The following is a 41,449-nucleotide window of genomic DNA, read 5'->3' as shown; positions in this document are numbered from 1 at the left end:
CTGTTCCAGCGCTTCGAGCAGGCGGAGAGTCCGCAGCGGCGCGCCGGCAGCGGGCTGGGGCTGGCGATCTGCCGCGAGCTGGTGGAGATGATGGGCGGCAGCATCGAGCTGGAATCGCGGCTGGGCCACGGCAGCACGTTCCGCGTGCGGCTGCCGCTGGNCGAGCCGGCGGCGCCGGTGCCGGTGGAGCGGCCGAGCGGTCGCCGCTACCGGCTGCTGCTGGTGGAGGACGACACCATCGTGGCGGCGGTGATCCGCGGCCTGCTGGAGCGCGAGGGCCACGCGGTGGTGCACGTGGTGAACGGGCTGGCGGCGCTGGCCGAGCTGGCGCACGCGCAGTTCGATGCGGTGCTGCTGGATCTGGACCTGCCGGGCGTGGACGGTTTCCAGATCGCGCGGCTGATCCGCCAGCGCGAGCCGGCCGGGCGGCACCTGCCGATCGTGGCGGTGACCGCGCGCCAGGGCAGCGAGGACGATGCGAAGGCGCGCGCGGCGGGCATGGACGGCTTCCTGCGCAAGCCGCTCAGCGGCGAGCAGCTGGCGGCCGCGCTGGCGCGGGTGGTCGACGGCGCGGCCGCGCCGGCGTGAATCACATGTCGTACTTGTGCAGCTCGAAACCCAGTCGCTGGTATTCGCGCCAGCGCGTGCGTGAACCCTCGCGTTCGGCCGGGTCGGCGGCGACCACTTCCAGCACGCGCTGGTAGCGGCCGGCGGGGCAGCTCTCGCGCAGGTTGATCAGCAGCGGCCGGTCGGCGCTGTCCACGCCCGGCGGCACGATCAGTACCGCCGTCTCGTCGTCGTCATCGTCGCCAGCCAGCTGGTGCGGGATCATGGCGTCGTCGTCGAACGCCCACAGCAGTTCGTCCAGCGCTTCGGCCTGGGCAAAGTCGCGAGCCAGGATCAGCATCGGCTGCCCGCCGGCGAATGCCTTGTTCGCCAGCTCGCAGACCAGCAGCAGCGGCTGTTCGCGAAAGCGCGGCTTGTCGATCAGGTAGAAGTCGGCGCGCATAAGGTCGGGAGTGAGTGGCGAGAAGAGGGAAGTGAGAGTAGGGCGATGGGCATGATGCCTCAAACCTTCATCGCTCACTCCTCACTTCGCGTCACTCACTGCTCGCTCCGGTCCAACAGCCACTGCGCCAGCAGCGCCACCGGGCGGCCGGTGGCGAGGCCCTTGCGGCCTTCCTCCCAGGCGGTGCCGGCGATGTCCAGGTGGGCCCAGCGCTGGCCGTCGGTGAAGCGCGACAGGAAACAGCCGGCGGTGATCGCGCCGGCGCTCTTGCCGCCGATGTTGGCGACGTCGGCGAAGCCCGATTCAAGCTGCGCCTGGTAGTCGTCCCACAGCGGCAGGCGCCAGGCGCGGTCCAGCGTTTCCTCGCCGGCAGCGAGCAGTTCGGCGGCGAGGTCATCGTGCTTGCTCATCAGGCCGGTGGCGTGCTTGCCCAGCGCGATCACGCAGGCGCCGGTGAGCGTGGCCGCGTCGACCAGCGCCTGCGGCTGATACGTCTGCGCCGCATAGGTGAGCGCGTCGCACAGGATCAGGCGGCCTTCGGCGTCGGTGTTGAGCACTTCGATGGTGAGCCCGGACAGGCTGGTCAGCACGTCGCTGGGGCGGTAGCTGTCGCCGTCGGGCATGTTCTCCACGGCCGGCACCACGCATGCCAGGTTGAGCTTCAGGCCCATCTTCACCGCAGCGACGAACGCGCCGAGCACGCCGGCAGCGCCGCCCATGTCGAACTTCATCTCTTCCATGCCGGCGCCGGGCTTCAGGCTGATGCCGCCGGAGTCGAAGGTGACGCCCTTGCCGACCAGCACGTACGGCTTGGCGCCGTCGTGGCCGCCCTTGTATTCGAGCGCGATCAGGCGCGGCTTGTTGACCGAGCCGCGCGCCACCGCCAGCAGCGAGCCGAAGCCGAGCTTCGCCATCGCGGCTTCGTCCAGCACGCTGCAGCTGACCTTGCCCTGCGCCTCGGCGAAGGCCTGCGCCTGCGCCGCGATGTAGGCCGGGTTGCAGATGTTCGGCGGCAGGTTGGCCAGTTCGCGCGCGAAGCGCACGCCCTCGGCGATCGCCACCGCCTGGTCCAGCCCGCCTTGCGCGTCGGTGCCGGCGGCGAACGTCAGCGCGGCCAGCTCCGTCTGCTTGCTCTTGTCGCGCGGCTTGAACGTGGCGGTGTAGCGGTACGCGGCGTGGTCGCAGGCCAGCGCGGCGATGCGCACGCGCCAGGCGCTGTCGCGACCGGGCACCTCCACCTCGCTGAGGTAGGACACCGCATTCGCCACCGGCAGGCGGCCGAGCGAGCGCGCCGCCTCGATGTTCACCTTCTGGTAGCGCGCGGCGTCGAACGATTTCTGCGCGCCGAGTCCGACCACCAGCACGCGTTGCGCGGCGACACCGGCCGGCGCGAACAGCACGGTGGTGGAACCGGCCTTGCCGCTGATGTCGCCGCTCTCCACCTGGCGCTTGATCATGCCGCCGGCGGCGCTGTCCAGCTGGGCCGCCGCACTGGTCAGCACGCCCTGTTCGTAGACGCCGACCAGCACGCAGGCGCTGTCGACGGTGGCAGGAGCGGCGGAGCCGAGGCTGAACTGGAGCGTCATCGAGGTGGTTCCTGCAGGGGTCCGGCTGGCGGCCGGACAGGCTAGACTTGCGGTTTGCCGGCGCCGATCGGGCCGGGCCGTACAAGCGGACAAGTTTATCGCATGCTGAGCATCCTCGACCGCTACTTCCTGCGCGAGCTGGCGCAGACCGTGACCGCCACCGTGGTGGTGCTGCTGGTGGTCGTGGCCGGCAGCGCGTTCGCCAAGGTGCTGGAGCAGGTGGCCAACGGCAGCTTCCCGGCCAGCGTGATGTTCCAGGTGCTGGGGCTGCGCACGCTCGACGGCCTCACCAACATGCTGCCGCTGGCCAGCTTCGTCGGCGTGCTGCTGGGGCTGGGGCGGATGTACCGCGAGAGCGAGATGCACGTGCTGTCATCGTCCGGCATGGGACCGCGCGGATTGCTGCGTCCGGTGCTGCTGCTCGGCGCGCTGCTGGTCGCGCTCACCGCGCTGGTTTCGCTGTGGCTGGGGCCGTGGGCGGTGCGCACCAGCGACGCGCTGGTGGCCGAGGCGAACCGCTCGGTGATCGCGGCCGGCCTCGACGCGGGGCGCTTCACCGAACTGCCGGGCAAGGGCGGCATCATCTTCGTCGACAGCCTGAGTCGCGACGGCAGCAAGCTGGGGCGCACGTTCGTGGCAACGCAGAGCGAGGGCAAGAATGGCCCGCCGCACCTGAAGGTGGTCAGCGCGACCAGCGGCGAGCTGTACCAGGAGAGCAACGGCGAAGGCCGCTTCATCGCGTTCAAGGACGGCTGGCAGTACGACATTCCGCTCGGCGCGAACAACTGGCGGCAGATGCAGTACCGGCGCAACGACACCTCGCTGTCCAGCGTGCAGGCCGACGACGACGATGATCCGGCGCACTCCAAGAGCAGCTGGGCACTGTTCCGTTCGGACGACCCGACCGACCGCGCCGAATTCGCCTGGCGCGCCAACGCGCCGCCGTTGACCTTCGTGCTGCTGCTGCTGGCGTTGCCGCTGTCGCGGCAGAGTCCGCGCGAACCGAAATACGGCCGCCTGCTGCTGGCGGTGGTCACGTTCTATCTCTATTACACGCTGCTGGCGCTGGGCCGTGCGCAGATCGGCAAGGGCCACTGGCATGGCGAGGCGCCGCTGTGGGCGCTGCATGCGCTGGTGCTGGCGCTGGCGCTGTGGATGCTGTGGAAGCAGTACGCTCCGCGCAAGCTGCGCAAGCGGCGCGTGCTGCCGGGCTTGCCGGCATGACGGTGTTCAACATCAAGCGGGTCGACCGGCTGGTCGCGCTGAGCGTGCTCGGCTCGATGCTGATGGTGTGGCTGGTGCTGACTGGCTTCGATGCGGTGAGGATACTGCTGGTGCAGCTGGGGCACGTCGGCAAGAACGGATACACCACGAGCAGCGCGCTGGCCTATGTGCTGGTGACCTTCCCGCGCCGCGCCTACGAGATGTTCGGCAACGCCGCGTTGATCGGCGGCCTGCTCGGCCTGGGCGGGCTGGCCGGCACCGGCGAGCTCACCGCGCTGCGCGCCGCAGGCATGTCGCGCCTGCGCATCGCCGGCTCGGCGGTCGGCGTGGTCGCGGTGCTGATCGTCGGCGTGGTGGTCATGGGCGAGACGCTGGCGCCGTGGGGCGACCAGCAGGCGCAGGCGATGCAGCTGCGCACGAAGACCGGCAGCCTCGGCATGGGCACCAGCAGCGGGCTGTGGGCACGCGACGGCGCCAGCGTGATCAACGCCCGCGGCACCTCGCTGAAGCAGCGCGACGGCGTCGGCGCGGTGCAGCTGAGCGACGTGCGCGTATTCACCTTCAGTCCCGACGGCAGGCTAGACCGCTTCATCTGGGCCAGGACGGCCGAGCACAACGGCCGGCAGTGGGTGCTGCACGACGTGCGCATCACCACGCTGGATGCTCAGGGCACCCATGCCAGCGTGGCGGCCGCGCTGCCGTGGCAGTCCAGCCTCGATCCGCAGGTGCTGGCGCAGTCGGTGATCCAGCCGCAGTACCTTTCCATGCGCGACCTGCGCCGCAACATGGACTACCTGGAAGGCAACGGCCAGAGTCCCGGCACCTACGCGGTGGCGTTCTGGGGGCGTGCGCTGTATCCGCTCAACGTACTGGTGCTGGTGCTGTGCGCGATGCCGTTCGCGTTCGGCTCGCTGCGCTCCGGCGGCCTCGGCAAGCGCATGTTCATCGGCATCCTGCTTGCGCTGGGCTGGTACTTCCTGCAGCAGGCGATGGTCAACTTCGGCACCGTGTACGGCATGCCGCCGCTGCTGGCGAACCTGCTGCCGGCGCTGATCCTGGTGACGGCGGCGTGGCTGTATTTCCGCCGCCGCGTCTGAGTGCGCCGTCGGGGCGCGCGCACTTGCCCGCGGCGCCGGATACGGCCAAGCTGGCCTTCTTTGCCGACCGCAAGGGGTGAGCCGTGGAATGGGTGGATCTGCGCAGCGATACGGTGACGCGTCCGACCGCGGCGATGCGCGCGGCGATGCTGGGGGCCGAGGTCGGTGACGACGTCTACGGCGAAGACCCGACCGTCAACGCGTTGCAGCAGCGGCTGGCCGACGAGCTCGGCTTCGACGCCGGCCTGTTCGTGCCCAGCGGCACCCAGTCCAACCTGCTGGCGTTGATGAGCCATTGCGAGCGCGGCGACGAATACCTGGTCGGCGCGGACGCGCACACCTACAAGTTCGAAGGCGGCGGCGCGGCGGTGCTCGGCTCGATCCAGCCGCAGCCGATCGTGCAGGCGGCCGACGGCAGCCTGCCGCTGGAGCGCATCGAGGCAGCGATCAAGCCGGTCGACCCGCATTTCGCGCGCACCCGCGTGCTGGCGCTGGAGAACACCTGGCATGGCCGCACGCTGCCGCTGGACTACCTGCAGGCGGCCCACGACGCGGCACGCGCGCACGGTCTTGGCCTGCACCTGGACGGTGCGCGGCTGTTCAATGCGGCAATCGCCTGCAACGTGCCGGCGCGCGAGATCGCGCGCCACTTCGATACGGTGTCGGTGTGCCTGTCCAAGGGGCTCGGCGCGCCAGTCGGTTCGGTGTTGCTCGGTTCGCACGCGCTGATCGACAAGGCGCGGCGCTGGCGCAAGGTCGCCGGCGGCGGCTGGCGCCAGGCCGGCATGCTCGCCGCGGCCGGCCAGTACGCGCTGGATCACCACGTGGCGCGGCTGGCCGACGACCATCGCCGCGCCGCTTATCTCGCCGGACGTCTGCGCGAGATCGCCGGCGTCGACCTGCTCGGCCAGTACACCAACATGGTGTTCATCGACGTGCCCGCCGGGCGCCTGCGCGAACTGGACGTCCATCTGCGCGACGCCGGCATCCGCATCAGCATCGGCTACCTGCCCACGCTGCGGCTGGTGACGCATCTGGATGTCGACGACGCCGGCATCGAGCGCACGGCCGCGGCATTTGCGGAATTTTTCGGGCGCGGTTGAGCGGCAGCGGCACGCCGGCCAGCCGCTCGACATCGGACCGGCGCAGGTTGTTGGCGCGCCCGATGCCGCCGCCATCGACCCTGCCTGCCGGGGCCGCGGGCACCACCCGCCGGCGTCCGTGCGGCGGCCGCCAAATGAAACCGCCTGGCCGTGTCGAGTCCGGGAAACCTCGCTCGTCGCTTTCGAGTCCGGCCGATCCGGCCAGCCTGAAGAGGGACATCGATCATGCGCAAGTTGACCTCGCACCTGTTCATCTCGCTGGATGGTGTCGTCGAGGCGCCGGACAGGTTTCTCCGCGACGACCTGTATCAGGACCTGTCTCTGTTCGACGAGGAGACCGTGACGGGGCAGGATGCCGTGCTGTTGGGACGCAGGACGTACGAGGCATGGGCAATGTTCTGGCCCGGCGCTGAAATCGAGCCGTTCGCCAGCTTCATCAACCAGGTACCGAAATATGTCGTTTCAGGCAGCTTGCGGACCCTCGACTGGGCGCCGTCGAGGCTGCTTTCCGGCGACGTCCTCGACGAGATCGCGGCGCTCAAGCGCCAGGCCGGGCAGGCGATCGGCGTCCACGGCAGCATCAGCCTGGTACAGGCCCTGCTGGCGGCCGGATTGCTTGACGAGTTGAGGTTCGTCCTGTGTCCGGCGGTAGCCGGCCAGGGCCGCCGCCTGCTGTCCCGCGAAGGGGAGCCGATCCAGCTCGACCTGCAGTCGGCGCGCACCACGCCGGGCGGATTGCAGTATCTGGTATTCCGGCCGCGCCGTTAGCCGGCGTCGCCCACCCGTGCGGTTCGGCCCGCGTCGATGGCGGGACGCGCATCCACCCGCAACACCAGCTTTCCCCGGTGGCTGCCGTCGAACAAGCGGTTCAACACTTCCGGCGCGTTTTCCAGTCCCTCGGCAACGGTTTCCTCGGCCTTCAGCCGGCCGTCGCGGATCCACCCGGCCAATGCCTGCACCGCCTCGCGCGTCCTGGTGTAGTCGAGCACCAGGAAGCCGCGCATGCTGAGCCGTTTCATCACGAGGATGCCGTAGTCGTCGCCCGGCCGTTCGGCGCTGTTGTAGCCGGAGATCAATCCGCACAGGGCGACGCGGCCGCCGATCACCATCCGTGACAGCACCGCGCGCATCACCTCGCCGCCGACGTTCTCGAAATTCACGTGCACGCCATCGGGGGTAGCGGCCTTGAGTTGCTGTTTGAAGTCGGCCGCCTTGTAGTCGACGGCGGCGTCGAAGCCGAGTTCGGCGGTGAGGTGGCGGCATTTGTCGGGGCCGCCGGCGATGCCGACCACGCGGGCGCCCATGATCTTGCCGAGCTGGCCGGCGACGGAGCCGACCGAGCCGGCAGCGGCGGAGACCACCAGGGTTTCGCCGGCTTGCACCGGGGCGATCTCGGTCAGGCCGTAGTAGGCGGTGACGCCGCTCATGCCGGCTGCGCCAAGCAGGGTGGGCAGCGGGATGCCGGGGGCGGCAGGCAGGCGCACGTAGCCTTTGGCGCTTTCGTGCAGTACCAGGTAGTCCTGCCAGCCGGTGAGGCCCTGCACCAGATCGCCTTCGTGGTACTGCGCCGAACGCGACTGCACCACGCGACCCAGGCCGAGCGCACGCATCACCTCGCCGATCGCCACCGGCGGCAGGTACTGCGGGATGTCGCGCATCCACACGCGGTTGGTCGGGTCCATCGAGAGGTACAGCACACGCACCAGGACTTCACCGTCCTTCAGCTCCGGCACGGGCTGTTCGACCAGGTCGAAATCCTCGCGCCGGACCAGGCCTTCGGGGCGGGTCTTGAGGCGCAGCTGGCGATTGAGCTGGGGCATGCGGTTCACCGTGACGGAGAGGCGTTCCACTATACGGCGCCTGTTGCCGCGATCAGGCAACCCCGTTGTGCATCGTGCTGCGTTGAATCGTTGATCGGCATCCGTTTGCACCGGAACCGTCGCCGGCGGCGGGCATGGCTGTGTGCCTGTCGTGTTCCACTTACACTGTGCCGGCCGCACGGCACACGGGGAGAACTGCATGCTTGCTCGAACGCTCGGACTGCTGGGTCTGTGGTTGCTGCTGGCGGCGCCGTTGCCGGCGCAGGACGTACCGCCACCCTTGCGCGACTGGCAGGGCTGGGTGCTGCATGACGTGCCGCAGCACGACTGTCCGTTCCTCGCCACCCAGGTGCCGAACGCCGGCAATCGCCTGTGCGCCTGGCCCGGCCGCCTGCTGCTCGACGCCGGCAAGGACGGCGCTCGCTTCAGCCTGGATGTGCGCGTGGATGCGCCAAGCTGGGTGGCGCTGCCTGGCGATGCGCGGAGTTGGCCGCAACAGGTCAGCGCGAACAACCAGGCGGTCACCGTGTTGCAGCGAGGCGATCAGCCAATGGTGTGGCTGGCACCCGGCGATTATCAGTTGCGCGGCACGCTGCCGTGGGCGGCGCGTCCGGCGCGCCTGCGCGTGCCTTCGACGATCGGGTTGGTGGCGCTGAGCGTCGACGGTGCAGCGGTCACGCGCATCGAGCGCAACGGCGAGCAGCTCACCCTGGGCGAGGCCGCCGCCGCGCAACGCGCCGCCGACGCGCTGTCGCTGCGCGTCTATCGCCGCCTCGCCGATGGCCTGCCGGCCACGCTGGAAACGCAATTGCAGTTCAACGTCGCCGGCAGCGCGCGCGAGCAATCGCTCGGCCCGGTGCTGCCGGAAGGTTTCGTGGCCACCGCCTTGTCCGGCGACTTGCCCGCACGGCTGGAGAACGACGGCCAGCTGCGCGTGCAACTGCGGCCGGGGCAGTGGACGATCACGCTGCAGGCGCGCAGCGTCGCGCCGCTGGCGAAGGTGGCGCTGAAGCTGCCGGCGGCGCCGTGGCCGCGGCAGGAGATCTGGAGTTACGCCGACGATCCGGCGCTGCGCAACACCCGGGTGGAAGGCCGCGCCACCGACGCGGTGCAGGCCGGCGTGCCGGGCGAGTGGCGCGAGCTGCCGGCGTTCGTGCTGGACGACGGCGCGGGCCTGGCGATCGAGCAGGGCACGCGCGGCGACGAGGGCGGCAAGGGCGACCAGCTGCACCTGCAGCGCCAGCTGTGGCTGGGTTTCGACGGCGGCGGGCTCAGCGTGGCCGATCGCCTCAGCGGCGAGCTGCGTCATCACCAGCGCCTCGACGTGGCGGCGCCATGGCAATTGCAGCGGGCCAGCCAGGATGGCGCGCCGCTGCTGGTCAGCCAGGGCGAGGGCGGCCGCAGCGGGGTCGAACTGCGCGAACAGCAACTCGACCTGGACGCTGGCCTGCGCCTGCCCATGCACCGCGGCGCGATCCCCAGCGCCGGCTGGCAGCTGCCGCTGGAGAGCATCGACGCCACCTTGCACCTGCCGTACGGCTACCGTCTGCTCGGCGCCACCGGCGTGGACCGCTCGCCCGATTCGTGGGTGGCGCAGTGGAGCCTGCTCGACTTGTTCGTAGTGGCCCTGATCGCGCTGCTGGCCGGCCGCCTGCTCGGCTGGCCGTGGGCGCTGCTGGCCGCTGGCTATCTGGCGCTGGCGCAGCACGAGAGCGCCGCGCCGTTGTGGACGCTGGCGGTGACGCTGGCGCTGGCGTTGCTGCTGCGGGCGTTGCCGGAAGGGCGCTTGCGTTTGGCGGCGCGCGCCGGCGCGGTGGCGATCTTCGCACTGGCGGTGCTGTGGACGCTGCCGTTCGTCGCGGCGCAGTTGCAGTACGCGTTGCATCCGCAGTTGGAAGGCGCAGGCCAGAGCCGGATTGTTTCGGCGGGTTATGCCGAGCAGGCAGCACAGGAAGAGGTTTATGCGAAGGCGCGGATGAAGCAGTCGGCACCGGCGCGTGCCCCCGTGGCGCCGGCACCGGTCGCCGAAGTTTCCGCCGACGCGGCGATGCCGCCGCCACCACCACAACCGGCACCTGCGATGGCGATGCAAAACGGTTCGAGCCTGTCGCTGGAAGCCATCACCGTCACAGGGTCAGCCGTGCAGAACCTGAGTGGCGCATCGACCCTTGCCGGCAGCGCCGCCGACAGCCGCAGCCCGACCCAGGCCGGCGCCGGCACGCCGCACTGGAACCAGGGCAACGACTACCGGCTCGGCTGGTCCGGCCCGGTGACGGCGGAGCAGAGCACGCACCTGGTGATCGCGCCGGCGTGGCTGGTGCGGTTGCTGCGGGTGCTCATGGTGGGGCTGCTGGCGCTGCTGCTGGCGAAGCTGGTGCCGCTGCTGCTGACGCCGCTGCGCGGTCGCTGGCGCGACTGGCGCGGCGGTGGTGCGGTGAGCGCCGCCTTGCTGGCCGTCGCGCTGTTGCCTGCCGCCCTGCATGCGCAGAACCTGCCCAGCCAGGATCTGCTGAACCAGCTGCGCGACCGGCTGACCGAGGCGCCGAAGTGCGCGCCGGCCTGCGCCGCCGTGGCGCAGGCGCAATTGCAGGCCAGCGGCGACACGCTGGAGGTGGCATTGGAGGCGCATATCGGCGCCGCGGTTGCGCTGCCGCTGCCGCAAACCGATGACGCCCTGCAGCTGCTCGACGTTGGCGTGGACGGCCATGCGAATGCCCCGCTGAGCCGCCGCGGCGACCAACTGCTGCTGCGGCTGGAACGTGGCGTGCATCGGGTCAGCCTGCGCTACCGCATCGGCGTGACCGACAACGCCAGCCTGCGCTTCGTGCTGCGCCCGCAGCGCATCGCGTTCAGCGGCCAGGGCTGGCTGCTGGCCGGGGTCGACGACGGTCACCCGCTCGGCGACAGCATTGCCTTGCAGCGCGTGCGCGCGGCCACCGATGGCAAGGACTTGCCGCCCGTCCAGAATTTCCCGCCTTACGTGCGGCTGACCCGCCGTCTGCAGCTGGGCGTGGACTGGACCGTCGAGAACACGGTCGAGCGGATCGCCCCGCAGGACGGCGGCTTCAGCGTCGCGCTGCCGTTGCTGCCGGGCGAGCATCCGCTGGGCGACGGCGTGCTGGTCAGGGATGGCCGCATCAGCATCACCTTCAACGCGAACAGCGGGGTGGCGAGCTGGAGCAGCCGGCTCGATCACGCGACGACGCTGGCGCTGAAGGCGCCAGCGCTGGGCGAGCGTGCCGAAGTGTGGGTGATCCACGTCGCGCCCATGTGGCATGTGGACGCAAAGGGCGTGCCGACCAGCGCCAGCGACGACGGGCTGTTGTACCAGCCGCTGCCGGGCGAAAGCCTGCAGCTGGCCTTCAGCCAGCCGGCGGCGATCGCCGGTGACAGTCTCGCGTTCGACGGTGTGCAGCTCACCAGCCGCGCCGGCGAACGGGCCACCGAAACCACGCTGAGCCTGCGCGCGCGCAGCACGCGCGGCGGCGAGCACGCGATCGGCCTGCCGGCCGGTGCCGAGCTGCTGGATGCGAATCGTGACGGCGAGTCGATCAACCTGGCCGTGCGCGATGGCAAACTGAGCTTGCCGCTGCTGCCGGGTGAACACGGCTACACGCTGCGCCTGCGCGAGCCGTACGGCGTCGCCGCGCGCACGCGCACGCCGCTGATCGCACTGCACGCGCCGGTGGCGAACGTCGACCTCACGCTGCAGCTGCCGCAGGATCGCTGGGTGCTGTGGACGTGGGGGCCGACCACCGGCCCGGCAGTGCTGTACTGGTCGCAGCTGGTGGTGCTGCTGTTCGCCGCGTGGCTGCTGGCGCGCTACGCGCCCACGCCGCTGCGCTTCCGCCACTGGCTGCTGCTCGGGCTGGGTTTCTCCGCGTTCGCCTGGAGCGCCTATGCGCTGGTGGTGGCATGGCTGATCCTGCTTGGCCTGCGCGCACGCAGCACCTCGCCGGAGCAACTGGGCAGCACGACCTTCAACCTGATGCAACTGGGGCTCGCGCTGCTCACCGTGCTGGCACTGGTGGTGCTGGTGGGCGCGGTGCCGAAGGGCCTGCTCGGGCTGCCGGACATGCACGTGGCCGGTAATGCGTCCAATGCATGGAACCTGCGCTGGTTCGCTGACCAGAGCGCGAATGTGTTGCCCGGTGCCGGCGTGTTCAGCGTCTCGCTGTGGGCCTACAAGCTGGCCATGCTGGCCTGGGCGCTGTGGCTGGCGTGGTCGCTGATCGACTGGCTGCGCTGGGCGTTCGAGGCGTGGATGCGCGGCGGTTACTGGCGCAAGCGCAAGTCCAAGCCAGGGGTGACGCCGCCGCAGTTGCCACCCTCGGCGATGGAGTCGCCGCATGCCTGATGTCCGCAGCATGCTGGCTGTTGCGGCCGATCGGCTCGGCGAGCGCGCCGACGCCGAGCTGCTGCTGCTGCACGTGCTGCAGCAGTCACGCAGCTGGCTGTTCACGCACGCCGACGACGTGCCGGATATGGACGTCCAGACGGCTTATGCCGCCCTGGTCGAACGCCGCGCCGCGGGCGAGCCGGTGGCCTATGTCACCGGCCGGCGCGGCTTCTGGTCGCTGGACCTGGAAGTGAGCCCGGCCACGCTGATCCCGCGTCCGGAAACCGAGCTGCTGGTGGAGCTGGCGCTGCAGCGCCTGCCGCCCGATGCCGCCTGCAGCGTGGCTGACCTCGGCACCGGCAGCGGCGCGATCGCGCTGGCGATTGCGCGCGAGCGGCCGCGCGCCCGGGTGGTCGCCACCGACGCCAGCGCCGCCGCGCTTGCCGTCGCCCGGCGCAACGCGCAACGCCACGCCATCGGCAACGTCGCCTTCGTGCATGGCGACTGGCTGGCGCCACTCGCCGGCCAGCACTTCGACCTGATCGCCTCCAACCCCCCGTACATCGAGGCCGCCGACCCGCACCTGGCGCAGGGCGACCTGCGCTTCGAGCCGCCCGCGGCGCTCGCCTCCGGCCCCGACGGCCTCGACGCCATCCGCCGCATCGTGCGCGACGCCCGTAGCCACCTGCATACCGGCGGCTGGCTGCTGTTCGAGCACGGCTGGAACCAGGGTGACGCCACCCGCGCGCTGCTCGCCGAGGCCGGCTATGCCGAAGTATTCACGGAACAGGATCTGGAACTGCGCGATCGGGTCAGTGGCGGGCGGGTCTGATGGTCGGCTGGATCGTTGCCGTGGGAACCCGTGCTCTCAGCATGGGTGCTTGAAGTCGTAGTCGGCATCCATGAGCGCATTGGCAAACTCGGGATCCACGGCCTCGAGTTCCTTTGCCGCCATGAGGCCTGTATCCACCCACTCACGTTCCGGTGTGGTTGGCAGGTAGGGATGCCCCAGTTCTGCCAGCATGCGGGTGAGCTGCTGGTTGGCGTGAATATAGACACCGTAGCCTGGCGTTCCTTGGCATACGCGCATTGAGTAGTGTCAGTGCCTTCCTGACTGAGCATACTGCTCCATCCCGGTCGATCACGGACCGACCCCCATAACGTCGAAAGCGCTGCTGCACGCACTCATCATCTGGGTACCTTTGCCCCGTGTGACGACCGCCCGCCCAGGACATGCTTTCGGCCAGTTCGCCCATGCTGCCGCGGCCTTTGGCCAGATAGGCGACGATGCCCATCGGCAGGAGGACCAACACGGCGACGTGGCGCGGGCGATCTTCTCGGCGGCGTGGTGGACGGCGAGCCGGTCGACGCGGACCGGTTGTTGCGGCAGCGGTGGCGGGGTGGCGGGGTGGCGGCCAGCCAGGCCTGGCGGATGCTGGCCCAGTAGTCGCGGCGATCCCGGGCATGTCGTTGACGACGTACTCGGCCAGTGCCTTCAGGCCCATGGCGATCAGTATCCACTCGCCGACTTGCGCGCCAGCGCCAGTGCCGACGCCCCCGGCGATGCCGCCGATCAGGGCGGCGCCACCGGTGGTGGTGAGCATGACGATGAGGCACTGGCGCAGCACTTCGACGATGTCGTTCACGACACCCTGGAGATTCAGGTCGCGGAAGTTGCGCAGGATCCAGCAGACCGCCAGCCCCTCGGAAAGCCTGATGGCTTGCCGCACGCTGTCAGCGCGAGCCGAGACCAGCCTTGCCTTTGCCGCCGCCGCGTCGATGGGAGTGGGGCCGCGCGGGCAGTCGGTGTGCCCGCCGGCCCGGTGACGGGCTCAGGCGCTGGCCTGGCTCAAGGCTCCCGCCTGCGGGAAGCGCGCACGGATCGCGTGGCGGATGCCGGGCAGGTCCAGTCCGGCCATGCTCAGCACTTCCTCGCGGCTGCCGTGTTCCAGATAGACGTCCGGCAGGCCCAGGTGCAGGATCGGCAGCACGATGCCGTGCGCGGCGAGGCATTCGGCCACGGCGGAGCCGGCGCCGCCGGCGACCGCGTTGTCTTCCAGGGTGACGAAGCCATCATGGGTCTTCGCCAGTTCCACCAGCAGCGCCTCGTCCAGCGGCTTCACGAAGCGCATGTTGACCAGGGTGGCGTCGAATTCGGCGGCGATCGCGGCGGCGGGTGCCAGCATCGCGCCGAAGCTGAGCAGGGCCAGGCCGTGGCCGCGCCGGCGCAGCTCGGCCTTGCCGATCGGCAGGGTGTCGAGTTCCTGGTGGATCGCCACGCCGGGGCCGGTGCCGCGCGGGTAGCGGATGGCGGCGGGGCCGTGATGGTGGAAGCCGGAGGAGAGCATCATGCGGCACTCGTTCTCGTCGGCCGGCGCCATGATGACCATGTGCGGCAGGCAGCGCAGATAGGTCAGGTCGAAGCTGCCCGAATGGGTGGCGCCGTCCGGGCCGACCACGCCGGCACGGTCGATGGCGAAGGTGACGTCGAGGTTCTGCAGCGCCACGTCGTGGATCGCCTGGTCGTAGGCGCGCTGCAGGAAGGTGGAGTAGATCGCCACCACCGGTTTGGCGCCTTCGCAGGCCATGCCGGCGGCCAGCGTCACCGCGTGCTGCTCGGCGATCGCCACGTCGAAGTAGCGCTCGGGGTACTCCTTCGAGAAACGCACCAGGCCGGAGCCTTCGCGCATCGCCGGGGTGATGCCGAGCAGGCGCTCGTCGGCGGCGGCCTGGTCGCACAGCCAGTCGCTGAAGATGTCGGTGTAGGTGGGCCTGGCCGGCGCAGGCTTCTTGACCACGCCGGCTTCGGGATCGAACGGACCCACCGCGTGGTATTCGATCTGCGCCTGTTCGGCCGGGGCATAGCCCTTGCCCTTGGTGGTGATCACGTGCAGCAGCTGCGGGCCGGGCAGGTTCTTCACCGTGCGCAGTGCCTGCAGCAGCTGCGGGATGTTGTGGCCGTCGATCGGGCCGGTGTAATGGAAGCCCAGCTCCTCGAACAGCGTGGAAGGCACGAACATGCCCTTGGCGTGCTCCTCCCAGCGCTTGAACCAGCGGCCGGCGAAGGACTGCTTCGGGATCGCCCGCTTGGCCCGCTCGCGCAGCTGGTTGAGGCGGCGGCTGGCCATCGCGCGCGCCATCATCTTGGTCATCGCGCCCACGTTCTCGCTGATCGACATGCCGTTGTCGTTGAACACGACGAGCATGTCCGGCTCGACGTCGCCGCCGTGGTTGAGCGCCTCGAACGCCATGCCGGCGGTCATCGCGCCGTCGCCGATCACGGCCACCACCTTGCGCTTGTCGCCTTTGCGCTGCGCGGCGATCGCCATGCCCAGCGCGGCCGAGATCGAAGTGGACGAATGGCCGACGCCGAAGGTGTCGTACGCGCTTTCCTCGCGGCGCGGGAACGGCGCCAGGCCGTCCTTCTTCTTGATCGTGGTGATGCGGTCGCGGCGGCCGGTGAGGATCTTGTGCGGGTAGCACTGGTGGCCGACGTCCCACACCAGGCGGTCGTGCGGCGTGTCGAATTCGTGGTGCAGCGCCACGGTCAATTCCACCACGCCCAGACCGGCGCCGAAATGGCCGCCGGAGCTGGCCACGGATTCGATCAGGTACTGGCGCAGCTCGTCGGCGACGGCGGGCAGATCCTCGTCGCCCACGCGGCGCAGGTCGGCCGGCGTCTCGATCGGCGCCAGGTGGGGGTAATGGGAAAGGTCGTTCATCTGCCTATTGTTGGCCCAGCGCGGGGGCGGGGCAAGGGCGAGCAGGTGAACGGAACCTGGCGGCGTCCAGGCGGAACCGGGCCGCGCCCGCCACCGGCTGGACTCAGGCGGCCACCGGCATGTTCATCGAGCGCCGGTCGCGCGGCAGCCGGCTGACCAGGAATTCCATCTGGTCGGCCAGGATGTTGCGGTTGGACAGGATCAGGTGTTCCACCCAGCTCGGCCGGTACGGCACCGCCAGCAGCGGCATGTCGGCCTCCTGCGGGGTGCGGTTGCTCTTCTTCAGATTGCAGGCGAGGCAGGCGCTGACCACGTTCTCCCATTCGTCCCGGCCGCGCTTGGAGATCGGCAGCACGTGGTCGCGGGTCAGTTCGGCGCGGGTGAAGTGTTCGCCGCAGTACAGGCAGATATGGCGGTCGCGGGCGAACAGCGCGGTGTTGGTCAACGCCGGCGCGGGGTCGATCGCGTGCTCGCGGCAGCGGCCGGTGCTGGCGATGATCGGGTGCAGACGCAGCAGGCTCTGCGCGCCGAGCACGCGGTTGTGGCCGCCGTGCACGGTGAGGCAGGGGTCGCCCAGGGTCCAGGCAACCGCGTCGCGCACGTACAGGCAAACCGCCTCCTGCCAGCTGATCCAGTCGAGGATGCGGCCGGCGGCGTCCAGTGACAGTACGCGGGTCGCATGGAGGTCGGCCCGACTTGGCACTTCCATCAGCATGTAAATCGTCCTTCAGCCAGGGGCGTCGAAAGAGCGTTTCGGCAATGCGGGAATGCTTGTCCGGGATCAGCATAGAACAATTCCATTGCAATTCGCATGCAAATCAGGCACGGCACCCCGTGCGTACAGTCGCCGTGCCGGGTGGGCGCTGATATGATCGCCAGTCAACACAGACCCGACGCCGGGTTTGGTAGGGGCGCTTGGTGGTGACCCGGCACGGCGGTGGGCAGAGGTGGACAACGTGGCTGAAGTTCTTTTCTACGAGCAACCGGTACCGCTCAACCGTGTCGAGCACAAGGACCTGCGCATGAAGGCCGTGCCGAACGTCAGGTTCGCCATGAACGCGCATTCCGTGCCGCTGACCGGCGTGGAGTTCGGCGTCGCCGCACGCGACCTGCTGATCGTGTTCGCCGGCACCAGCGTGGCCGATGCCGGCCCGGTAGCTCTGCTCGGCTTGCGCCAGAACGAAAACCTGTACGTCGACGCCAACGGCCAGTGGGCGCCGGATACGTACGTTCCCGCGTTCGTGCGCCGCTACCCGTTCGTGCTGGCCGAGAAGCCGGCCGGGCAGGAAGGCGACGACTTCACCGTGTTCCTCGACGAGCGCTACGAGGGATTCAATACCACCGAAGGCCAGCGCCTGTTCAAGGAAGACGGTACCGACAGCGAACTGCTGGCCAACGCCGTGGGCTTCCTCGGCGATTTCCAGCAGAACGTGACACACACCAAGCGGTTCATGGAGCAGCTGAACAAGCACGACCTGCTGGAGCCGCGCACCGTGCAGCTGCAGAAGGAAGGCAAGGACGGTCAGCAGGGCAAGTCGATCAACCTCAACGGCATGTTCGTGGTCAACGAGGCCAAGCTGCGCGAGCTGGACGAGAAGACCGCCCAGGAGTTCCTGCGCGAAGGCATGTTCGGCTGGATCTATGCGCACCTGCTGTCGCTGACCAACATCGACCGCCTGGCCCGCCGGCTGGACGTGCGCGAGCAGGCCGAGGCGGCCGCCGGCGCGGTCGCGAACTGATCCTTCCGTTTCGCCCCACGAAAAAGCCGCCTTCGGGCGGTTTTTTTTGTGGGGCGTTCAGCGGACCGGCTTGGCCAGCCGCAGCAGGTCGGGCAGGTAACCGGAGGTCTCGTACAACGCGCGGGCGCGCTCGTTGCCGGGGAACACCGCCAGCGTCACCAGCTGGCACTGATGGTCGCGCGCCCATGCCTCGGCGTGCGCCAGCAGCGCCTTGCCGACGCCGCGGTCCTCGTGCCGCGGCGCCACCGCGATGTCGGAGATGTGGCAGTTGCTGCGTCCGGTGAAGAAGTCCGCGGTGCGTTGCAGGTGGATGAAGCCGGCCCGTTCGCCGTCCGCGTCCTCTGCCACGAACAGGTAGCTGTTCGCCGGCTGGTCCTCCAGGTGGTGGCGCAGGTCGTTGCGGATGCCTTCGATGCATTCGTGGCGCCGCCGCCATGGCGGCAGCGTGAAATCGACGAAGCGCGGCACCTGCGCCAGGATGAACTCGTCGTCGTCTTCTTCGGCCAGGCGGATCAGCAGGGACATGTCGGTCATGAGGAGCGATCGGTGGCGGGGATGACGCTGCCGTTTCTACACCTTGCGTCGCGGTCGCGGTAGTCCCCGCCGGCACGTGTATATTTTGCGCAGCGCGAAGGCCTCCGGGGCGATGCATCGGCCTCGTCCCGCCGAACGGCATCCCCGCAAGGAAACCGCCCATGTCGACCACTCGCCGCATCCACATCCGGCCCGCCGGGGACCCCGTGCTGGTGCAGGGCATGCGCGCCATCCACGAGGACCTGAAGCTGCCGGCGGCGTTCCCGCCCGAGGTGGAGGCTGCCGCGGCGAAGGCCGCCGTGAACCCGCGCTGGCCGGAGCTGGACCGCAGCGACATCGCCCTGGTGACGATCGACCCGCTGGGCTCGATGGACCTGGACCAGGCGCTGCATGTCGAGCGCACCGCCGGCGGCTATCGGGTGCACTACGCAATTGCCGACGTCGCCGCCTTCGTCAGCGCCGGCGACCCGGTCGACCTGGAGGCGAACCGGCGCGGCGAGACGCTGTACGGCGCGGATGCGAAGATCCCGTTGCACCCGACGGTGCTGTCCGAAGGCGCGGTCTCGCTGTTGCCCGGTCAGGTGCGGCCGGCGCTGCTGTGGACGATCGAGCTGGACCGCAGCGGCGAAAGCGTGGCCGTCGACGTGCGCCGGGCGAAGGTCAGCAGTCGCGCCCGGCTCGACTATGCCGGCGTGCAGCAGCGCATCGACGCGGGGGCGGCCGAACCGATGTGGTCGATCCTGCGCGAGGTCGGCGAGCTGCGCCGGCAGCGCGAGTTCGCCCGCGGCGGCGTCAGCCTGCCGCTGCCGGAGCAGGAGATCAGCGTGGTCGATGGCCGCTGGCAGCTGGCGTTTCGCGCACGGTTGCCGATCGAGGACTGGAACGAGCAGATCTCGCTGCTGATCGGCATGGCCGCGGCGCAATTGATGGTGCAGGCGAAGGTGGGCCTGCTGCGCACCCTGCCGCCGCCCGACCCGCGCGCGCTCGGGCGCCTGCGCGTCACCGCGCGGGTGCTCGGCATCGGCTGGCCGCCCGGGTTGGACTATCCCGGCTTCATCCGTTCGCTGGACCCGTCCAACGACGCCCACGTGGCGATGCTGACCGCCTGCACCACGGTATTGCGCGGGGCCGGCTACGCGGCGTTCGACGGCACGCTGCCGGCGCAGCCGATGCACTCGGCGCTGGCCGCGCAATACACCCACGCCACCGCGCCGCTGCGCCGGCTGGTCGATCGCTACACCGGCGAGGTCTGCCTGGCGCTGTGCGCGAAACAGCCGGTGCCCGCGTGGGCGCTGGCCGCGTTGCCGGGCTTGCCGGCCACGATGCAGGCCTCCGGCCACCGTGCGGGCCAGTACGAGAGCGCCGTGCTCAACCTGGCCGAGGCCGCCGCGCTGGCGCCGCGGCTGGGCGAGGTTTTCGACGGGGCGATCGTCGAGGTCGCGCATGACGATCCGGCCCGGGGCACGGTGATCGTGCGCGACCCGGCGGTGGAGGCCGGCGTGTCGGGCAGCACACCCCTGCCGCTGGGTGCCGACGTCCGGGTGAGCCTGGTCGAGGCCGACCCACTGCGGCGCACGACCCGCTTCGAGCTGGCGCAGTGACGCGCCGACGTGGGCATGTCGATGAAGGCGCGCCGATGACGATCGGCGCCGGTGGCTGGGTCCTGCGCGGCATGCTCGGCCTCGGGCTGCTCGGCCTCGACGCCTGCGCGATGGTCGGGGTGAGCCACGTCAATACCCACGACTACGTCAGCCAGCGGCGCGCCGACGTGATCGTCGCCGACCGGCCGAGCGACCGCACCGTGCAGTCGCTCAACGTGGTCGCGCTGACGCCGGACAGCTGCCAGCGCGAGTTCGCCGCCTGCACGGACACCGTCGCCCGTTCGGCGGGGTTGACCGACGAGCAGCGGCTCTCGGCGCTGGCCGAGCTGTGGCTGGGCCGGGCGCTCAAGGCGGAGCGGTCGCGGCGCGGCAAGGCGATGGACGACGCGACGCTGGACGCCTTCCTGCAATCCGCGCGCTACGCCTATGCCTACCTCTTCTACACCGCGCGTACGCCCGCCGAGCGCGCGTTCGAATGGCGCCAGGTGCAGGTGACTGGGTTCTACAACCTGGCCGTGCAGCGCGCGATGAGCCGCTTCTTCCTGGAACTGCCGCGGCTGGACCCGCACTGGACGCAGACCACGCTGGCCGGCTGGAGCGTGCTGCGTCCGCACAGCGACGTGCGCCTGGCTGGCGGCACGCGCGTACCGGCGGAGCTGATTCCCGCGGCGAATCTGCGCTTCGACGGCCTGCGCAACGTCTATCGGCGCGATGGCTTCGGTTCCGACTTCGTGGCCGTGGCGCCGGCCGGGACGGCCGACGCCGCCGTGCCATGGCGCGAACCCGACTACGTGCCGGTCACCGGCGCGCTGGTGTTCGACGGCAGCACGCTGGCCCAGCTGCTGGCGACGCGGCAGGTGAGCGTGCTGGTGCGCGACCCGTATCACGACGACACCGTCACGGTCGGCGGTCGGGCGGTGCCGCTGGGCGCGAACTTCACCGCACCCTACGGCGTGTGGCTGGCGCGCTCAGGCTTCGCCCGCCAGTCGATCCGCTCGCTGCTGGGCCGCGAGGGCGGCCTCAAGACGCCGCGCGTGCTGCTGATGCAGCCCTACGATCCGGACCGGCTCACGGTGGTGATGCTGCACGGCCTGGCCAGCAGTCCGGAAGCATGGATCAACGTGGCCAACGAGGTGATGGGCGACGAAGAGCTGCGCCGCCACTACCAGGTGTGGGAGGTCTACTACCCGACCAACCTGCCGGTGGCGGTGAACCTGGCCAGCATCCGCAAGGCGCTGGACGCCACGCTGCAACATTACGATCCCTCCGGCCAGGCGCGCGCCTCGCGCGACATGGTGCTGATCGGCCACAGCATGGGCGGCGTGATCGCGCGCCTGCTGGTGTCCTCCAGCGGCGACCGGCTGTGGGGCGTGATCCCGGCGCGTGCGAACCTGTCGGCGAAGAAGCGGCAGCGGCTGCAGCAGCGGCTGGCGCCGTACCTGCAGTTCAGCCCGATGCCGCAGGTGACCCGCGCGGTGTTCCTGGCCGCACCGCACCGCGGCACGCCGTACGCACGGCACCGGCTCGCCCGCTGGCTCGGCGAGCTGATCCGGCTGCCGGTCGCCGTGCTGAAGGAAATGGCGGACATCGCCGACCTGCTGAAGTCCGACGACGCCGGCGGCGGTCCGCCGCTGCGCGTGTCCAACAGCATCGACAACCTCGGCGACAGCGACCCGTTCATCGTCGCCGCCGCCGACCTGCCGATCGCGCCGCAGGTGCGCTACCACTCCATCATCGGCGTCTACAGATCGAAGGGCGCGTTGCGGGACAGCAACGACGGCCTGGTGCCGTACAGCAGCGCGCACCTGGCTGGCGCCGACTCCGAACTGGTCATACCGTCCTGGCACAGCGTGCAGGAAACCCCCGCGGCGATCCTGGAGTTGCGCCGGATTCTGCGGCTGCAGCTGGCGGCGTTGAAGAAGGTCGACTGACCCGGCGGGAGGCGGGCGATCCATCACGGGCGATCGCCGAGGCTGCCTGCCGCGAGTTCGGTGCACCCTGTGCGGAGCCGCGATGGTGGCCCCGGCGGCGATCGTCGGACTTGGCAAGCCTGTTGCTTAGTTTCGGGCATGAACGACCTTGCCTACGACATCAGCTACCTGATCGAGCACGAATCGGCCCGCACGGAGGCGTCGCCGCCGCGCATGGCCAGGCCTGTTGCGCCACCAGCACCGCCCGGTACGGCCGCGACGCAGGCGGCCATGGCGCGAGAGCTGCTGCAGGCGGCCGAAGCCCACGAGGAATGGATCAGGCAGTACCTGGGCACGCAAGGCAGCGTGCAGTGCGGTGCGTGACCGGCCTGTCGTTGCAGAGCACAACCTGACCCGGATGGACACCTCCGGCGGCAGATCGGCCTGACGAAAAGCCCGGGACTGGCCCGGGCTATTGTTTGCCGAAAGGCTTGGCGGCGACTCAGTCGATGGCCGGCAGACTGCCTATGCCGGCCTCGATCGCTGCCTTGTGCGCCAGCGTGCGCGGCAGGATGCGGGCGAAGTAGAACGCGGCGGTGTCGCGCTTGGCCTGCTTGAACGCCGCCGGCTGGTTGCCGGCTTCGGCGGCGGCCACGCTGCGCGCCCACAGGTAGGCGAGGGTGACGTAGCCGCTGTAGTACAGGTAGTCGGTGGCCGCGGCGCCGAGTTCCTCGGGATTGGCCTGCACGCGCTGGGCCAGGCTCAGGGTGAGCTCGCTCCATTCCTTGGTGGCGACGGCGAGCGGGCCGACCAGCTGGCGCAGTGCCGTGTCGGCGCTGTGCTGCTGGCAGAACGCGCTGATCTCCTGCAGGAAGTGCTTCGCGCCCACGCCCTGCAGCTGGAGGATCTTGCGGCCGAGCAGGTCGGCCGCCTGGATCCCGGTGGTGCCTTCGTACAGGGTGATGATGCGCGCGTCGCGCACGAACTGCTCCATGCCGTTCTCGGCGATGTAGCCGTGGCCGCCGTAGATCTGCAGCGCTTCCTTGGTGCACTCCTGCGCCAGTTCGGTGGTCATGCCCTTGGCGATCGGGATCAGGAACGCGACCAGCTCGCCGGCCTGCTGCCGGGCTGCCTCGTCCGTCGCGCGATGTTCGATGTCGGTCTGCAGCGCGGTGTACAGCACCAGCGCGCGCGAACCTTCGACGAACGCGCGCTGGGTCAGCAGCATGCGGCGCACGTCCGGCTGCACCAGCAGGTTGTCGGCCGGCTTGTCCGGGAACTTCGGGCCGGACAGCGCGCGCGACTGCAGCCGCTCGCGCGCGTAGTTGAGGCTGTTCTGCAGCGCGCGTTCGGCCAGCGCCAGGCCCTGCACGCCGACCGACAGGCGCGCCGCGTTCATCATGGTGAACATCGCGGCAAGGCCCTTGTGCGGCTTGCCGATCAGGTAGCCCTCGGCACCGTCGAAGTTCATCACGCAGGTGGAGCAGGCGTGGATGCCCATCTTGTGCTCGATCGCGCCGGCGGCCACCGTGTTGCGCGCGCCCAGCGAGCCGTCCGCGTTGACCTTGAACTTGGGCACGATGAACATCGAGATGCCGCGGCTGCCTTCCGGCGCGTCCGGCAGGCGCGCCAGCACCAGGTGCACGATGTTCTCGGCCAAGTCGTGCTCGCCGGCGCTGATGAAGATCTTGGTGCCGCTGAGCTTGTACACCGGATGACCGTCCGCGTCCGCCGTGCCCGGCTCGGCGCGGGTCTTCAGCAGGCCGAGGTCGGAGCCGGCCTGCGGCTCGGTCAGGCACATGGTGCCGGTCCAGCGGCCTTCCACGATCGGCTTCATGAAGCGCTGGCGCTGCCACTCCTCGCCGTGCTGCTCCATCGCGTGGGTGGCGCCTTCGGACAGCAGCGGGTACAGGCTCCAGGCCAGGTTACCGGACTGGAAGATCTCGGTGGTGGCGGTGCCGAGCACGCCGGGCAGCGCCTGGCCGCCGTAGGCCTCGGGGTTGGTCAGGCCGGTCCAGCCGCCTTCGGTGAAGGCCTTGAACGCTTCCTTGAAACCCTTCGGCGTGGTCACCGTCTGGCTGGCCTTGTCGTAGCGGCAGCCCTCCGCGTCGGCGGGCGCGTTGGTCGGTGCCAGCAGCTGCTCGCTGAGGCGGCCGGCTTCCTCCAGCACGGCGTCGAACAGGTCGCGGCTGTGGGCCTCGCCGCCCTGCAGCGCGGTGAGGGTCGGCTCCGCGTTCAGCACGTCGAACAGGGCGAAGCGCAAGTCGTCGAGGGGGGCCTTGTAAGCAGTCATGGTGGTTCCTTCGGTGGAAAGCGGGGACGTCTAGCGGTAGGTGTCGGGGATGCCCGGCACCGGCGAGATCCAGTCGTTGCCGTTGAAGTCGAACGAGCGCGGCTTGGCTTCCTGCTCGGGCTTGGCGCTGGTGCTGCCGCTGATGCGATAGGCCAGCGCCCCGGCGCTGCCCCTGGCGGCGATCGCCTGCAGCGCCTGGCTCATCGCCGCCGTGGGCAGCACGTTGAGCTGGATCACGTCGCCGGCGAGCTCGGGAATGTCGCGCTCGAAGCTGGCGTGCAGCCGCACCGGCACCAGCTCGGCCACCTGCAGCTGGCCGTCCAGCGAGGTGAAGTCCATCCCGGCGTAGCTGTTGTTCTGGATACGCACGGTCAGCCGCCACTGACCGTTCGGCAGCACCACCAGTTGCTGGATGCTCAGGGTCGGCGGGTACACGCTCTTCTTCGCCGGACCACAGGCGGCCAGGCCCAACAGCAAGACGGGGATGATCCAGCGCAGCAGACGCATGGCGACTCTCCAAACGATCGTTTGAATGTTGATTCTAACCGCGATCGAGGGGGTTGGCGCCAGTGGTGGCGAATGATCGCCGGTGGCAGCGGCGTGGAGTCGCCAGGCAGGTCGGCCGGTGCCCGCGAAACCTTCGGCAGGCGCAATCCGGACTTTGGTGCGGAGGGCCGGCGAAGGTTTCGCGGGTACCGGCAAACGGGCATCATCGACTTTTCATCCTTCATCCGCAGGGCTTCCATCGCATGTCACGACGCTTTGTTGCACGCCGCTCGCCGATCCACGGCAATGGCGTGTTCGCCACTGCCCCGATCGCCAAAGGGGAGCAGATCATCGAGTACAAGGGCAAGTTGATGAGCCACGCCGAAGCGGACGACTTGTACGGCGACGGCGGCGAGACCGGCCACACGTTCCTGTTCACGCTCAACGACGACTACATCGTCGACGCCAACCAGGGCGGCAACAGCGCGCGCTGGATCAACCACAGCTGTGCGCCAAATTGCCGCGCCGTGGTCGAGGAGAGCGCCAGCGGCGACCCGCGGCGGGATCGCGTACTGATCGAGGCGATCCGCGCCATCAAGCCGGGCGAGGAGCTCACCTACGATTACGGCATCGTGCTCGACGTGCCGCACACCGCGCGCCTGAAGAAGCTGTGGAAGTGCCTGTGCGGCTCGCCGAAATGCACCGGTACGCTGCTCAAGCCGAAGCGGTAGTCAACGGCCGAAATTCGCTTCTATACTCGCCGGCATTGCCCGCCATGGGGGAGGGCAGTCAGGGACAGCGACAAGGGGAAGGAAGCGATGGAAACCAATCCGTATGCCGCGCCGGCGGCCGTGGTCGACGATGTGGCCGCGTGGGATGCGTACGACCTGGAAAACCGCAAGGCCGGGCGCGGCAAGCGCCTGGGCGCGGCGCTGCTGGACGGGCTGGTCAACGTGATCTGGCTGGCTCCGGTGCTCTGGGCCGCCACCATGGCCGGGCCGGTCAGGCAGGGACTCAAGCCTGCCGCGCCGATGGTGGGGCTGATGCTGCTCGGTATGGCATTGATGCTCGGCGTGCTGGTGGTGAACTGCCTGATGCTGCACCGTAGCGGGCAGACCGTCGGCAAGCGCGCGGTGGACATCGCGGTGGTGCGCACCGACGGCAGCCGCGTCAGCCTGCCGCGCTACATCTTCCTGCGGGTGCTGCCGGTGAGCCTGATCGGCGTGATCCCGTTGGTGGGCAAGTTGATCGGCCTGGTCGATCCGCTGCTGATCTTCGGCAAGGAGCGCCGCTGCCTGCACGACCTGATCGCCGACACCATCGTCGTCGACGTCTGATGATCGACACCGTGCGCGAGATCGAGACGCCCGAAGGCGTCTCGCTGCGCCTGCGTGCGGCCGGCGCGTTGCCGCGCGCACAGGCGTGGATGGTCGACCTGCTGCTGCGCCTGCTGGTGCTGTTCGTCGCAATGATCCCGCTGGCGCTGTTCGGCAAGGGCGGCAACGGGCTGGCCATGCTGCTGATGTTCGCGCTGCTGTGGGCATACTCGGTGGCGTGCGAGGTGTGGCTGGATGGGCAGACCCTGGGCAAACGCGCGCTGGGCCTGCGCGTGGTCAAGGCCGACGGCACGCCGGTGACCTGGCTGCCGTCGGTGGTGCGCAATCTGCTGCGTGTGGTGGACGCGCTGCCGGGCGTGTACGGCGTGGGCCTGGCCAGCACGCTGATCGACCCGCATGCGCGCCGGCTCGGCGACATCGTGGCCGGCACCATGGTGATCCACGCACAGGAACTGCCGGCCGGCCAGCAGGTACCGGCGCTGCCGGCGATACCGTTGCCGCTGGTGCTGGCGGCCGACGAACAGGTCGCGCTGGTGGAGTACGCCGAGCGCGCCGGGCAGCTCACCGTGCAACGGCAGGAAGAACTGGCGAACCTGCTCGCGCCGCTGACCGGGCGAAACGACACTGCGGCGATACGGCAACTGGTCGCGCACGCCAACTGGCTGCTGGGGCGGGCATGAAGCAGGAACGCTTCGTCGCATTGCACAGCCGCGAGTGGGACGGTCTGCAGTCGTGGCTGAACGCGCTGGACCGCCAGCCGAAGCGCACCCTGCGGCAGGAACCGGCGCTGGAGTTTCCGCAGTCCTACCGGCGTGTGTGCCACCACCTGGCGCTGGCGCGCGGGCGCGGCTACAGTCACGAGGTCACCGAGCGGCTGCAGCGGCTAGTGCAGCAGGGGCATCGCGTGCTGTACCGGCCGCCGGCACCGCGCTGGCATCGGGTGGCGGCTTTCCTGGTGGCGGGTTTCCCGCGCCTGGTGCGCGCGCAGTGGCGCTGCATGGCGCTGGCGGCGGCGCTGTTCTACCTGCCGGCACTGTGCCTGCTGGTGCTGCTGCAACTGCGCCCGGAGTTGGCGCACACGCTGTTCAGTAGCACGCAGCTGACGCAGTTCGAGAAGATGTACGACCCGGCCAACGCGCACATCGGCCGCAGCAGCGGCACCGACCTGCAGATGTTCGGCTACTACGTGATGAACAACGTCAGCATCGCGTTCCGCACGTTCGCCTCGGGCCTGGTCTTCGGCGTCGGCGCGATCTACGTGCTGGGCGCCAACGGCGTGCTGATCGGCGGCATCGCCGGACACCTCACCGCGATCGGCTACGGCGGCCCGTTCTGGCGCTTCGTGGTGGGCCATTCGGCGTTCGAGCTGAGCGCGCTGGTGATCGCCGGCGGCGCCGGCCTGCAGTTGGGCCTGACCCTGCTGGCGCCGGGGCGGCAGCGGCGCGGCCCGGCACTGGTCGCGGCCGGCTGGGTCGGCGCGCAGCTGGCGTTGGGCGCGTTCGCGATGTTGCTGGTGGCAGCCTTCATCGAGGCGTACTGGTCGTCGATCGCGGCGTTGCCGGACGCGCTGAAGTTCGGCAGCGGCGCGTTGCTGTGGCTGCTGGTGCTGGGCTGGCTGTGGCGCGGCGGCAGGGCAGACACGCATGGAGCTTGAACGGATCAGCGTGGTGCTGCGACCGCGCACGCCGCGCGAGGCGCTGGACCTGGGCGCCGCGATGCTGCGCGCGAACGCGGCGGCGGTGTGGTCGGCGTGGTTCGCCTTCACGCTGCCGGTGTTCGTGCTGTGCAATGCGCTGGGCGTGCTGCTGGGGCTGCCGTGGCTGGGCCTGCTGCTGGTGTGGTGGCTGAAGCCGCTGTTCGACCGCTTGCCGCTGTACGTCCTGTCGCGCGCGGTGTTCGACCGCGCACCAGGCTGGCGCGAAACCCTGCGCGGCCAGCGCCAGTGGAGCTGGCGAAGCACGCTGGCCGCGCTGAGCTGGCTGCGCGTCGACAGCAGCCGCGCGCTGCGCCTGCCGCTGGACCTGCTCGAAGGCGCGCCGCGCCAGCAGCGTGCCGCGCGCTGGAAGGTGCTGCGACGGCGCATCGTGGGCGAGACCAGCCTGCTCACCTACGGCTGCCTGCAGTTCGAGCTGGTGCTGTTCCTCAGCTTCTGGCTGTTCGCGCTGCTGCTGATCCCGCACGAGTGGCGGCCCGAATCGCTGGCCAGTTTCTTCCGCGACGACGTGCACGTCGCCGCCACGCCGTGGATCCTCGCGGCTGCGACGGTGGCCTACCTGGCGATGAGCGCGATCGAGCCGCTGTACGTGGCCTGCGGTTTCGCGCTGTACCTGAACCGGCGCACCCAGCTGGAAGCGTGGGACATCGACCTGGCGTTCCGCCGCCTGCGCGCGCGCCTGCAGGGGCTGGGCAAGCTGCTCGGCGTGCTGCTGCTGTGCGCCGGCGCGTTGCCGCTGTCCGTGCGGGCGGCAACCGCGAGCGTGGACGTGCCGAAGCCGGTGGCCAGCAACCTCGACCAGGTGTTCGGATCGCTGCCGGAGCGTGCGGACCGGCGCTTCGCCGATGCCGCGGCGGAGGTCTACCGCGACCCGCGCTTCGGCGGCCAGCGCAAGGTTCGCCGCTGGACGCTCAAGTACGCCTCGGAACCGGCCGCGCGCGCGCAGCCGCTGTCGTTCCCGCTGCTGGCCCGCGTGCTGGCGGTGGTGTTCAAGGGCTTGCTGTGGCTGCTGCTGATCAGTGCCGTCGGCGCGCTGGCGTGGTTTGCCTGGCGCTGGCGCGGGCGGCTGCTGCCGGCGGCGGACGAGCCGTTGCCGGCGCTGGCGCAAAGCCTGCAGGCGAATGCCGCGAGCGCGGCGCCGCTGCCGGCCGACCTCGCCGGCGCGACCCGCGCGCTGTGGCAGGCGCGGCAGCGCCGCGAGGCGCTGGCGCTGCTGTATCGCGGCTGCGTGGAACACACCGCGCAGCTGCTGCGGCTGCCGCCGGCGGCGGAGGCGACCGAGGCGGACTGGCTGCGCCAGGCCACGGCCATCGCCGACCCCGCCCGTGCGCAACGCGTGGTGGCGATCGTGCGCGCCTGGCAGTTCGCCGCGTATGCCGGGCGCTACCCGGACGACGCCGCGATCGAACAGCTGCTGAGCGGCTGGCCGGCGCAGGCGGGGGCGTCGGCATGAACCGGCGGGCGCTGCTGCTGCCGGGCCTGCTGGTGCTGGGTGCCGCGTTGCTGGTGGCGGGCTTCTTCGCCACCTTCGAGCGCAAGGACGTCAGTGAGCCGGTGGCCGCCCATGGCGAGGCACGCTACAACCGCTTCTTCGCGCTGGAGCAGACGCTGCGCCGGGTGGGCGAGCCGGTGATCTCGCTGACCACGCTGGACCCGAAGAAAATGCCGCTGACGTCCGGCGCCACCCTGCTGCTCGGCGCCGAGGCGGCGCGGGTCGATGCCGACGATGCCGCGCGGATCGCCGCGTTCGTGCGCAGCGGCGGCCATCTGCTGCTGTCGCCGGGGGCCGCCGCGACGGCGCGCATGCCGCTGTTCGAGGCGCTGGGCCTGCTCGATCCGCGCCCGGCGGAACATGCCTGCAGCCTGCTGCGCGCCACCGCCGCGAACGAGAAGGAGGGCGTGCTGCTTTGTGGCCACCGCTTCCGCCTGCAGCCGGGCGTGCCGGTGGATGCGGTGATCGGTGACGCGCAGGGTGGCTACCTGTTCGCGCGCACCCGGCTGGGCCAGGGCACGGTCAGCCTGCTCGCCGGTTTCGACGCGCTCTCGCGCAACCAGCTGAAGCAGGCCGCCGCGCAGCAGTTCGCCTGGCAGCTGCTCGCGCCGAACCGCGGGCGCGGCGTGGTCTACCTGGTCTACGCGCTGGACGGCCCGGCCTTCCTCACGTGGCTGACGATCGAGGGCTGGCCCGCGTTGCTGGCGCTGGCCGTGTTGCTGGCCGCGTGGATGGCGATGCGCAGCGCGCGGCTGGGTCCGCTGATGCCGGCGCCGGCCTTGCATCGGCGCGCGCTGCTCGAACACGTGCAGGCTGCCGGCGAGTTCTTGTATCGCCGCGACGGCGGACGCAGCCTGCACCGGCTGGCCTGCGAGACTGTGCTGGCGCGCCTGCGTCGGCGGGACCCCGCCTGCGCGATGCTCAACGGCGATGCCCTTTACGCACGCCTGGCCGAACGCGGCGAGCTCGACGCCGCGCAGGTCGCGCAGGCCTTCCAGTCACCCGCGAACGCGCCGGCGTTCCGCGCTTCCATCACCACCCTGGCCCGACTCAGGAGCCGCCCATGAGCACCGAAACCCTCGCCGCCCCGGCCATGCCGCCGGCACCGCAGTCGATCGCCGAACTCGGCGAGCACGCCCGCGCCCTGCGCACGAAGGTGGCGCGCGCCTTCATCGGCCAGACCGAGGTGTTCGAGCAGGTGCTGCTGGCCCTGCTGGCCTCCGGCCACGTGCTGATCGAAGGCGTGCCCGGGCTGGGCAAGACGCTCCTGGTGCGCGCGCTGGCCGCGTCGGTCGGCTGCAGCTTCGGCCGCGTGCAGTTCACCCCCGACCTGATGCCGGCCGACGTCACCGGCCACGCGATCTACGATCCGAAAACCGAGGCCTTCAAGATCCGCCGCGGCCCGGTGTTCGCCAACCTGCTGCTGGCCGACGAGATCAACCGCGCGCCGGCGAAGACCCAGGCCGCGCTGCTCGAATCGATGCAGGAAGGGCAGGTGACCATCGAGGGTCGCCGCTTCCCGTTGCCGGCGCCGTTCATGGTGGTGGCCACGCAGAACCCGATCGAGCAGGAAGGCACCTATCCGCTGCCCGAGGCGCAGCTTGACCGCTTCCTGATCAAGGTGACCATCGGCTACCCCACGCTGGACGACGAGCGCCGCATGGTCGCCGGCGTGGTCAACGGCAAGATCGCCTCCGACCTCGACGTGGCGCAGGTGAAGCCGGTGCTGGGCCAGGCCGAGCTGGTGGCACTGCAGCAGGGCGTCGCGGCGATCCGCATGGATGCGGCGGTGACCGACTATGCCGTGCGCATCGTGCGCGGCACGCGCGAATGGCCGGGCGTGATCGGCGGCGCCGGTCCGCGCGGCGGCCTGGCGCTGGCGCGGCTGGCGCGCGCGCAAGCGGCGGTGGACGGGCGCGATTTCGTCACTCCGGACGACGTGCGCGCGGTGGCACTGCCGGCCTTGCGCCACCGCCTGCTGCTGGCGCCGGAAGCGCTGCTCGAACGCCAGCGCCCCGATGACGTGCTCAAGGCGCTGCTGCACAAGGTGCCGGCGCCGCGCCAGTGACCGATCACTTCCGCCAACCGTTCGCCCCCTGTAGGAGCGCACTTCGTGCGCGATGCTCGTCGTCACGCCACGCAAAAGCATCGCGCACGACCGCAGGAAGTTCCTTGTGGACAGGGTGCGCTCCTACCGGTGCGATAGGGGATTGCTGATGCGACCCGCGCCCGCGCTGCTGTGGCTGCTGCTCGGCTGGACTGCGCTCGGCGTGCTGGCCAGCCTCGGCTGGCTGCCGCTCGCGGCGTGGCTGGCCGGCGGCGGCGCGGTCGCACTGCTGGCGCTCATCGATGGCTGGCGCCTGCGGCGGATGCCGTCGCCCAGCGTGCAGCGCGAGCTGGCGCCGGTGCTGCCGCTGGGGCCGGAAGCACGCGTGGGCCTGCGTCTGCGTGGCACGGCCCGGCGCGCACAGAAGCTGCACCTGCACGACCTGCATCCGGGCGGCTGGGCGGTGCGCGGCATGCCGCGCAGCGTGACGCTGCCGCCGGGCAGCGACGTGCTGCTCGACTACGCGGTCACCCCCGACGCGCGCGGTCAGTTCAGCTTCGATGGCTGCCACGTGCAACTGCGTTCGCCGTGGCATTGCTGGAGCGCACGCCGCGTGCTCGGTGCGGCGTCGACGGTGCGCGTGTATCCGAACTTCGCCGCGCTGGCCGAGCTGGCTGGGCTCAGCGTGGAGCTGGCCTCGCGCAGCGTCGGTGCGCGGCTGCAGCGGCGCCGCGGCGAAGGCACCGAATTCCAGGAACTGCGCGACTACCGCGTCGGCGACAGCCTGCGCAAGATCGACTGGAAGGCCACCGCGCGCAGCAGCCGGTTGATCTCGCGCGAGTACCGCGACGAGCGCAACCAGCAGGTCGTGCTGATGCTCGACTGCGGCCGCCGCATGCTGGCGCAGGACGACCAGCTGGCGCACTTCGACCACGTATTGAATGCCTCGCTGGCACTGGCCAGCATCGCGCTGCGCCAGGGCGACGCGGTCGGCCTGCTGGCCTGCACCGGCCAGCAGCAGCGCTGGCTGCCGCCGCAGCAGGGCAGCGGCGGCATGGACATGCTGCTCGGCGCCGGCTACGACCTGCAGCCGATGCCGCTGGCCACCGACTACCTCGCCGCCGCCAGCGCACTGCAGGCGCACCAGCAGCGCCGCGCACTGGTGGTGCTGATCACCAACGTGCGCGACGAGGACGACGTGGAACTGCGCATGGCCGTGACCATGTTGTCCAAACGCCACCTGGTGATGCTGGTCAGCCTGCGCGAACTCGCCCTCGACCGCGCCGCCGCCGAACCCGGCGACGAACTGGAAAGCGGCATCCGCAGTGCCGCCGCCATGCACTACCTGGCCGAGCGCGAACGCGTGCACGAAGCGCTGCGCCGCGAAGGCGTGAACACGCTCGACGTGCGCTGCAGTGAACTGTCCGGCGCGCTGATCGAGCGGTACCTGGCGATCAAGCGGGGGAGCCGGTTGTAGGGGTGGCTCGCGCGAGCGTGGGGCATGATCCACGTAAAGGGTCCACGTAAAGGGGACGGAGGTAATTAAATCGGGATAATTACCTCCGTCCCCTTTGTGCTAGCCGAACGCGAACGCGTGCACGAGGCGCTGCGGCGCGAAGGCGTTAACACGCTGGACGTGCGTTGCAGCGAACTCTCCGGCGCGCTGATCGAGCGGTATATGGCGATCGAGCGGGGGAATCGGTTGTAGGGTCGGGCCGGTCGGCGCGAGGGCAGGGTGCGATTCGTTTGTCGCTGTGGGTTTCGGGTGGGAGGATCGTTGCGTGGTCGGTGCCACCGCATGAGGAAAGATGGAGGGATCAGACGGCAGGATTAGGCGGCACGATCAGAGTTCATTCAACAACCGAATTTAAGTTAACTCCGGCGTTGGGTGGCAAGATGGTTCAGGTTCACTGGCCGTGTATCAAGACATGAACCTTATCCTCTTTTCTGCGCGCACCATTTTTTGTGAAAGACAACCAAGGACACATACATGAAAATTAGGTGGCTGTTTCTTCCAATTCTCCTCATCTCCGGGTGCGCTACAGTACCACCCAGCAAAGACGTTATGAGCAGTTTGGCACGTGCCAACCCGGTTCCCTTGATGGCGATAAAACTTCAGAGCGGTGCACCATTACTAAGTACGCATCCCATTGAGGGTGACCTAGGTCCAGGTGCACCAGTCGTGGAGTTAATGCAGGGCAATTCTTATTACCGTCTGTATCGCCTGTCGCCCGTGAACGGTACTCTTCATCTGAAGGTCACCTCTTACTGTGCATGCCTAGGCATGGACAAACGCATAGCGGTTCCCATAGTTCGCGTGCTGACGAAGACTGGGCAGGTGGTAAACCCATCGCCGGACGGATACGATTATTCCGTAGAAGGGCAGGGTAGCTTTACGCCGCTCTCGATGGCGCTTGATGTGACTGTGCCTGGCGCTGACGCCAACTATGCGCTAGTGGCTTCCGATAACTCACACTTAGACACATCTATAACTCGGATCAACTTTGATTGGGGCAACCATCTGGATATTTTGACATATCCCATTGGTCGATTCGATGTTCGATACATCGTTCATTAAGCGTTAACATCTTGGGATCCTGATGAAAAAGCTACTTTGGATGTTACTGGTCGTGTTAACTGCCTGCTCGGCCGATGTGCGTCGATTTGTGCCTCCAGCTGCAAACCTAAATTACATGGCACATCTGATCGCTCTTTCCGACTCTGCAGGAACGCTTTTGCGCTCAGAAGGGCACTATCTATTCATTACATCCGTAGACGGCGCGCAGAGCAAAAGTAACTGGGAGCTTAGGAAATTACCGAGTGACATTTACCTGATGCCTGGTGCGCACCGATTCGGCGTGCTCTACCAACACTCGGGGCTGACCGCCTCGGCGCAGTTCGAGGTCGACGCCAAGGAGGGGATGGCTTACTACATACACCGTCATGCAGGAGCCTACGGTGTCCAATTTTGGCTCACAGAAGGCAAAGAGGATGGTCCAAAGGTTGGCCGGCTGCTGCAGGCGCCAGAATAGCGAAGCCCGGAAATGGTTCCAGGTTTCGTTTTAGATCTGGCTGTGGTCGTGGTGGGCGACGCTTCCAATCGCGTGGGTTCAATGTCGAAAACGGGCAGCGCAACCCGTTTTCGACTCGCCGAGTCCGGCCAAGGCCCGCCTCGGCTTCGCCGGATCAAGCGCCAAGGCGCTTGATCCACGACCGGCCTCTCTGGCCGCTAATCCTCCTCCGCATGCGGCTTCCACGCCGCGCTGAGCTGCTTCTGCACCATCGGCGGCACGGCTTCGTAATGGCTGAGGTCGAGGCTGTAGCGGCCGCGGCCGCCGGTCATCGACTTCAGTTCGGTGGGGTAGTCGGTGAGTTCGGCCAAGGGCGCCTGCGCCTTGATCACCAGCTCGCCGCCGCGCTGGGTGTCGGTGCCTAGGATGCGGGCGCGCTTGCCGGCCAGGCCGCCGGTGACGTCGCCCACGCTGTGCTCGGGGATCGCCACCTCGACGTTGACGATCGGCTCCAGCACGATCGGCTTCGCCTTGCCGACCGCATCGAGGAACGCCTTCTTGCCGGCGCTGATGAAGGCGACCTCCTTCGAGTCGACCGGGTGGTACTTGCCGTCGTACACGGTCACGCGCAGGTCCTGCAGCGGGTAGCCGGCGACCGCGCCGTGCTCCATCGCCTGGCGCACGCCCTTCTCAATTGCAGGCAGGAACTGGCCGGGGATCACGCCGCCCTTCACCGCGTCGACGAATTCGAAACCGGCGCCGCGCTCGAGCGGTTCGATGCGCAGGAAGACCTCGCCGAACTGGCCGGCACCGCCGGTCTGCTTCTTGTGCCGGTGGTGGCCCTCGGCCTGGCCGGCGATGGTTTCGCGGTAGGCGATGCGCGGCGGCTGCGAGTCCACCTCGACGCCGTAGCGCTCGCGCATGCGCTCCAGCATCACCTTCAGGTGCAGCTCGGACAGCCCGCGCACCACCGTCTCGTTGAGTTCCTTGTGGTGCTCGACGCGGAAGCACGGGTCTTCCTCGGCCAGCCGCGCCAGCGCGTTGGAGAGTTTCTGCTCCTGGCCCTTGTGCCTGGGCACCAGCGCCAGACCGAACATCGGCGAGGGGAAGCTCGGCGGGGCCAGCGCGATGCGGTCCTCGTCGTGCGAGTCGTGCAGCACCGCGTCGAAGTGGATCTCCTCCACCTTCGCCACCGCGGCGATGTCGCCCGGGATCGCCGCCTCGATCTCCACGTGGCCCTTGCCCTGCGGGCGCAGCAGGTGGCCGACCTTGAACGGCTTGCGGCCGTCGTCGACCAAGAGCTGGCTGTCGCGGCGCACCGTGCCCTGCCACACGCGGAACACGCCGAGCTTGCCCACGAACGGATCGTTGACGATCTTGAACACGTCGGCGATCACGTGGGCCGCCGGATCGGCGCTGACCTTGAGCGGCGTGCCGTCGCCGCGCACGAACGGCGGCGGGTTGCCCTCGGCCGGGTTCGGCAGCAGCCGCGCCGCCACGTCCAGCAATTCGGGCACGCCCGCGCCGGTGCGCGCGCTGACGAAGCAGATCGGCACCAGGTGGCCCTCGCGCAGGCATTGCTCGAACGCGTCGTGCAGCTGCTGTGGGGTCAGCGCGCCTTCGCCGGCGTCGAGGTAGCGGTCCATCACGGTTTCGTCGACCTCGACCACCTGGTCCACGATGCGCTGGTGCGCTTCGGCCAGCGAGGAAAAATCGGTGGCGCCGTCGGTGTGGAAGAAGCAGTCCAGCACCCGGCTGCCGCGGTTGGCGGGCAGGTTCACCGGCAGGCATTCGCTGCCGAACTCCTCGCGCAGCGCCTCGACCAGCGCCGCCAGCTTGGCGCCGTCGTAGTCGATCTTGTTGATCACCAGCATGCGCGCCAGGCCGCGTGCCTTCGCGTGCATCATCATGCGGCGGGTGCCGTGTTCGATGCCGTTGACCGCATTGACCACCACCGCCACGGTCTCCACCGCGGCCAGCGCCGACAGCGTGCCGCCGCGGAAGTCGGCGTAGCCGGCGGTGTCGATCAGGTTGATGCGGCAGCCGGCGTGGTCCAGGCCGGCGATGCAGCTGTCGATGGAGTGGACGCGCGCCTTCTCCTGGCTGTCGCTGTCCGACACCGTGTTGCCGCGCTCGACCGAACCGATCGCCTGGATCGCGCCGCCGGCGTGCAGCAGCGCCTCGAACAACGTGGTCTTGCCCACGCCGGCGTGCCCGGCGAGCGCGATGTTGCGGATGCTTTCCGTGGAATACGTCACGATGCGACCCTCCCATGCAGGGCGTGGCCTCGTGGCATGAACGGCGCCGCACGAGGCCGCGCGTTGGCGGCTGACGATGGCGGGCCGTCATGGTCGTGTTGTGCCGCTGCAGGGCGTGGCGTGCACCGGGCAAGCGCGGTCATGGCGGAGAGACGGCGCGTGGCGCCGCCCGGCTAGCCTTGAGCGAACCGTCGGTGCGGTCAAGTTGCAGTGCGGGGAACCGCTGCCGTGTAGCGGCGGTCTCAACCAAACGTCGCGGCCCGGCCAGTCGAGCCGCCGCCTGCCCAGCTGTCGTCCGACGCTGGGCGGAGGTTCAAGCGCCATCGGTCATCCTGTCCGTCGCCATTACCCGCGAGGCATCGTCATCGTCCGTCCGCAGCAGCTCGCCCGGCACCGCCCACCGCCGCCGGACCCGGCACCCGGCCAGCTGCCGGGTCGCGGCCTGAGTCCGCTGGAAGGCGCGGCGCAGGCGCTGTTGCGGCAGCGGCGCTGGCGCGAACCACGGCGCGAGCGTCGCCAGCACTGGCTGGCGCTGGTGGTGGCCGGCCTGCTGCATGTGCTGTTCGTGCTGGTGATCTGGCAGCAGATGCGGCCGCCGGTGATCCGGAGCGTGGTGCACCTTCAACTGGATGATGTACTGCAGGTGCGCTTCGTCGCGCGCACGCCGAACGCTGCGGCCGCGCCGCCACCGCCGGCCATGCCAACGCCACCGAAGTCTCGCACGCTGCCCCGTCCGCACGAGCCGCCAGCCAAGAACGCGATGACCCTGCAGGTGCCCACGCCGGCAGCGGCCGCTGCGCCGCGCCTGTATGACGAACATGGCCAGCCGTTGCTGCCCGCGGCCGCTGCCAGCGCGCCCACGCCCGACTACGTGCAGCGCCTGCCGCAGGGCGACCCGCGGATCATGCAGCACCGCAGCCCGGTCACCTACCAGGCCACGCGCTTCGAGAAGGACTGGAACAGCAACAGCAATGCGTTCGACAGCGCGCTGCAGAAGCTGGTGGACAAGACCACGCTGAAGAAGACCATCCGCCTGCCCGGCGGCGTGCGCATCCACTGCGGCGTCTCGCTGGCGATGCTGGCCGGTGGCTGCGGCGGCGATCCGCCGCCACCGCCTTCGGCCAAGGACGGCGACGAGCGCCTCAGCATGGCGCCGGCGAAGCCGCTGGGCGGCGACGCGCACACACCGCCGAAGCCCGGCGAGGAAGCGTGCATCGCGATGTACCGTGCCGGCAAACCGCTGGCGTGGGGTTGCCCGGTCGACACGCCGAGTCGCGCGGTCGATGCCGAGCTGCGCGAGCGTGCCGCGGGAGCCGCCAGGCAGCACTGAGCGTCATGCGGAAGCGCGGGCGCGGCCGCTACACTCGCCGCATGCCCCTGCCGCCCCCGGACCCGCCTGCCAGCCGCCCCGCCAATCCGGCGCGGGTGATGCTGAGCTCGCCGCTGGCGGCAGCCACGCGGGCCCGCGTCTATCACCAGCGCACCCGGCTGCGTTCGCGCGAACGCGGCCTGCGCATCCTTGCCATGGTCAGCAGCTTGCTGGTGCATCTGCTGTTCCTGTTCGGCTTCGTGCTCGGCCCGGCGTTCCAGGTGGTGCCACCGCCGGAGTCACGGCAGCAGTTCCTGCAGGTGCGCCTGGTCGAACCGCCGGAGCCGCCGCCCCCGCCGCCGGTGCGCGGCACCCCGCCGAAGGAGCGCGGCCCGCGGCATCAGGGCCGCCGCAGCCGGCCTGCGCCTGGCAGCGAGCGCAGCGCGAACGCGGTGGCCGTGGTGGCGCCGCCGCCGGCCGCAGCCGCCGCACCGCCGACGATCGCGAAGGCCGCGCCGCCGCGCGCGCCGAAACCGCAACCGGCCGCGGCGCCGCCGGCGCCGGTGAGCCTGCCGCAGCCGGCGCCGACGCCGGCACTGCGGCCGATCCCGCTGGCTGCCGAGCCGCCGGCCGTGAGCTTGCCGACGCCCGTCGTGCAGCTGCCGGTGCCGCCGAAGTTCCAGCCCGAGTCGGTGCGCAAGCCGCAGCTGGAAGGCAACCGCCCGCTGCCGCCGCCGCCGTCGCTGGCGTTGCCGGAACTGCCGCCGCAGGCCGCGCCGCCGATCACCGTGTCGAGCATCGCGTTGAGCACCGAGCTGCAGAAATCCACCGCACCGGCCAGTGTCACGCCGGTCCGCGCGCAGCTTCCCGCCGCGCCGCCGGTGCCCGAGTTGCAGCCCATCCCGTTACCGGCGCAGCCTGCGCCGAGCGTGAACGTGCAGGCGCCATTGAGCGTGCCCGCGCCGACCGTGCCGACCGAGCGGCCACAACTGCAGGCACCGTCGATCGAGGTGGCCCAGGCGGAACTCGAGACGGTGCCGCTGGCGCCGGCCACGCCGTCGCGGATCGAGCCGCCGGCGCCGAGCGCGAAGATCGACGTCGCCGATGCCGCGCGGCAAATGGACGTCCAGCCGTTCATCGCGCGGCCGCAGTTGAGCACGCCGCCAACCGTCGCCGCCGCCGCGCCGGCCGCAGCGGCGGCGAGTCCGCCGTTGGCGTCGCCATCCCCCGCACCGGCCGGGCCGCCCACGCCCAGCCCGGACGACACCCGCAGCGGACGCGATGTCAGCCGCGCCCCCGACGCCACGCCGCAAGGCAGCGAGCTGGCCACGCCCGGCCAGCCCGAAGGCGTGGTCGCTGCGCCGGAAAGCACCCGCACCGGCACCGCCGCCGCGCAGCCGGCGGCGCGACAGGGCCGCGACAAGGGGCGTCGCGGCGAGCAGCCCGGCAAAGGCCAACCCGGCGGCGACCAGCCCGGTGCGGAAGAAGGCAAGCCGCAGGGCGAGCTGGGCAGCTACGTGCAGCTGAAGCCGCGCGGCGACACCGAGATCATGCGCCACGGCGTGCCGAACATCGGCTACCAGCCGACCCGCTTCGAACAGGACTGGGCGCCCGAGGGCGAAAGCTCGATCGACACCGCCCTGCGTCGCGCGGTGGAGAAGACCAAGGTCAGCCACACCTTCCACCTGCCGCGTGGCGTGCGCGTGAAGTGCACGGTGATGCCGTTGCTGCCGATCGCGCTGTTCGGCTGCGACAACCCCGATCCGCCGGCGAAGCCGGTCGACGGCAAGGTCTACGAACGCCTGCACCTGGCGCCGGCCAACCCGGCCGCCGCGCCCGCTCCGGCGGTCAGCCGCACCGCCCCAGCGCCGATGGTCACGTTCGACAACAGCGCCGAATGCGCCGCCGCCCGCGTCGCCGGCAGCCCGCCACCTCCCGGCTGCGCAGGTCCCGTGCTGCCGGCCAGGCCGGCCACACCCGCCGCGTCATCCAGCTCATGGGTGCCGGCGAGCGATCAGTTCCACTGAGTTGCGGCAGAGGGCCATTCCCGATCAGGCGAACCGAATACACCGTGGCCGCCGCGGTTCAGCACACGAGCATGGCCCCGGGAGATGACGACAACCGTCAACACGCACGCACCTGATCCAGCAACCACGGCATTTTCGCCCCCGTTACACCCTCATTTTCGCCCGGGTAACTCATACACCCTCAAAAGTCGCTGATAACAACGGCAGGATGCCCGCCCGACACGCGCATGGCATCCCCGCAAGACCATGATCCGATGCAGGAATCCGCCGCTTGTACGGTCGGGAGTGGCGCCGCATACTCGGCGCAACACCCCACTTTTGGGGTCTACTTAGCGTTAGGCTTCAAACCCATGATCAAACGCGTCACGTGGGCAATTGCAATCGGCATCTTGGCAACCGTCGTACTCATTGCCTTGTCCTTCGCCGCCGATTCATACGGGTTAACGCCGTTGGCCAGCGCGCTGTTTTGGCAAAACTCACTGCTGCAAAGTTTCGCGCCATTGGGTAACGTCGGCACGTCGGCGCATCCGATCTACGAGGGTTCACCGCTAAACTTCCTCGCGTTCCTTGCTAGCATCCCCGTAGGCGTCATCTTTTACAGTCTGGCGGCATACATTGCGCTCTCCGTGGTGAGGCCGCGCGCCTAACCAGTCATCCAAGCGGACGGCTACGCCGCCGCTTAATTCCAGCGTTAGGCGCCTTACGGAGCATTCTAGTGACCGATGAAGAAATTCGCGAAATCGAGGCGCGCTGCAATGCTGCAACAGCTGCACCTTGGCGGTCCTTCATCGAGGGCCGTGACCATATGTCGGGCTCGGACTTCATTCGCACCGGCGGCTTGGATAGTTCGAGCCCAGACATCTACCTCACTGATGCGACTCACGCTGATCAAGATTTCATTGCTCATGCTCGCCAAGACATTCCGTCACTTATCGCAGAGGTTCGGCGCCTCAAAGCGCTCGTCGCCTAGCGTCGCGCGGGCGCTGCCTAACAACTCGTTCAAGGCGGACGGCTTCGCCGCCGCTTAACTCCAGCGTTAGCCTATATGCGCACACTGTTCACTCTTCTGTTGCTCGCGGCCTGCAGCCAAGCATCGGCGACATCTTGCAATGCGGTGAGTCGTAAGCTCACTAACGCTCAACGGGCTACTTGGGCACCTGTGCTGGCCGAACAACTAGCTGTCAGTTCGGTTTCCGTGAGCCAGTCCTTCGCGCTCGCAGGCTGGCACATCGTCTATGTCGAAACCCCCAACACAGATCCGCCATTTCTTTTCTTCCACGGTGATCCCGACCGGACTCATTTCGTCACCCTGTGGGCTGGTGCCGCTCGTTCGCAAGATGAGGGTGCCATCAAGGCGTGGGTCGTCAAAAACGCGCCAGGTATTCCTGCGCAGCTCGCAACTTGTTTTGCGTGGTACGTCACCAAGGCACGTAACCAGTAGACTCGGCTAACAGTTCGTTCAAGGCGGACGGCTTCGCCGCCGCTTAACTCCAGCGTTGAGGCTGTAGAAAAAGCCCTTTCCACGGATGGATAGACGGCCAAAATGACAGCCGTTGCATCACGTCACTCAACGGCGTGGTTTCTTGGGGTTTCGCGTTACGGGTTGCCCGGCTTGATCTGACGCGATGGGTGGGCGTCCCAGGCGCCCATGGCGCGCCTTGTGCCGCTCAGGCCGCCTTGCGGTAGTTCGCCCACTTCTCGATGTTGTGGACCAGCGCGAACAGCTTCCATTGGCCGTCCACCTTCGCTTGGCCGCGAAGGGTGAAGCGATTGAGCCGCTTGTTGGCGCGC

Annotated in this window: 36 protein-coding genes; 25 read left to right on the top strand and 11 right to left on the bottom strand. The window is 69.4% G+C overall.

The genetic code is table 11. The annotated features are described in order from the left end of the window. The coding region (locus RHOOR92_RS0111610; protein WP_027490290.1) for a response regulator at positions 1-588 on the top strand (588 nt) is incomplete at its 5' end. Between the two features lies 1 nt (position 589). Here RHOOR92_RS0111610 and RHOOR92_RS0111605 read toward each other — a convergent pair. Further along, positions 590-1,009: a DNA polymerase III subunit chi gene (locus RHOOR92_RS0111605; protein ID WP_007513425.1), complete on the bottom strand. Its 420-nt coding sequence runs from the start codon at positions 1,007-1,009 to the stop codon at positions 590-592. A gap of 95 nt (positions 1,010-1,104) precedes the next feature. Further along, complete coding sequence (locus RHOOR92_RS0111600) at positions 1,105-2,595, bottom strand: leucyl aminopeptidase (protein WP_015448689.1); 1,491 nt, start codon at positions 2,593-2,595, stop codon at positions 1,105-1,107. 102 nt (positions 2,596-2,697) lie between these two features. Here RHOOR92_RS0111600 and lptF point away from each other — a divergent pair, with 102 nt between their 5' ends. From lptF to RHOOR92_RS18735, 4 genes are all read left to right on the top strand, one after another. Next, positions 2,698-3,819, top strand: a complete 1,122-nt coding sequence (gene lptF, locus RHOOR92_RS0111595; protein WP_007513429.1) for an LPS export ABC transporter permease LptF — start codon at positions 2,698-2,700, stop codon at positions 3,817-3,819. Next, entirely contained in the window at positions 3,816-4,916 is a 1,101-nt protein-coding gene (gene lptG / locus RHOOR92_RS0111590) for an LPS export ABC transporter permease LptG (RefSeq protein ID WP_007513432.1), read from the top strand. The genes lptF and lptG overlap by 4 nt, the downstream gene beginning before the upstream one ends. An 83-nt stretch (positions 4,917-4,999) precedes the next feature. Then, positions 5,000-6,019, top strand: coding sequence for a low-specificity L-threonine aldolase (gene ltaE / locus RHOOR92_RS0111585; protein ID WP_007513434.1), 1,020 nt, complete (start codon positions 5,000-5,002; stop codon positions 6,017-6,019). Positions 6,020-6,244: 225 nt separating this feature from the next. Beyond that, positions 6,245-6,787, top strand: a complete 543-nt coding sequence (locus RHOOR92_RS18735) for a dihydrofolate reductase family protein (RefSeq protein WP_007513436.1) — start codon at positions 6,245-6,247, stop codon at positions 6,785-6,787. Here the strand turns inward: RHOOR92_RS18735 and RHOOR92_RS18730 are convergent. Next, the gene (locus RHOOR92_RS18730; RefSeq protein ID WP_196802017.1) at positions 6,784-7,839 is read right to left on the bottom strand and encodes an NADP-dependent oxidoreductase; all 1,056 of its coding nucleotides are present in this window, start codon (positions 7,837-7,839) and stop codon (positions 6,784-6,786) included. The two genes, RHOOR92_RS18735 and RHOOR92_RS18730, sit on opposite strands and share 4 nt — an antisense overlap. Before the next feature lie 199 nt (positions 7,840-8,038). Between RHOOR92_RS18730 and RHOOR92_RS0111570 the strand changes: the two genes are divergently transcribed. Both RHOOR92_RS0111570 and prmC read left to right on the top strand, forming a co-directional pair. Next, on the top strand, positions 8,039-12,196 hold the full coding sequence (locus RHOOR92_RS0111570; RefSeq protein ID WP_027490289.1) for a hypothetical protein: 4,158 nt from the start codon (positions 8,039-8,041) through the stop codon (positions 12,194-12,196). Next, positions 12,189-13,010 carry a peptide chain release factor N(5)-glutamine methyltransferase gene (gene prmC, locus RHOOR92_RS0111565; protein ID WP_027490288.1) on the top strand — a complete coding sequence of 274 codons (822 nt, stop codon included), beginning with the start codon at positions 12,189-12,191 and terminating at the stop codon, positions 13,008-13,010. Before RHOOR92_RS0111570 ends, prmC begins: the two co-directional genes overlap by 8 nt. Before the next feature lie 36 nt (positions 13,011-13,046). On the opposite strand, the gene RHOOR92_RS0111560 is transcribed toward prmC, so the two are convergent. The 3 genes from RHOOR92_RS0111560 to RHOOR92_RS0111540 all read right to left on the bottom strand — a co-directional run bounded on the left by RHOOR92_RS0111560 (position 13,047) and on the right by RHOOR92_RS0111540 (position 16,615). Further along, positions 13,047-13,202, bottom strand: coding sequence for a hypothetical protein (locus RHOOR92_RS0111560; protein ID WP_231378377.1), 156 nt, complete (start codon positions 13,200-13,202; stop codon positions 13,047-13,049). A gap of 808 nt (positions 13,203-14,010) precedes the next feature. Further along, complete coding sequence (gene dxs, locus RHOOR92_RS0111545) at positions 14,011-15,900, bottom strand: 1-deoxy-D-xylulose-5-phosphate synthase (RefSeq protein ID WP_027484499.1); 1,890 nt, start codon at positions 15,898-15,900, stop codon at positions 14,011-14,013. A gap of 103 nt (positions 15,901-16,003) precedes the next feature. Next, complete coding sequence (locus RHOOR92_RS0111540) at positions 16,004-16,615, bottom strand: HNH endonuclease (protein WP_015448681.1); 612 nt, start codon at positions 16,613-16,615, stop codon at positions 16,004-16,006. A 232-nt stretch (positions 16,616-16,847) separates the two neighbouring features. Here RHOOR92_RS0111540 and RHOOR92_RS0111535 point away from each other — a divergent pair, with 232 nt between their 5' ends. Next, on the top strand, positions 16,848-17,639 hold the full coding sequence (locus RHOOR92_RS0111535; RefSeq protein ID WP_027490285.1) for a SapC family protein: 792 nt from the start codon (positions 16,848-16,850) through the stop codon (positions 17,637-17,639). Between the two features lie 57 nt (positions 17,640-17,696). Here RHOOR92_RS0111535 and RHOOR92_RS0111530 read toward each other — a convergent pair whose 3' ends face one another. Further along, positions 17,697-18,173 carry a GNAT family N-acetyltransferase gene (locus RHOOR92_RS0111530; RefSeq protein WP_007513453.1) on the bottom strand — a complete coding sequence of 159 codons (477 nt, stop codon included), beginning with the start codon at positions 18,171-18,173 and terminating at the stop codon, positions 17,697-17,699. Between the two features lie 161 nt (positions 18,174-18,334). On the opposite strand from RHOOR92_RS0111530, the gene RHOOR92_RS0111525 reads away from it, so the two are divergent. The 3 genes from RHOOR92_RS0111525 to RHOOR92_RS0111515 all read left to right on the top strand — a co-directional run bounded on the left by RHOOR92_RS0111525 (position 18,335) and on the right by RHOOR92_RS0111515 (position 22,068). Continuing rightward, positions 18,335-19,774: an RNB domain-containing ribonuclease gene (locus RHOOR92_RS0111525; protein ID WP_015448679.1), complete on the top strand. Its 1,440-nt coding sequence runs from the start codon at positions 18,335-18,337 to the stop codon at positions 19,772-19,774. 35 nt (positions 19,775-19,809) lie between these two features. Beyond that, on the top strand, positions 19,810-21,705 hold the full coding sequence (locus RHOOR92_RS0111520; RefSeq protein ID WP_015448678.1) for an alpha/beta fold hydrolase: 1,896 nt from the start codon (positions 19,810-19,812) through the stop codon (positions 21,703-21,705). A 138-nt stretch (positions 21,706-21,843) separates the two neighbouring features. Then, entirely contained in the window at positions 21,844-22,068 is a 225-nt protein-coding gene (locus RHOOR92_RS0111515) for a hypothetical protein (protein ID WP_007513459.1), read from the top strand. Between the two features lie 118 nt (positions 22,069-22,186). Here RHOOR92_RS0111515 and RHOOR92_RS0111510 read toward each other — a convergent pair whose 3' ends face one another. Both RHOOR92_RS0111510 and RHOOR92_RS0111505 read right to left on the bottom strand, forming a co-directional pair. Next, complete coding sequence (locus RHOOR92_RS0111510) at positions 22,187-23,977, bottom strand: acyl-CoA dehydrogenase C-terminal domain-containing protein (RefSeq protein WP_027490284.1); 1,791 nt, start codon at positions 23,975-23,977, stop codon at positions 22,187-22,189. Positions 23,978-24,007: 30 nt separating this feature from the next. Next, the gene (locus RHOOR92_RS0111505; protein WP_027490283.1) at positions 24,008-24,484 is read right to left on the bottom strand and encodes a hypothetical protein; all 477 of its coding nucleotides are present in this window, start codon (positions 24,482-24,484) and stop codon (positions 24,008-24,010) included. A gap of 242 nt (positions 24,485-24,726) precedes the next feature. On the opposite strand from RHOOR92_RS0111505, the gene RHOOR92_RS0111500 reads away from it, so the two are divergent. The 9 genes from RHOOR92_RS0111500 (at position 24,727) to RHOOR92_RS19635 (ending at position 34,085) form a co-directional block, all read left to right on the top strand. Continuing rightward, positions 24,727-25,194, top strand: a complete 468-nt coding sequence (locus RHOOR92_RS0111500; RefSeq protein ID WP_007513467.1) for an SET domain-containing protein-lysine N-methyltransferase — start codon at positions 24,727-24,729, stop codon at positions 25,192-25,194. An 87-nt stretch (positions 25,195-25,281) separates the two neighbouring features. Further along, entirely contained in the window at positions 25,282-25,800 is a 519-nt protein-coding gene (locus RHOOR92_RS0111495; RefSeq protein WP_007513468.1) for an RDD family protein, read from the top strand. Next, entirely contained in the window at positions 25,800-26,480 is a 681-nt protein-coding gene (locus tag RHOOR92_RS0111490) for an RDD family protein (protein WP_027490282.1), read from the top strand. The genes RHOOR92_RS0111495 and RHOOR92_RS0111490 overlap by 1 nt, the downstream gene beginning before the upstream one ends. Beyond that, on the top strand, positions 26,477-27,454 hold the full coding sequence (locus tag RHOOR92_RS0111485; RefSeq protein WP_027490281.1) for a stage II sporulation protein M: 978 nt from the start codon (positions 26,477-26,479) through the stop codon (positions 27,452-27,454). The genes RHOOR92_RS0111490 and RHOOR92_RS0111485 overlap by 4 nt, the downstream gene beginning before the upstream one ends. Continuing rightward, positions 27,444-28,967, top strand: coding sequence for a hypothetical protein (locus tag RHOOR92_RS0111480; RefSeq protein WP_027490280.1), 1,524 nt, complete (start codon positions 27,444-27,446; stop codon positions 28,965-28,967). Before RHOOR92_RS0111485 ends, RHOOR92_RS0111480 begins: the two co-directional genes overlap by 11 nt. After that, positions 28,964-30,073, top strand: a complete 1,110-nt coding sequence (locus tag RHOOR92_RS0111475) for a DUF4350 domain-containing protein (RefSeq protein ID WP_027490279.1) — start codon at positions 28,964-28,966, stop codon at positions 30,071-30,073. Before RHOOR92_RS0111480 ends, RHOOR92_RS0111475 begins: the two co-directional genes overlap by 4 nt. Before the next feature lie 26 nt (positions 30,074-30,099). Beyond that, on the top strand, positions 30,100-31,074 hold the full coding sequence (locus RHOOR92_RS0111470; protein WP_196802018.1) for an AAA family ATPase: 975 nt from the start codon (positions 30,100-30,102) through the stop codon (positions 31,072-31,074). A gap of 148 nt (positions 31,075-31,222) precedes the next feature. Further along, positions 31,223-32,530, top strand: coding sequence for a DUF58 domain-containing protein (locus RHOOR92_RS0111465; protein ID WP_027485836.1), 1,308 nt, complete (start codon positions 31,223-31,225; stop codon positions 32,528-32,530). Between the two features lie 1,123 nt (positions 32,531-33,653). Continuing rightward, positions 33,654-34,085, top strand: a complete 432-nt coding sequence (locus RHOOR92_RS19635; protein WP_155950230.1) for a hypothetical protein — start codon at positions 33,654-33,656, stop codon at positions 34,083-34,085. 197 nt (positions 34,086-34,282) lie between these two features. On the opposite strand, the gene fusA is transcribed toward RHOOR92_RS19635, so the two are convergent. Then, positions 34,283-36,322 carry an elongation factor G gene (gene fusA, locus RHOOR92_RS0111460; protein WP_027490277.1) on the bottom strand — a complete coding sequence of 680 codons (2,040 nt, stop codon included), beginning with the start codon at positions 36,320-36,322 and terminating at the stop codon, positions 34,283-34,285. A gap of 475 nt (positions 36,323-36,797) precedes the next feature. Here fusA and RHOOR92_RS0111450 point away from each other — a divergent pair, with 475 nt between their 5' ends. The 5 genes from RHOOR92_RS0111450 to RHOOR92_RS19630 all read left to right on the top strand — a co-directional run bounded on the left by RHOOR92_RS0111450 (position 36,798) and on the right by RHOOR92_RS19630 (position 41,099). Next, positions 36,798-37,652: a hypothetical protein gene (locus tag RHOOR92_RS0111450; protein WP_027490275.1), complete on the top strand. Its 855-nt coding sequence runs from the start codon at positions 36,798-36,800 to the stop codon at positions 37,650-37,652. 41 nt (positions 37,653-37,693) lie between these two features. Beyond that, on the top strand, positions 37,694-39,658 hold the full coding sequence (locus RHOOR92_RS0111445) for a hypothetical protein (RefSeq protein WP_231378376.1): 1,965 nt from the start codon (positions 37,694-37,696) through the stop codon (positions 39,656-39,658). Positions 39,659-40,008: 350 nt separating this feature from the next. Then, positions 40,009-40,305, top strand: coding sequence for a hypothetical protein (locus RHOOR92_RS0111440; protein ID WP_155950229.1), 297 nt, complete (start codon positions 40,009-40,011; stop codon positions 40,303-40,305). A gap of 68 nt (positions 40,306-40,373) precedes the next feature. Next, entirely contained in the window at positions 40,374-40,628 is a 255-nt protein-coding gene (locus RHOOR92_RS19315; protein WP_196802015.1) for a hypothetical protein, read from the top strand. 75 nt (positions 40,629-40,703) lie between these two features. Further along, positions 40,704-41,099 carry a hypothetical protein gene (locus tag RHOOR92_RS19630; RefSeq protein ID WP_155950228.1) on the top strand — a complete coding sequence of 132 codons (396 nt, stop codon included), beginning with the start codon at positions 40,704-40,706 and terminating at the stop codon, positions 41,097-41,099. A 226-nt stretch (positions 41,100-41,325) separates the two neighbouring features. Here RHOOR92_RS19630 and RHOOR92_RS20055 read toward each other — a convergent pair. Then, positions 41,326-41,449 (bottom strand): transposase (locus tag RHOOR92_RS20055; protein ID WP_037115356.1); only part of this gene is annotated, 124 nt, incomplete at its 5' end.

Source organism: Rhodanobacter sp. OR92, from assembly GCF_000427545.1.
In the GTDB taxonomy this organism is placed as follows: domain Bacteria; phylum Pseudomonadota; class Gammaproteobacteria; order Xanthomonadales; family Rhodanobacteraceae; genus Rhodanobacter; species Rhodanobacter denitrificans.
Note: the sequence above shows the minus strand (reverse complement) of the source record. Positions and strands in the feature narration are given on the sequence as shown.

Coding starts and splice junctions, on each gene's coding strand:
- RHOOR92_RS0111520 (WP_015448678.1), top strand. CDS start 19,810: ATGACGATCGGCGCCGGTGGCTGGGTCCTGCGCGGCATGCTCGGCCTC.
- RHOOR92_RS18730 (WP_196802017.1), bottom strand. CDS start 7,839: ATGCCCCAGCTCAATCGCCAGCTGCGCCTCAAGACCCGCCCCGAAGGC.
- RHOOR92_RS0111475 (WP_027490279.1), top strand. CDS start 28,964: ATGAACCGGCGGGCGCTGCTGCTGCCGGGCCTGCTGGTGCTGGGTGCC.
- RHOOR92_RS0111440 (WP_155950229.1), top strand. CDS start 40,009: ATGATCAAACGCGTCACGTGGGCAATTGCAATCGGCATCTTGGCAACC.
- RHOOR92_RS0111485 (WP_027490281.1), top strand. CDS start 26,477: ATGAAGCAGGAACGCTTCGTCGCATTGCACAGCCGCGAGTGGGACGGT.
- RHOOR92_RS0111495 (WP_007513468.1), top strand. CDS start 25,282: ATGGAAACCAATCCGTATGCCGCGCCGGCGGCCGTGGTCGACGATGTG.
- RHOOR92_RS19630 (WP_155950228.1), top strand. CDS start 40,704: ATGCGCACACTGTTCACTCTTCTGTTGCTCGCGGCCTGCAGCCAAGCA.
- RHOOR92_RS0111500 (WP_007513467.1), top strand. CDS start 24,727: ATGTCACGACGCTTTGTTGCACGCCGCTCGCCGATCCACGGCAATGGC.
- RHOOR92_RS0111470 (WP_196802018.1), top strand. CDS start 30,100: ATGCCGCCGGCACCGCAGTCGATCGCCGAACTCGGCGAGCACGCCCGC.
- RHOOR92_RS0111505 (WP_027490283.1), bottom strand. CDS start 24,484: ATGCGTCTGCTGCGCTGGATCATCCCCGTCTTGCTGTTGGGCCTGGCC.
- RHOOR92_RS19635 (WP_155950230.1), top strand. CDS start 33,654: ATGAAAAAGCTACTTTGGATGTTACTGGTCGTGTTAACTGCCTGCTCG.
- RHOOR92_RS0111515 (WP_007513459.1), top strand. CDS start 21,844: ATGAACGACCTTGCCTACGACATCAGCTACCTGATCGAGCACGAATCG.
- RHOOR92_RS0111570 (WP_027490289.1), top strand. CDS start 8,039: ATGCTTGCTCGAACGCTCGGACTGCTGGGTCTGTGGTTGCTGCTGGCG.
- RHOOR92_RS0111465 (WP_027485836.1), top strand. CDS start 31,223: ATGCGACCCGCGCCCGCGCTGCTGTGGCTGCTGCTCGGCTGGACTGCG.
- lptG (WP_007513432.1), top strand. CDS start 3,816: ATGACGGTGTTCAACATCAAGCGGGTCGACCGGCTGGTCGCGCTGAGC.
- RHOOR92_RS0111530 (WP_007513453.1), bottom strand. CDS start 18,173: ATGACCGACATGTCCCTGCTGATCCGCCTGGCCGAAGAAGACGACGAC.
- lptF (WP_007513429.1), top strand. CDS start 2,698: ATGCTGAGCATCCTCGACCGCTACTTCCTGCGCGAGCTGGCGCAGACC.
- RHOOR92_RS0111540 (WP_015448681.1), bottom strand. CDS start 16,615: ATGCTGATGGAAGTGCCAAGTCGGGCCGACCTCCATGCGACCCGCGTA.
- dxs (WP_027484499.1), bottom strand. CDS start 15,900: ATGAACGACCTTTCCCATTACCCCCACCTGGCGCCGATCGAGACGCCG.
- RHOOR92_RS0111600 (WP_015448689.1), bottom strand. CDS start 2,595: ATGACGCTCCAGTTCAGCCTCGGCTCCGCCGCTCCTGCCACCGTCGAC.
- RHOOR92_RS18735 (WP_007513436.1), top strand. CDS start 6,245: ATGCGCAAGTTGACCTCGCACCTGTTCATCTCGCTGGATGGTGTCGTC.
- RHOOR92_RS0111480 (WP_027490280.1), top strand. CDS start 27,444: ATGGAGCTTGAACGGATCAGCGTGGTGCTGCGACCGCGCACGCCGCGC.
- RHOOR92_RS0111560 (WP_231378377.1), bottom strand. CDS start 13,202: ATGCTGGCAGAACTGGGGCATCCCTACCTGCCAACCACACCGGAACGT.
- RHOOR92_RS0111490 (WP_027490282.1), top strand. CDS start 25,800: ATGATCGACACCGTGCGCGAGATCGAGACGCCCGAAGGCGTCTCGCTG.
- RHOOR92_RS0111445 (WP_231378376.1), top strand. CDS start 37,694: ATGCCCCTGCCGCCCCCGGACCCGCCTGCCAGCCGCCCCGCCAATCCG.
- prmC (WP_027490288.1), top strand. CDS start 12,189: ATGCCTGATGTCCGCAGCATGCTGGCTGTTGCGGCCGATCGGCTCGGC.
- RHOOR92_RS0111605 (WP_007513425.1), bottom strand. CDS start 1,009: ATGCGCGCCGACTTCTACCTGATCGACAAGCCGCGCTTTCGCGAACAG.
- RHOOR92_RS0111525 (WP_015448679.1), top strand. CDS start 18,335: ATGTCGACCACTCGCCGCATCCACATCCGGCCCGCCGGGGACCCCGTG.
- RHOOR92_RS0111510 (WP_027490284.1), bottom strand. CDS start 23,977: ATGACTGCTTACAAGGCCCCCCTCGACGACTTGCGCTTCGCCCTGTTC.